Here is a 56,751-nt window from a genome sequence, read left to right as displayed (position 1 = left end):
AATCCGGTACATATGTGAAAAATATGGGACGATACATGTTAAAACCAACATATGTAGCAGAGAAAATTGTAAAAGCGATGCAAACGAAAAAGCGTGAAGTAAACTTACCGAAATGGATGGGCATTGGTCCAAAACTTTATGCTTTATTCCCAGGTTTATTTGAGCGCGTAGCAGGCAAATCATTAAGTAAAAAATAGGAGATTTCCATATGGGAATCTCCTATTTTTTTTATCCCGCTTTAATGGGCAGTAAGACCCCCACCTCAAAATGCAGCGAAAGCAAAGAAGTTAGGTGGGGGGCGGGCTGCCCATAAAAGTCCGATTGGTGAGGGCTGATTAAAGTTTCACTTTATTTTCCAGTCACATAATCGTAAACGATATCCTCAACCGCCTCGTATACATCAATTTCAGTATTTGAATGAATGATCGTTTGAATATGTTTAATAAGCATTTCCTGATCCTCATTTGACATAGGATTACATTGATATTGCTGAAAACTTTTTATAATCATTTTCTCAATTAATTTTTCATTCATGTTTTCCCCGCCTGTATGTACGTATGTATTGTTTTATTGTACTTGAAGTGAAATAAAAAAACTACTATGCAATATTTTTGTATAAAAATTATGTTGTGTATATTGTTTTTCTAGTAAAATTAAGTTTTTTAAGCTTATTAAATTTATAAATATTTAATTGACTCTATAAATATACAATATTATAATCATACTTAATTTAAAGAATCGATATGAGGAGGAGCATATGAAAGTCGCGATTATTGGAGCAACTGGGTATGGAGGTATTGAGTTAATTCGGTTATTAGAACAACATCCATATTTTTCGATAGCATCTCTCCATTCTTTTTCACAAGTTGGCGAGTGTATAACAAATGTATATCCGCATTTTCAAAATGTTCTTGTTCATACGTTACAAGAAATTGATGCGGAGGAAATAGTGAAAGAAGCAGAAATTGTATTTTTGGCAACCCCGGCAGGAGTATCAGCAGAGTTAACTCCAAAATTATTAGCAGTAGGTTTAAAAGTAATTGACCTATCTGGAGACTTTCGTATGAAAGATCCTTTCATATATGAACAGTGGTATAAAAGGACAGCTGCAAAAGAAGAAATTCTTAGTAAAGCTGTATATGGCCTAAGTGAATGGAAAAGGTCCGAGGTTCAAAATGCAAATTTAATTGCAAATCCGGGATGTTTTGCTACAGCTGCATTATTAGCGACATTGCCATTAGTTCGTAGCGGCATAATTGAAGAAGATTCCATTATTATTGATGCGAAATCAGGAGTATCTGGAGCAGGAAAAACGCCAACAACGATGACTCACTTTCCTGAGTTATACGATAACTTGCGTATTTATAAAGTAAATGAGCATCAACACGTTCCTGAGATTGAGCAAATGCTTGCGGAGTGGAATAGGGAAACGAAGCCAATCACGTTTAGTACACATTTAATACCGATATCACGTGGAATTATGGTTACACTTTATGCGAAAGTAAAGCGAGAAATGGAAATAGAACAACTTCAAAAATTATATGAAGAAACGTATGAACAATCGGCTTTTGTTCGAATTCGTACGCAAGGAGAGTTTCCAAGTCCGAAAGAAGTGAGGGGCTCAAATTATTGTGATATGGGGATAGCTTACGATGAAAGAACAGGAAGAGTGACAGTCGTTTCTGTTATAGACAATATGATGAAAGGTGCGGCTGGGCAAGCAATTCAAAATGCAAACATAATAGCGGGACTAGAAGAAACAACAGGTTTACAACATATGCCGCTTTATCTATAAGGGGGGACATGATGATTAAAGTAGCGTCTATTACAAAAGTAGAAAATGGTTCGATTGTAACTCCAAAAGGTTTCTCGGCCATTGGCACTGCAATTGGTTTGAAAAAAGAGAAAAAGGATTTAGGGGCAATCGTTTGTGATACACCAGCATCATGTGCTGCTGTTTATACAACAAATCAAATACAAGCAGCTCCCTTGCAAGTAACGAAGGATAGTATAGCGACTGAGGGGAAATTACAAGCTATTATCGTTAATAGTGGAAATGCAAATGCTTGTACAGGAATGAAAGGATTACAAGATGCTTACGAGATGCGTACATTAGGAGCAGAACATTTTGGATTGAAAGAAAATTATGTTGCAGTAGCTTCAACAGGTGTAATTGGTGTTCCGCTGCCGATGGATATAATCCGAAATGGGATTGCTACTCTTATCCCAGCGAAGGAAGAAAGGGAAGCTCATTCTTTTTCTGAAGCGATCTTAACGACGGATCTTATAACGAAAGAAACTTGCTATGAAATGGTGATTGATGGGAAGAAGGTGGTGATTGCTGGTGTTGCGAAAGGTTCAGGGATGATTCATCCAAATATGGCAACGATGCTAAGTTTTATTACGACAGACGCTCATATAGAGCATGACGTATTACAAACAGCATTATCACAAATCACGAATCATACATTCAATCAAATTACGGTAGATGGAGATACTTCTACGAATGATATGGTCATCGTTATGGCAAGTGGATTATCAGAAACGAAACCAATCAATATGGAACATGCAGATTGGGAAACTTTCATATTTGCTTTACAGAAGGTATGTGAAGATTTAGCGAAAAAAATCGCACAAGATGGTGAAGGCGCTACGAAGTTAATAGAAGTAAATGTGTTAGGAGCTCGAACGAATGAAGAGGCAAAGAAAATTGCAAAGCAAATAGTCGGTTCGAGTCTTGTGAAAACAGCAATACATGGTGAAGATCCAAACTGGGGGCGAATTATTAGTACCATTGGACAAAGTGAAGTCGCGATTAACCCAAATACAATTGATATTACTCTTCAATCTATTGCGGTGCTGAAAAATAGTGAACCTCAAATGTTTTCTGAAGAGGAAATGAAAATGAGGTTACAAGAACATGAAATTATGATTGATGTGTATTTACATTTAGGAGAAGGGACCGGATCAGCTTGGGGCTGTGACTTAAGCTATGAATATGTGAAAATAAACGCTTGTTATCGTACATAAGGAGAGGGAAGATGAGCGATTATATTGTAGTGAAATGCGGCGGTAGTATGTTGGATCAATTACATGATGTGTTTTTTGATTGTATAAAGAAATTACAACAGAAGTATAAAGTAGTGATTGTCCATGGCGGTGGCCCAGAAATTGATGCCAAATTAAAAGATTGTAACATCAACGTAGAAAAAAAAGATGGATTACGGGTAACACCAAAAGAAGTTATGGATATTGTTCAAATGGTGCTATGCGGAAGTACGAATAAAAAACTTGTAATGAATTTACAAAAGCATAATTTACGTGCGGTAGGTTGCTCAGGGTGTGATGGCAAGTTACTTCAAGTTCAACCTTTCAGTGAGGAGATAGGATATGTGGGAGAAGTAAGGTATGTCGAAACGGCCTTACTAAAAGGATTAATAAATATGAATTATATTCCTGTTATTGCTCCGGTCGGCATAAATGATAATGAGATTTATAACATAAATGCAGATACCGCCGCAGCTGGAATTGCGGCTGCATTATCTGCAAAAGAGCTCATTTTTATTACAGATGTAGATGGGGTATTACATGAAGGAAAGTTACTAAAGAAAACGGATGAATTTGAAATTGTGAATTTAATAGAAAATGGTGTTATTACCGGTGGGATGATTCCGAAAGTACAGGCAGCACTAGCATCATTAAAAATGGGAGTGCAAAAGGTTAGTATCGTAAATGGGACGAAGGATTTTACCGAGGTTACAGGTGAGTGTATCGGAACGACGGTAACGAGGGGTGTGAGTATTGTATGACAAGTCATCTTTTTCAAACGTATGGAAGAAGAAGGATTGAGTTTGTAAAGGGAAAGGGAACGAAAGTTATTGATCATAACGGTAAGCAATATTTAGATTTCACATCAGGAATCGGTGTATGTAATTTAGGACATTGTCATCCTACTGTTATGAAAGCTGTACAAGAGCAACTGCATGAAATATGGCATATATCTAACCTGTTTACAAACAGCTTACAAGAAGAAGTCGCGTCATTATTAACAGAAAACATAGCATTAGATTATGTGTTCTTCTGTAATAGCGGGGCAGAGGCGAATGAAGCAGCTTTGAAGTTAGCCCGTAAGCATACTGGAAAATCTCTCGTCGTAACGTGTGAGCAGTCTTTTCACGGTAGAACATTTGGAACGATGAGTGCGACGGGGCAAAATAAAGTGAAAGAAGGATTTGGTCCGCTCCTTCCCTCTTTTTTACATACGCCTTTTAACGATATAAAGGCATTAGAGGAAGTAATGAATGAAGAAGTTGCGGCAGTAATGATAGAAGTTGTTCAAGGAGAGGGAGGAGTCATACTTGCTGATCTATCTTTTTTGAAAGCGATTGAAGCATTATGTAAGAAGTTCGGGTCCTTATTTATTATAGACGAAGTCCAAACAGGGATCGGAAGAACAGGGACATTATTTGCTTACGAACAAATGGGAATAAAACCTGATATCGTTACCGTCGCAAAGGCACTTGGAAACGGGATTCCTGTCGGAGCAATGATTGGTAGGAAAGAACTTGGAACATCGTTTCCTGCAGGATCACATGGTTCAACGTTTGGCGGGAATTATGTTGCAATGGCTGCAGCGAAAGAAGTATTGCAAGTAAGTAAAAGACCATCGTTTTTAAAAGAAGTAAAGGAAAAGGGCGAGTACGTATTACAGAAGTTGCAAGAGGAATTACGACATGTCGAATGTATTCAAAATATACGTGGTAAGGGGCTTATGGTTGGAATTGAATGTACGCATGAAGTTGCAAGTTTTATAGAACAACTAGAAAAAGAAGGGCTTCTCGTATTACAAGCAGGGCCTACTGTTATAAGACTATTACCACCACTTATTGTGACGAATGAAGAATTAGAACAGGCAGTATATATGATAAAAAAAGTAGTTTGTACAAAAAACGTATCAATTATATAAGGGGGAAGTTTCATGTCAACTGTACAAGTACCGAAATTAAATACGAAAGACCTTTTAACACTAGAAGAATTAACGAAAGAAGAAATTATTTCTTTAATTGAGTTCGCAATATATTTAAAAAAGAATAAGCAAGAGCCTTTACTGCAAGGCAAAATATTAGGGCTTATCTTTGATAAACATTCAACTCGTACTCGCGTATCTTTTGAAGCAGGAATGGTACAGCTCGGGGGACACGGTATGTTTTTAAGTGGAAAAGAGATGCAAATTGGAAGAGGGGAGAGCGTTTCAGATACTGCGAAAGTATTATCGCAGTATATTGACGGGATCATGATACGTACATTCTCACATGCTGATGTAGAAGAGCTTGCGAAAGAATCGAGCATACCAGTAATTAACGGTTTAACGGACGATCATCATCCTTGTCAAGCATTGGCAGACTTAATGACAATATACGAAGAAAAAAATACATTTAAAGGAATAAAATTGGCTTACGTCGGTGACGGAAATAATGTATGTCATTCATTGTTGTTAGCGAGTGCAAAAGTCGGAATGCATATGACTGTTGCAACACCTGTAGGGTATGAACCGAATGAGGAAATCGTAAAAAAAGCATTAGCGATTGCTGAAGAAACAGGAGCGGAAATTGAAATTTTGCATAATCCTGAATTAGCGGTGAGTGAAGCAGATTTCATTTATACTGACGTTTGGATGAGCATGGGGCAAGAGGGAGAAGAAGAGAAATATACTTTATTTCAACCATACCAAATTAATAAAGAACTTGTTAAGCATGCGAAGCAAACGTATCGTTTCTTACACTGTTTACCTGCCCATCGTGAAGAAGAAGTAACAGGCGAAATTATAGATGGACCAAAATCTATCGTATTTGAGCAAGCCGGTAATCGATTGCATGCGCAAAAAGCATTATTAGTAAGTTTATTTAAAAATGTAGAAGAGCTTTCCTAAAGGATGTACACCTTCAGTTGTTAGATATAAATAACTGGAGGTGTGCTTTTTTATATTGAAATGTCGTATGTATATTTGGTTAACCATCTTTATATCATTTATAATAAAAAGAGTAAACTAAATTTGTTTTTCATATCATGTAAGGACATACTAGATAAAAAAATATAGTTAAAGAGATGATGAATTTGAAAACAACTAAGAAAACATATTCGTTTTTTCAGCGGATGTGGAGAATATTAAAGTTTCAATATTATAAGTTGCTTCGATCACCAGAAGGAGCGAAGAAAGTATCGTTAGGTTTTGCGATTGGTTTTGGTTTAGAGATGTTGGTTATATATACAGCATCGCTCGTCTATTTAATATTTTATCCAATCGTCAGGTTAGCAAAGGGATCTTTTCCTGCTGCGGTGATTGGCAATATTATCGGGAAAATATCATTTTTACCGGTATTTTTATTTCCATTTGCTTATGCGTTAGGAAAAATGATTTATCCATTTCATGTGAAAAAAATACATCATGAACCCTTTACAATATCTGACTTGTTTTCGAGTCATATTTTTACGATATTAAAGGGGTTATTACAAAGTGAAGTGTATGTATTAATTGGAATGACGATTTTAGGAGTTGTGTTTGGGGTAATTTCATATTTTGTTGTGCATTATTTGTATGAAAAGAACCGTAAGTTACGTTTGAAGAATAGAAAGAAAAAAGTGAGAGAACCACTTGTACAAATATAAAGAATGGCACATTCATTTTCTCCTTTGAATATGTTTAAGAAAAAGGGGGAGAGAATGAATGTATTATTACTATGTACCTCAAGTATACCCATATACAAATTATTATCCAGTAAATGATATGAGGCAGCAAGTTGGAGTGTATCAACAGCAACAATTTCAGCAAATAGCACAACAACAGCCTACGCAAGAACATAAACCGTATTTAACGACATGGCCATATTCAAATGTATATTATGGTAATTATTACGAATCATAAAGCTGCTTCTATTTAGAAGCAGCTTTATGCGTTTGTTTTCAAAATTAAATTTTGAATGGTTTGAAGAGAGTGAATGAGTTTTTCACGTTCTTCCTCAGATAACGTTTGGAAATTTTCTTTTAATTTGTCTAAAATGAATTGTTGATACTGATTTACTAACAATTTCCCTTCAGCTGTCAGGGAAATTAAAATGACCCGTCGATCTTTTTCGCTATAATGACGCTCTATTAGTTCTTCTTGGATCAGTTTGTTTAATAGAGGTGTCATGTTAGGCCGTGAAATCGCTAGCCGCTTGCCGATTTCGGAAACTGCTAATGTGCCATTTTCATGCAGAAGCAGTAATACTTGTGTATGTGATGGCGGCATATGTCTTTGAGAAGAAAATTCTCCAGGAAGCATAAATTTGCGATAAAAAAGAGGCACTAGCGAAAGAAGATGATCAACAATACGTTCCCACTCGCGTGATTCCATATAAAGGCCCCCTTCCACTCTCATTGTAACAAAAAAGACATGTTATAAAAATAGAATTGTTTCATATGAATTTTAATATTTGTAGGCCAACACTTTTTTTGTAAAGGAATCGGCAATAATCGAATAGCCTTTATCGTTAGGGTGTACTTGGTCAAAGAGTAATTCTTTCTTATCATTTGATATTAATTTGCGAATTGGTAAAACGATAGATGGTTGATTTGCTTTTGCAATGGAATAAACAGATTCATTCCAGCCATCTAAAAACATATCTGCATAACTTGCGATGGAGTCATCGAGTTGTAACGGGTTATAGAGTTCAGAAAGAATGAGTAAAGCATCCGGATTTTGATCTCGGACTGTCTTTACAATATTTTTTACATCCGCTTCAAAATGAGCTTTTTCTTTATTTAACATTTTAATACCGTCTATAACACCGACATCACGATTTAAGCGAAACAAATTATTTCCCCCAATATTAATTGTAATAATATTGGCTGCTCTAATTTTTTGCTTTACATCTTCTGATTCAACCTTTTTAGCGAGACGATCTGTTGTAAGACCGTTTATCCCAAGGTTTTCTACAGTAATTGGTTTATGAATTTGTGCTTCTATTTGTTTAGAGGCTAATTCAGCAAATCCACCTTGTGTCGATCCATATCCTTTGGCGAGCGAATCACCTAGTACGAGATGATAGAAGGAATCGTTTGTTTGCTTATCAATCCAACTTGGAGTAGATGTTTTTTCTGTTTTTTCTTCGGGTTCATTTTGTTTTGTCTCATCGTTCTTTTCAAAATAAGAATAAGAAATGATTAGAAGGAGGAGACAAACAATTGTTAAGATGACTTTTTTCATAAATTCATCCTCCTTGTAATTGGTAATTGTATCATATTCAGCAGTATTAACAATGTAAGGGCATATTATATGTTTATGAAAAGTTTACAATAACTTTACAGAAAATTTGTAGAAGTATGTCAAAAAATATTGACGATATGAAAGTACATTATATATGATAATGTCAGATAAGGTGAAATTTTAATTAGTAGGGCTTTATTTCCCGATGAGTAAAATCTCACCAATCGAGCGTTTAAGAGGACTACTCATTAACGCAGGATGAAATGAAAATCTTATCTCCAATAGAAGAAAAAAGGTATGTAATTAGAGATGGATTCATTTCATTATTTTTGGTAATTGTATAAGGGGGATTTTTTGTGAAAAAGTCAAAAAAAATGCTAGCTGGAGCAACTCTTGCTATTGGTGTTATAGCGCCGCAAGTATTGCCAGCAGCAGCTCATGCGGATGAGCAAACTGGGGAGAGTACGGTTAACTTACGAATTCTAGAAACATCAGATATTCACGTTAACTTAATGAATTACGATTATTATCAAACGAAAACCGATAATAAAGTAGGTCTCGTGCAAACTGCAACACTTGTGAATAAAGCACGTGAAGAAGCGAAAAACTCTGTCCTGTTTGATGATGGGGATGCATTACAAGGGACACCGCTTGGAGATTATGTAGCGAATAAAATAAATGATCCGAAGAAGCCTGTGGATCCTAGTTATACGCACCCATTATATCGTTTAATGAATTTAATGAAGTATGACGTCATCTCTCTTGGGAATCATGAATTTAACTACGGTTTAGATTATTTAAACAAAGTAATTAGTAAAACAGAATTCCCGGTTATTAACTCGAACGTCTATAAAGATGATAAAGATAATAATGAAGAGAATGATCAAAATTACTTTAAACCATATCATGTTTTTGAAAAAGAAGTAGAAGATGAATCAGGTCAAAAACAAAAAGTGAAAATTGGCGTAATGGGATTTGTTCCACCTCAAGTTATGAACTGGGATAAAGCAAATCTAGAAGGAAAAGTGAAAGCAAAAGATATAGTTGAAACAGCGAAAAAAATGGTGCCAAAAATGAAAGCAGAAGGTGCCGATGTTATCGTTGCACTAGCGCATTCAGGTGTTGATAAGAGTGGATACAACGTTGGCATGGAAAACGCATCGTATTATTTAACAGAAGTTCCTGGTGTAGATGCAGTATTAATGGGACATTCACATACGGAAGTGAAGGACGTATTTAATGGTGTTCCAGTTGTAATGCCTGGTGTCTTTGGAAGTAACTTAGGTATTATTGATATGCAATTGAAAAAAGTAAATGGAAAATGGGAAGTACAAAAAGAGCAATCGAAGCCGCAACTTCGTCCGATTGCTGATAGTAAAGGAAACCCACTCGTACAATCTGATCAAAATTTAGTTAATGAAATTAAAGATGATCATCAAGCGACAATTGATTATGTGAATACTGCTGTAGGAAAAACGACAGCGCCAATTAATAGTTATTTCTCATTAGTACAGGATGATCCTTCTGTACAACTTGTGACAAATGCACAAAAATGGTATGTAGAAGAGGAATTTAAAAAACCAGAGTACGAAAAATATAAAGGAATTCCAGTTTTATCTGCGGGTGCACCATTTAAAGCAGGTGGCCGAAACGGTGCTACATATTATACGGACATTCCAGCTGGAACGTTAGCGATTAAAAACGTGGCAGATTTATATGTATATCCAAATACGTTATATGCTGTAAAAGTAAATGGGGCACAAGTGAAAGAATGGCTTGAAATGTCTGCAGGTCAGTTTAATCAAATTGATCCAAAGAAAACAGAAGAACAGCCGTTAGTAAATATAGGTTATCCTACATATAACTTCGATATTTTAGATGGCTTAAAATACGAAATTGATGTAACACAACCGGCGAAATACGATAAAGATGGAAAAGTTGTAAATGCAAATACGAACCGTATTGTAAATATGACATATGAAGGGAAGCCAGTAGCTGACAATCAAGAATTCATCGTCGCTACAAATAACTATCGCGGAAGCAGCCAAACGTTCCCGGGTGTAAGCAAAGGGGAGGTTGTATACCAATCACAAGATGAAACGCGTCAAATCATTGTGAAGTATATGCAAGAAACGCCAGTTATTGATCCAGCAGCAGATAAAAATTGGACGTTTAAACCGATTGTTGCCGATAAATTACATACAACATTCGATTCTTCACCAAATGCACAAAAGTATATAAAGAAAGATGGAAAAATATCATATGTTGGACCATCTGAAAATGAATTTGCTAAATATGCAATTGATATAACGAAGAAGAACGATGATGATAAAGAAACTGGTGGAGAGAATCCAACAACACCGCCAACAGGTGAAGGAAATAATGGAGAAAATCCAACGACACCACCAACAAGTGAAGGAAATAATGGAGAAAATCCAACAACACCACCAACAGGTAAAGGAAATAATGGAGAAAATCCAACGACACCACCAACAGATGAAGGTAATAATACAGGATCTGGACAAACTACAACGGATAATCAAAACGCAAAAGAAACAACAACTGTAAGTGAAAAGAAAGAAGAACGTGATTTACCGAAAACAGGTACAAGTGTTGTTTCTACAATTGGAGCAGGTTTGGCGTTTGTTGGAGCAGGATTCCTTCTGTTATTTAGAAGAAAGAAAGCAAATAGATAGTGGAGAAATATAAAAAGGATTACCGATTCAGGTAATCCTTTTTAATATATTATGAAAGTGTTACAGCTTTTTCCTTCTTCCATGAAAGGCCAAATCCAGTAAAGCCGACGATGATTGTTACAACTGGACAAGCTAAGCAGAAGATTGCGAATGGAACGTAATCAAAAGTTGGAACGCCAAGGACGTTCGATAAGAACACGCCACTTACTCCCCATGGTACGAGCGGGTTAATAACTGTACCTGCATCTTCTAATACACGTGATAAATTACGACGTTCTAAACCGACTTCATCATATTTATTAGCGAATGCTTGTCCTGTTAAAACGATAGATAAGTACTGCTCCCCAAGTAAGAAGTTCACACCGATTGCAGTTGAAGCAGTAGAAATAATTAAGCGTGTGCTAGTTTTTACGAAGCTAGAGATGATATTCATTAGCTGCGTAATAATACCCATTCCTTGTAATAATCCTCCCATACAAAGAGCTAGGAAAATAAGAGCGATTGACATCATCATACTTTGCAGGCCACCGCGAGATAATAAGCTATCAATATCTTTCATACCAGTTTTAGAAACGTAACCGTCTTGCATAATTTTCATTAAATCAGTTAAAGAAGTACTAGGTTTAAATATAAAGAGGATAATGATCCCTACTATAATTCCAGCAAGTAATGTTGGAACTGCTGGAACTTTTTTAAATGCGAATAGGAACAGTAATAAAATTGGAATAAGTGTAAAGATAGAAATCGTTGCATTTTTCTCTAATGCGCTAATGAAGTTTGTGAAGTCAACGTCTCCACTAGTACCGCTTCCTAAAATGAAAAATGCGATAAAAGCAATAATGAAAGCTGGAACTGTTGTCCAAAGCATGTTACGAATATGCTCAAATAAATCTACACCCGTTACAGCTGGCGCTAGGTTTGTTGTATCAGATAAAGGAGACATTTTATCCCCAAAGAATGCACCAGAAATAATTGCACCAGCGATTAGAGCAGGATCGTATCCGAGAGCACTACCCATGCCCATAAAGGCAAGTCCTACAGTTGCGGCAGTTGTAAAGGCACTACCGATACTTGTTCCAACAATTGCACAAACAACAAAAACAGTTGGAATGAAAATTTTTGGAGATACAAGCTGGAAGCCGTATACCATTAAAGTTGGAATTGTTCCAGCAGCGATCCAAACACTAATTAATACGCCTACAAGTAAGAATATAAAAATAGATGGAATACCAGCTGAAATACTACTTATCATTCCTTTTTCCATCGTAGACCAATCAATTTTTTTCATAAATCCAAATGCTAATAAAAGAACGATACCAAATAAAATTGGGATGTGTGGTGAAACTTCTAATTTGATAACACTAAAGCCAATGCAGAAAAAGATAAATACTGTTAAAAGAACAGATTCAATTTTTGAAACCATTGTTTTCCCCTCCTAAGTAATCTAAAATAGCTCTTTTTTATATAAAATTCGCCAATATTGTTTATTTCCTTCTAAATTTTAGAATTTTGTGACAAATTACCGGTAATTGTTGTTTCTTTAATATGATACGGAAATGATTGGATAAAAAAACGTCCCTGCATATAATTATGCAGGGACGAAGAAATCGCGGTACCACCCTAGCTTGTGAAATGAATGTATCACAAAATAAAGGGTCGTATGATATGCGCTAATAAAATAAAAACGCCCCTGCAACATATGCAGGGACGAAAAATTCGCGGTACCACCCTAAATTGTGAAACAGTGTCGTTTCACCACTCTTTAGATATAACGGTCTATAACCGTCTTTCACTACTCCTTACGTTTCGCAAAAGAAGCTCCAGGGGGTAATTCATAATTCGCTCTGTACTGGTTCGCACCGACCACCAGCTCTCTGAAAGCAGAAATCGAAATACTACTAAATCCTATCAATGCCGATTCATATGATGTTAGTTAAATTTTTATCATATATTCGTCTCACATGTCAATAAAAATATTCAATGATTTTTTAGGGGAATAAAGGAGAACGATTTTAATCCTGGGAAAATGTGCGTTATAATGAATTTGAAAGGGGAGGAAAGAGTGAAGAAAAAAATAATTCTTTTTACCACTTTACTAGTCATTGGCGGAAGTGCTGGCATTTACACAGCTTTTGCAGCTGAATCAGAGCAGGCGAAGCAAAAGCAAATACAGCAGTTAGAAGTGAAGAAAGCGAAAGAAGCTGAAGAGAAGAAGTCGATGGAGAAAGCAGCTACGAAACTAGGGGTTTCTACTGATGGAAAAACAAAAGAAGAAATTACGAAAGAAGTAAATAAGGCTAGATTTGAGAAGCGCCATGATCTATTGATTGAACATGCAAAACAACTTGGAATTGAAACAGAAGGAAAAAAAGATGAAGAGATTATTTTAGAAATCGGAAAGATACAACATGGAAAGTAGAACAACTTATCGTATGATAAGTTGTTCTTTTTTAAGAACTACTTGATTTAAAAATAATTGACAGTCATTTAGTTTTAATGTTAACTATATTTATAAACTAGTTAACATTAGGGGTGACAATTGTGACTTTTAGTAAGAGTACGACTGACAAACCATCATATACATATGAAGAGTTATCGGAGAAAAATAAGGCCTATGTATGGCATCCGTTTACACAAATGAAGGATTATTTAGAAGAAGATCCTGTCATTATTGAACGGGGAGAGGGAAGAAAGCTATACGATGTAAATGGAAATGAATATTGGGACGGTGTTTCGTCTATTTGGTTAAATGTTCATGGACATCAAGTGCCAGAACTAGATGAGGCAATTCGTGAGCAATTAAATAAAATTTCCCATTCTACTATGTTAGGGCTTGCTAACGTTCCATCTATTTTATTAGCCGAAAAAATAATTGAAGTTGTACCAGAAGGTTTGAAGAAAGTGTTTTATTCAGACTCCGGTTCTAGCGCTGTTGAAATTGCAATTAAGATGGCCTTTCAATATTGGCAGCATAAAGGAAAACCGAAGAAACAAAGATTTGTTACATTAAAAGAAGCGTATCATGGTGACACAATTGGAGCTGTTTCAGTGGGAGCAATAGACTTGTTTCACCAAGTGTATAGTTCGCTTTTATTCGAAGCGATTAAAATGCCTTATCCATATACATATCGTTCTCCTTATGGAAATAATAAGGAGGAAATTGTAAAAAAGCATTTAGAAGAAATGGAAGAGCTGCTGAAAGATAAACATGAAGAGATTGCGGCGATTATTGTAGAACCTTTAATGCAAGGTGCTGGCGGTATGATTACAATGCCAAAAGGATACTTAAAAGGGCTACGTAATTTATGTACAAAATATAATGTTCTATTTATTACAGACGAGGTAGCGACTGGATTTGGGCGTACTGGAAAAATGTTTGCATGTGAACATGAAAATGTAACGCCGGATATTTTGACAGCCGGAAAAGGTTTAACGGGCGGATATTTACCAGTTGCAATTACTGTAACGACAGATGAAATTTATAATGCCTTTTTAGGAGGCTATGAAGAACAAAAAACATTTTTCCACGGACATAGTTATACAGGGAATCCATTAGGGTGTGCGGTAGCAATTGCGAATCTAGAACTATATGAAAAAACAAATTTAATAGAAGAGGTGGCACGTAAAACAGAATATGTGGCGACGCAATTAGAAGACCTCTTTGCATATAAACATGTAGGGGATATTCGTCAATGCGGGTTAATGGTTGGAATTGAACTTGTGAAGAATAAGGAAACGAAAGAAGCGTTTGAATGGACAGAGAGAGTCGGTGTTCAAGTATGTAAACGCTCAAGGGAGCTGGGTATGATTTTGCGCCCGCTCGGTAATACGATTGTATTTATGCCCCCTCTTGCTTCTACAATTGATGAGATTGATGATATGTTACGTATTTTGTATAAAGCAATCTCGGATGTTACGGAGGGAGAATAATGAGCGGTTTTTTTATAACAGCAACGGATACTGAAGTGGGGAAAACTGTTGTCGCCGGTGCATTAGCAGGTGTATTTAGAGAACTGGGATATAACATCGGGGTATATAAACCGTTGCAAAGTGGACATGTTGCATCAAATCCAGAGGGAGATGCAGCAAGGCTAAAAGCATTATCAGGTGTACCGACAAAAGAAGAGGAAATTTGCCCTTACTCTATTGAAGAGCCGCTTGCCCCGAGACTTGCCATGAAAAGAGCTGGAAGGACAGTAACGTTAAAAGACATTATTCATCACTATAATGAACGATTGAAAGATTTTAATAGTCTACTTGTAGAAGGAGCAGGTGGATTAGCTGTTCCATATACAGAGGACGCTTTAGTAATTGATTTCGCAAAAGAATTACAACTTCCACTTATTGTAGTAGCACGCCCTACATTAGGAACAGTAAATCATACAGTTTTAACGATCGCTTATGCAAAGGCATATGGTTTAACAGTAGCAGGTGTCATTTTATCTGGCTGCAAAGAATGCGAAATGGAAAGAGTGCAAGAAAATAAAGAAATGATTGAAGAGCTAAGTGGGGTACCAGTTTTAGGTTTATTACCATTCTTTGCAGGTGAGTTTACAAAAGAAGAAGTCTTGGAATCTGTTAAAGAATATATAATGATTTCAAAATTAGAGGAGCTTATCCGAAATGAATCAAACGTGGCGCACACATCTTCAATCTAAATTGCAACAATTACATGAGCGAGGGCAGTATCGTAATTTGCATGTAACAGAACAAGCAGAAGAGACATGGCTTATTCGAGATGAGAAAAGGATGCTAAATTTAGCGTCAAATAATTATTTAGGGTTAGCTGGAGATGAAAGGTTAAAAGAAGCTGCTATCGCATGTACAAGAAAATATGGAACTGGGGCGACAGCATCAAGGCTCGTGGTAGGGAACTATTCACTGTATGAAGAGGTTGAGAGAAGTATATGCGATTGGAAAGGCACTGAAAAAGCCTTAGTTGTGAATAGTGGATATACCGCAAATATTGGTGTGATCTCTTCATTAGTGAGTCGTCACGATATTGTGTTTAGTGACAAATTAAATCACGCAAGCATTGTTGATGGAATTATATTAAGTGGGGCAGAGCATAAAAGGTATCGTCATAATGATTTGGATCATTTAGAGAAGTTATTGAAAACAGCGTCACCTGAACAGCGGAAATTAATCGTAACAGATACTGTTTTTAGTATGGATGGTGATACTGCGTATGTAAGGGAGTTAGTAGAGCTGAAAGAGAAATACGGGGCAATTCTTATAGTTGATGAAGCACATGCGAGTGGAATATATGGAAGTGGCGGAGCTGGATTATCCCATATAGAAGAAGATCTTGCTCAAAGAATAGATATACATATGGGGACGTTTAGTAAGGCTTTAGGGTGTTATGGTGCGTATTTGACAGGCGATGCAATTTATATAGAGTATTTACACAATATGATGAGAAGTTTTATTTTTACTACTGCATTACCGCCAGGAACGTTAGGAGCGGTACAAAAAGCAATTGAAATTGTAAAAGAAGATAATGAAAGAAGAGAGAGACTTATAGAGAATGGAGCATATTTCAGAAACCATTTACGAGAAGCTGGTTTTGATATTGGAAATAGCTCAACTCACATTGTACCGATCGTAGTCGGTTCAAATGAAACAGCTTTACGGTTTAGTAAAAGGTTGCAACAGGTAGGGATTGCTGCAATTGCAATTCGTCCACCAACGGTTCCAGTTAATAGTTCACGGGTCCGTTTTGCAGTTACGTCCCAACATACAATAGCTGATTTGCAATGGGCTATTCACCATATTATACGCATTGGTAAAGAAGAGGGGTTTTTCGTATGAAAGAGCTAAAGATTATTTTTATTCCTGGGTGGGGAATGGAAGAAGGTGTTTGGACTTTAGTTCTGCCGTATTTTAAAGAGTATTCTGTTCAATGTATCAATTGGCGTAATGTGAAAGAACAAAGTGAATTTGCAGGTCGAGTAATAGATGTAGCAAAGGATGAAAATGTCATTTTAGTTGGATGGTCATTAGGGGCGTTAGCGGCAGTTCAAGCACATAAAAAGATTCAGACAAAAGGTATTGTACTAATTGGTGGTACTGCCAAATTTACAAATTCGAGCGACTATATGAGTGGATGGAATAATGCTTTGCATGTAGAGCGGCTGAAAAAGAATGTGGCGAGAAAGAAAGAAGATACGCTCAAGCGGTTTTATGAAAATATGTTTACAAAAGATGAACTGAAAGAGAATACGAGTTTTGAAGAGATTGCGCTGAATTTTAAAGGAGACTCGATTCAGTCATTACAATTAGGCTTAGATTATTTAATAGAAACAGATATGAGAAACGAATTAATAGATGTCAAAGTCCCGCTGTTACTTCTTCATGGAGAACAGGATGTGATATGTCCATTATCTGCAGCTCATAGTATGGCAGAGAATGCGAATGCTAAGTTAAAAGTAGTAAGTGAGGCTGGACATGCATTATGCGTAACGAATTTTGAATATTGCGCAAATGAAATCATTCAATTTGTAGAGGGGATACGACATGATCAACAAAACGTTACTACAAAAACGATTTAACGTGGCAGCTGTATCCTACGATCAATATGCAAATGTACAAAAAAAGATGGCGCATTCATTACTTTCTACATTGAATCGGCGATATAGTGCAAATTCATCGATACGTATTTTAGAACTTGGATGCGGGACAGGATATGTTACAGAGCAATTATCAAACTTATTTCCGAAAGCACAAATTACAGCTATTGATTTTGCCGAAAGTATGATTGCAGTTGCGAAAACTAGACAAAATGTAAACAATGTAACATTTTATTGTGAGGATATCGAAAGATTACGACTAGAAGAAACGTATGATGTCATTATTTCAAATGCCACATTTCAATGGCTAAATGATTTAAAACAAGTGATAACAAATTTATTTCGTCATTTATCTATAGAGGGGATATTACTCTTTTCAACATTTGGGCAGGAAACATTTCAAGAATTGCATGCTTCGTTCCAGCGGGCGAAAGAAGAAAAAAATATACAAAATGAAACATCGATTGGGCAACGTTTTTATTCGAAAAATCAGTTGCGCCATATATGTGAGATAGAAACAGGGGATGTACATGTTTCTGAAACGTGTTACATAGAGAGATTTACAGAAGTTAGGGAGTTTCTACATTCTATTCGTAAAGTAGGAGCGACCAATAGTAATGAAGAATCATATTGTCAAAGTCCCTCACTCTTTCGTGCGATGCTTCGCATATACGAAAGAGACTTCACGGGAAATGAAGGGATAATGGCAACGTATCATGCTTTATTTGTGCATATAAAAAAAGAGGGGAAGAGATGAAATGAAACAAGTACAAACAAAAAGGGATTGGAAAAAACTTGCATACGACGTAGTAGAAGAGAAAGTGATTACGAAAGAAGATGCAATAGCGATATTAGAGGCTGACGATACAGAGATTTTAGAAATTATGAATGCTGCGTATATCATTCGCCATCATCACTTTGGTAAGAAAGTAAAATTAAATATGATTATTAATACGAAGTCTGGATTATGCCCTGAAGATTGCGGATATTGTTCACAGTCTATTATTTCAGAAGCACCGATTGATAAATATGCATGGCTAACGCAGGAAAAGATTGTAGAAGGGGCACATGAAGCAATTCGTCGTAAAGCGGGTACATATTGTATTGTAGCATCTGGTCGTCGCCCGACAGATAAAGAGGTGAATCACGTAATTGGAGCAGTTAAGGAGATTCGTGAAACGACAGACTTGAAGATTTGTTGTTGTTTAGGGTTCTTAAACGAAGATCAAGCAGGACGTTTAGCCGAAGCGGGTGTACATCGTTATAACCACAACTTAAATACACATGCGAATAATTACGAAAGCATTTGCTCTACTCATACGTATGACGATCGTGTTGATACAGTTCAAAAAGCGAAACAAGCCGGTATTTCACCATGTTCTGGGGCGATCTTTGGAATGGGAGAGACAATAGAAGAGCGAGCTGAAATTGCATTCGAATTACAACGTATAGATGCAGATTCAATTCCATGTAATTTCCTTGTTGCTGTAAAGGGTACGCCGCTTGAAGGACAAAAGGAGTTAACACCAGTAGAATGTTTAAAAGTGCTGGCGATGATGCGCTTTGTAAACCCAACGAAAGAAATTCGTATTTCAGGAGGGCGTGAAATTAATTTACGTTCTGTACAGCCAATCGGTTTATTTGCAGCAAACTCTATTTTTGTTGGGGACTACTTAACGACAGCTGGACAAGAACCGACTGCAGACTGGGGTATGATTGAAGATTTAGGATTTGAGATTGAGGAATGTGCATTATAAGATAGAAAAAAGCAAACTTGTAAAAGAGTTTGCTTTTTTTGTAAATAAAATGTAATAAATAATTGTGAACGCTTGATACTATTGGCTTTTGAGCGAAAAAAAGAATTTTGGTGGACGAATTTTCCAAGCCCCAATTGTACATAGTAAATATGTAATTTACATTGGGTTGGAGGATTTTACATGCACAAATATATATTAGCGATTATGACTTGTCTCATTTTACTAAAAGCGATAAGTGCTGATCCAGTTAAGGCCGCCGAAAATCCTGAACAAAAAGAGATGCAACAACGAATTGAACAACATTTTCGAACGAAAGCTGAACATTTTGGATTGAAAACAGAAGGGAAAGATTTAAAGGAAGTACGAAAAGAAATTACTATTATAGAAGAAGCGAAGAAAAGAGAGAATGTATGGAGAACAGCACAAACGCTTCGTATACAAACAGAAGGAAAAACAATGGATGAATTAATAAAAGATGTACGGAAAAAAGTGAAGAAATAAAAAAGAGGCCGCAGCCTCTTTTTTATTTTTTTATGCCCATTGTTTTGATAAGTGAGCCATTTCAATTGCAGCAATGGCGGATTCATAGCCTTTATTACCAGCTTTCGTGCCTGCGCGTTCAATCGCTTGCTCAATTGTTTCAGTCGTTAATACACCGAAAATAACTGGGATGTCTGTTTGTAGTGATAAAGATGCAACACCTTTTGCTACTTCATTACAAACGTAATCGTAATGTGTTGTAGCACCACGAATGACAGTGCCTAACGTAATAACAGCATCATATTTCCCGCTATTCGCCATCTTTTTAGCGATTAAAGGAATTTCAAATGCACCAGGAACCCAAGCAACATCGATATCAGCTTCTTCTACACCGTGACGCTTTAATCCGTCTAAAGCACCACCAAGTAATTTACTTGTAATAAGTTCATTAAAACGTCCAACAACAACTCCAACTTTTAATCCTGTACCAACTAAATGACCTTCGAATACCATAATAAATCTCTCCCTTAATTATAAGTTTAGTAAATGTCCTAATTTGTTTACTTTCGTTTGTAAATACGTTTTATTCTCTTCTTTTGCTGGCATTTGTAACGGTACACGCTCGATTACTTCTAAATCGTAACCTTGTAAGCCAGCAATTTTTCGAGGATTATTCGTTAATAACCGTAAATGTTGTAAACCTAAATCTTTTAATATTTGAGCGCCAATACCGTAATCACGCAGATCAGCAGGGAAGCCAAGCTTTTCGTTTGCTTCTACAGTATCGAAGCCTTCTTCTTGTAACTTATAAGCGCGAAGCTTATTAAGAAGCCCAATGCCTCGTCCTTCTTGTCTCATATAAAGAAGAACGCCCTTTCCTTCACGCTCAATTTGAGCAAGTGCAGCATGGAGTTGTGGTCCGCAATCGCAGCGGCACGAGCCAAATACATCTCCTGTTAAGCACTCTGAATGAACGCGTACAAGTACAGGCTCTCCTGTTGAAATATCACCTTTTACGAGTGCAATATGTTCTTTCGTATCTAATGAATTAGAATAGCCAATTGCATGGAAAGTACCGAAATCTGTAGGTAATGTAATTTCCACTTCTCGCGTCACTAATGTTTCATGGTGGCGACGATAAGCAATTAAATCTTCTATTGTAATCATTTTTATATCAAATTGTTTTGCGCACTGTAGTAAATCAGGTACGCGTGCCATCGTACCGTCCTCATTAATAATTTCGCAAATGACGCCAGCTGGTTTTGCTCCGCAAAGCTGTGCTAAATCGACAGCAGCTTCTGTGTGACCAGCACGGCGCAGGACACCACCTTCTTTCGCAATTAATGGAAAGATATGTCCAGGACGATTGAAATCAGCACCTTTTGATGCAGGATTTAACATTTCTCGTATCGTAGTTGCACGTTCGTGGGCACTAATCCCAGTTGTTGTAGAAACATGATCAATGCTCACTGTAAATGCAGTATGATGCGAATCTGTATTATGAGCTACCATTGGTTCCAATTGTAGACGTTCTGCGTATCCTTCTGTAATTGGTACACAAACGAGGCCGCGTCCATGTGTAATCATAAAGTTAATTGTTTCTGGCGTAATATACTCTGCTAAAGCGATAAAGTCGCCTTCATTTTCGCGGTTTTCATCATCACATACGATCACGACTTTTCCTTGTTTTAAATCTTCTAGAGCTTCTTCAATACGATGAAACATCATGCTTCCCCCTTATAGAAATCCGTTTTCTTGTAAAAAGCTTTCGGTCATTGAATCTGTTCGTTTTACTGGTTTAGAAATAAAGCGTTCGATATATTTACCAATCATGTCACACTCAATATTTACGATGTCACCGGCATTCTTTTCTCCGATAACAGATTCACTTACTGTGTGCGGGATGAGTGAAATGGTAATGGAAGATTCGTCTATATCAAATATTGTTAAACTCGTTCCATCAACAGCAACGGACCCTTTATGCAAACAATAGCGTAGCAATTCATCAGAAATAGCTATTTTGTAATAGACGGCATTATAGTGTTGTTTTTTGTTTAATATCGTTCCGATGCCATCGATATGTCCTGAAACGAAATGTCCACCGAATCGTCCGTTTGCAGCCATTGCACGCTCTAAATTTACTTTGCATTGCGGTTTAAGCATGCGAAGTGATGTTGATTGCATCGTTTCAGGCATTGCGTCTACTGTGAATGAAGTTGTTGTGAAACTCGTTACAGTCAAGCAAATACCGTTCACCGCGATGCTATCACCTAAGTGAACATCTGATAAAATTTTATTGGCATGAATCGTTAACTTCATCGCTTCGCCGCTTTGTTGCATGTTTGCAATCGTTCCTAATTCTTCTACAATTCCTGTAAACATTCCGTCACCTCACTTCGGGCATGCGCAACAATTTTTATATCATCGCCAATTTGTTTCATCTCTTGAATTTCCAAGGAAAGTGCATCTTGTAATGTTGAAAAACCATTGCCGCCAAATAAAGTAGGGGCATTTTTTCCACCAATTAATTTTGGACTTATATAAGTTACAATTTCATTGAAATACTTTGTTTGTAAGAAACTTGCATGAACTGTTTGACCACCTTCGACGAAAAGAGAAAGAATTTGTTTTTCGCCGAGTAGGTGTAAAACATCCTGTATTTCAATCTGTTTCGTTTTCATTTGGAATATAGCTATATTTTCAGATTCATAAGAAGCTATTTTCTTTTTATCTACACCATTACCGACAAAAATCCATGTCGGTGTTAAACCATCTGTTATGACATGAGAAGATGGTGGCGTTCGTAAATGGGTATCTAAAATAACGCGTATAGGATTTTGTCCCCCGTTAGGAATTCTTGTTGTTAAATGCGGATTATCAGCTATAACTGTATTCACTCCAACGAGAATCGCATCATGTGTATGGCGGTATTGGTGAACATCAGCTCGTGATTCTTCACCTGTAATCCACTTACTTTCACCGGTTACGGTTGCTGTTTTTCCATCCAAGCTCATTGCTGTTTTTATTGTTACAAATGGACGTTTCGTTTTCATGTAGTGAAAAAAGTAGCGATTTAATAAAATTGCTTCTGCTTCAAGAACACCAGTCGTTACTTCGATGCCAGCTTCTTCTAATTTCCTTTTTCCATTGCCAGAAACGAGCGGATTACAATCAAGAGTAGCAATTACAACCCGTTTGACTCCTTTTTTGATGAGCAATTCACAGCAAGGTGGTGTTTTTCCAAAATGGCTACAAGGTTCAAGTGTTACATAAACGGTAGCTCCTTTTGCTTTTTCGCCAGCCATATGAAGAGCATAGACTTCTGCGTGTTCTTCACCAGCACGCAAATGAGCTCCCATACCGACGATGTTTCCATCTTTTACAACAACAGCACCAACCATAGGATTTGGACTTGTTTGTCCGGATGTTCCTTCTGCTAACTGCAGGGCAATCCTCATATATTCTTGATCTGTCATTCTTTTCACCTCTCCTGAAAAAATCAAAAAACCCCAAGGATTTTATATCCTTGGGGTTTGGGAGACGTGATTTCTAGAAATATAGTTCGAATACGAAAGTATAGGAAAGAAACCTAACGATGATTGATATTTTGGCATAAGGAAAAAACCTAGCAAAATATCGAATTTTTCAAACGCTAGTCGTATCTTTTTATTCCAGTATAGAAACATAAGTATACAAAATAAAACATATATAAAGATTCAAAATGAAACTTAAAAATATGCATACTGAAATAAAAGTGTATTCGCTATATAAAATTACTAGAAAACATATCCTTCTCCCATCCAGACTATACTGTCGGCCCTAGAGTTTCACTAGATCCACCGTTTTCGAGTTGAAAACGGGTCACGGACTTAGAAGTTTGCACTTCATCACCGCCGGTTGGGAATTTCACCCGACCCCGAAGGATGCTGTTTGCTCAAATTATAGCACAAAAAAGAAAAAAGGCTAGTAAAAAATGTTCGAATGTGAAGAATTGTGTGAAAATATATGTATGCTGGCATGAGGACAGAAGTATTAGAAATGTTGTAAGGAGAAGGGATGTAATGGAGTTGATCAAAAGAAAAAACATGCACAAAAAAATGTGCATGTCACATGTGAAATTATTCTGCCTCTGGTGCTCTAACAACAGATTCAAATTTTCCTTTATGCGAAGCATCGCAATAAGGCATATTTTTTGATAAACCACAACGGCATAAAGAAAATGCCGGTTTTGCTGGGAATACATTCCCTTGTGAATCAACTAATTCCACGTCCCCTGTAACGCGAAAAGAGCCATTATCATTTACTTTAATTTGTACTTTAGCCAACGCTATCCCTCCTTCCCAAACGCTTAATTTCATCATATAATCAAGAGAAGTACTTGACAATATGAAAAGAGCACTTTCTTTGGAAGAGAAGAGAGTGTTATAATGTTTTTTATAACTGACTAGAGTAAGGTGACGAAAGATGGATAAACAATTACGTACATTACGAAATATTGCAAATGAGCGCACGTGGGCATCATTTTTGAATGATAATCATCCATATAGTTTGTTGCACTGGTCCATTGCTGGTGTAGGACAAGAGTCAAAGGATGTTTGGTTACTGCAAGATGAGGTAACATTTCAAACGACAGAATTTCCAACGTTAGATGATGCAATAAAGTGGATTTCTGAAAATATGGAACAAGTTACAGACGTTTTAGCGCAATAAAAAAACAGGCTTATGCAAGCCTGTTTTTTGTTTCTTTTACATATGCGTTTAAAAATTGATCAATGGCTGCTTCATACTCTTCTTTATTTTCGTTATAAGAGCAAGCGTGTGCGCCGTGTTCTGCAATATAAAGTTGTTTATTGTTTTCTTTTGCTTCATAGAGTGCTTTCGTCATATCAGCTAAAATATAATCATCATCTTTACTATGAATAAAGAGGACGGGATTGTTAATGTTTTTTATACAATCGATTGGTGAAACTTCACGAATCGTATAACCGTCACGCACTTTTAAGAAAGCATTTGCTAAAGGTAATAAAGGCCATTTCGGTAAATGGAATTCAACCTTTAAACGGTGCTGTAATTGTCCGTAGAAATCAGAGAAAGGACAATCTGCAATATAGAAGTCAGCACCATCTTCTACAAGTCCTGCGTACTGAAGAAGTGTTGCAGCGCCCATCGATTCACCATGAATACCGAGTGTTATATTTGTTCCAAAACGACCTTTTAGCCAGTCAACTACAGATTTTAAATCATGTTTTTCATAGTATCCATAGCTTGTTGTTTTTCCGCCAGTTTTACCATGACGACGATGATCATAAATAACGACATTATATCCTCTGTTTAAAAATAACCTTGCATATTTTACAGAGTTCATTTTATTTACAGTTACGCCGTGACAGAAAATCATAAACTTATTGGAATGACCAGCAGGAATGTAATATCCGTGAAGATCATATCCGAATTGCGAAGGAATATGAATTTCTTCTTTATGAAGAGCATCAAAATCCTCTATACGAAAATGTTTTTTCGTTTCTCTTTCGAGTATTTCTTCCTCTGTTTTTTTCTTTAAGTACATCACCTTATTTGTAAAGAAAATCCCAAGGGCAGTTATCGCACCTAGTATAGTAAACAATGCTGCAAAAAAACGTTTCATACTTTACCTCATCCTCCAAATACCGTTACATGTGATACACTTATATTGTATCACAAGGATAGAAAAGGGGAGAAATAGGAAATGGTGCATATACAAAAAATTACGCCAGCGATGAAAGAAACAATCCGAATGTTCATGTGTGAGAACTGGGGGAGTTCATTGATGGTTTCACGTGGTAAGGAGCATCAATTAGAAGAGTTGCCAGGATTTGTTGCGCTCTCAGAAGACAGAATAATCGGAATTATAACGTATGAATTGATTGGAAATATGTGCGAAATTGTATCGTTAGATAGCTTTGAAGAAAGAAAAGGAATAGGGACAAAACTTGTGGATTGTGTATTACGAGTTGCAGAAGAAGAACAGTGCAGGCAGGTTTGGCTTATAACAACAAATGATAATATGAATGCGTTACGTTTTTACCAAAAACGTAATTTTTTAATGACGAATTTATATGTAAATGCAGTTGAAGAGGCACGAAAAATAAAGAAAGAAATTCCTCGCATTGGGTATGATAATATCCCGATTTTACATGAAATTCAATTAGAATATAGTTTAGTGTAATGATGTAACAATTTTCAGAAATATAAGTTATTAACCTTGACGAATATTGTAATTTAGGTTACCGTAAAATTGTAATCTATTACCATATTAAGGGGTGACGATGTGGCAACTATACGTGATGTTGCAAAATTGGCAGGTGTTTCAGTCGCAACCGTTTCACGAGTTATAAATGAAAAAGGATACGTTCATGAGGACACAGTAAAACAAGTAAAGGAAGCAATTGAGGAATTACGTTATAGGCCAAATAGTGCAGCAAAGCCACTATTTAAAGAAAATTCAACGATAATTGCATTACTTGTAGATAATCTATATGACCCATCAAACATCACTTTGCTACATTGTATTGAGGAAATAGCGTATAAAGAAGGATATCAAATTATTGTTTGTAATATAGAGAATAAAGATAAATACATACATATGTTGAAGGGAAATAACGTTGCAGGTGTTATTTTGACAAGATCCGTTTTTAAAAGTATAGGAGAAATCCCACTTCCGTTTGTTGTGATTGATGAAAAAAAATCCCATGCAAATTATTATGAAAGTGGCCAAAGAGCGGTCTCTTTATTAAAAGAAAAAGGTTGTCACTTTCTTGCTTATTTCGGTGAGGGCGAAGATAGTGAAGAAATGGAAGAGTACATATCAGGATTTTTAGATGCTGTTTGGGAGGAAGGAATCTCTTATCGAGAAGAATGTGTACAAGGGTATACGAATAAACAGTTTGTTACGTTATTGCAAAACAATCCGTATGTAGATGGAATTGTAACTTCAAGTGATAAGATTACTTTTGAGTTAATTCGAGCAGCAAAAAAATTAAATATCCGTATACCGGATAAAGTGAAAATTATTGGAATAAACGGGAGTATAGACAGTGAATGGGCAGGTCCGTCATTTATGCAAATGGAAAGTTGTAGCGAAGAAAATGGGAAAATAGCGTTGCAACAATTAAAGAGAAAAATAAAAAAGTAAAAGGTGCGTATAAAACGCACCTTTTATAATGTAATTGCGGCAATAAATCCGAATATAAGTAACGGTATATTATAATGCAGAAAAGTTGGTACACATGTATCCCATATATGATGGTGTTGACCATCAGCGTTTAAACCAGATGTTGGTCCAAGTGTACTATCTGATGCTGGAGATCCTGCATCTCCTAGCGCTCCGGCTGTACCGATAATGGCAATGGTGGCCATTGGACTAAATCCAAGCTGCATGCAAAGGGGTACAAAAATTGTTGTTAAAATAGGGATGGTTGAAAAGGATGAACCAATTCCCATCGTAACGAGAAGTCCAATTACAAGCATAAGAAATGCAGCGAGTGGTTTGTTGTTTCCAATTATATGTGCACTCGTTTGCACAAGAGATTCAACATGTCCTGTTTTTCGAAGCACAGCTCCGAATCCAGCGGCCGCAATCATAACAAAACCAATAAAGGACATCATGCGCATTCCGCTTGTTAATATCGCATCTGCTTCTTTAAGAGGTAGACTACCACTTACTGATAAGACGATAATCCCAGCTAAAGCACCGAAAATCATTGATTCTGTTGCTAATTGAACAGTTAATGTGGCTATGATAGATAATAATCCGAAAGTAATGCTACGTTTTGTATAGGGAACGATTTCATTTGCGGTAGTATGAATTTGTTCTGTTTCATACGTACGAGGTTTTCGGTACGTAATGAACACCGCTACACATAATCCGATAATCATACCGATTGCTGGAATCGTCATTGCTTTTGGAATAAGCGCGACATCAAATGTAAGACCGCTTTGCGCAGCATTTGTTTGCAATACGTCATGATAAATTTTTCCGAACCCTGCTGGAATCCACATATAAGGAGTAATCAATCCGAATGTAATAATACATGTAACAAGTCTGCGATCCACTTTCAGCTCATTTAATACTTTTAAAAGTGCTGGAATTAAGATGGGGATGAAAGCGATATGAACAGGAATCACATTTTGTGAGAAACAAGCCATCGTTAAAATGATGAATAGAATAAGTATTTTAGAATAAACTTGTTTTTTCGTGTCTTGTTCATTGCCAATCCATTTTAATGCCGTTTGAATCATGGCATCTGGAAGTCCTGTTTTGGAAAGAGAAATAGCGAAACCGCCAAGCATTGCATAACTTAAAGCGATTGGAGCACTGTTTCCAAGACCAGTTGTAAAAGTGTTAATCGTTTCTGAAATACCGAGTCCGCCGATAATTCCGCCTGTTAAAGCTCCAACAATGATGGCGACAATGACCTGGACACGTAATAAACTAAGCAATAGCATAACTGCTACTGCAACGAGTACAGCATTCATAATAAATGTAATCTCCCCAAAATTTTATTGTGTTAAGGTAAGTAAATATGAAGCACCTTGCTATATTTATACATAGTTGCGACATATTATTATAAATTGTTTTTTATGAAATGTAAAAGAGCCTTTTGTTACTAATGGTGAAAAGCTAGCTCTTGTTTAATGGATTGTAAAGAACGAGCGAATAATTCTGGCTCTTCTAAATCGGGAGAATGTGCTGAATTTGGGAACCAAATCATCTTTTTTATCGGTGCTTCTATTACATCACAATATTCCTGAACGAGTGCATAAGGAGTTTGATAATCATAGCGACCAGAACAAAAATAAACTGGAATAGATAAACTCGTAATAGAAGAAAAGAAATCGATTGTCAACATTTCTTCCCATAAAACGCCAGATTTTAAATTCCCTGCGAGAAACTTGAACCAATCTAATAGCGTATATTCAGGGGAAAAGAAGCCTTTTCGTATGAACGAAAAGGAAGATCCGTTTTGGATTGCTCCTCCGAATGTGCCAAGCCATTTTCTTTGAATAATAAGGCGTCTCGTATCTAAAAATGGCGGTTTTCCTAATTTTAAAAGGGACGCTAATGCTTTTTTATGATTATGTTTTTTTGCAGAACGAATTAAATGCTGATATAGTAATTCTTCGTTTTGTTTCATATGTACAATTTGCCCAATACCGATATAAGCCTCGATATATTGTGGATAATGGTGTGCTATGTTAAGCCCGATAATACTTCCCCAAGAATGACCAGCGAGAAATAGTTTCTGTTTATTGAACTTTTTAAGTACATATTGAATCACTTCTTTTGCATCGGAAATGAATTGTTCGATTGTAAAATTTGCTCCGAAATCTTTCATTGAAAAGGATTTACCTGCCCCGCGCTGATCCCAATTAATTACGATGAAGTGTTTCTCCAATTCTTTTTGAAAATGACGAATAAATCCGATTTGTGCCATGCCTGGTCCACCGTGACAGCATAATAAAATAGGCTGCTCTACGTTTTGCCCGCGCATAAGGAGAGTTTGTTTTCGGTTGTTAATCATAACGCTTTCCATCGTAGCGATACTATTAGGCATGAGTTTTTTATTTTTATTATAGAACTGCGGGGTATTGCTACGAAAAAGCATATTGAAAACCTCCTTTTCTAAAATCGTATGAATCGCACAGGCTATTCGTTTTGCATATACTGTTAGAAAATCATTGTAACATACCATACTAGTGTCATTTCAACACGGGAGGAGGGAAATTGTGACGATTGGAGAAATTATCGATTGTTTAAATAGGCGTGAATCCATCGCTATTATAGCAAAACGTCTTGAAATAAGCCCGTATACATTATCGAAGAAATTAAGATTGATTGGATACGAATATGATGGAGAACAGAAAAAGCGTATTTTTGTAGGAGATGGAGAAGAACCGCGTCACTTACAACTCCAAGAAGCGACAGCCCTTCAATATGCGAAAACGGATTATCAACTATTAATTTATGAACAATTACAAAGTATTTATGAGTTATTAAGAAAGAAAGAAGAAGTAATTGCGCCCATGATGAATATAAGTACAGAAAAAAAGAAACGTACCTTTTCTATTAATAAAGAAATATTAGCAAAACTAGACGTTATATCAGAATCGAAAGGAATTCAAAAATCTAAACTTGTAGAAGAGGCGTTACAACAATTTTTACAACAATATGATTTTAATAACACATCACATATTGATAACTAAAGAAAAGGATACTATGTTCATTGTCAGAACGAGTATCCTTTTTAGGTTTCACATATATGACGGATAAAATAAAAGGTCCATGTGTATCTTTTACGATGAAAAATTAAGGTTGTTTATTATGAGTGTACTTAATTTATTTTTTGAATTCTACCATCGATAATTGGCTGAATAGGTTCTTTTAATTGTTTTACGTAATCGACTAGCGCTTCAAAGTCGTTTGGACCAGTTTCTGCATTTTTACCATTTTTAAATGATACAAATCCATCACCGCCAGAAGCTAAAAAGGCATTTGCCACTACGCTATACGTTTTAGATGGAGATAATTCTTCACCGTTTGTTAAACGTATATTTGTAACTTTTTCACCGTTTGGTTTATTTGCATCCCACGTATATTGAATACCTGAAATTTGAAGCATTCTCGTCGTACCTTTTTGCCATTGTTGATTTAAAATGTCACGAATATCTTGGCCTGTTAAATCTACTTTAATTAATTGGTTTCCAAAAGGCTGAATGCCATATAATTCGCCCCATGTAATATCGCCAGCATCTAAGTCATTACGAATGCCACCTGGATTCATAAGTGCGATTTGAGTTTGCATCGTTTGCCGCTGGGCATCGGCAACTAAATTTCCAAGAGTGGACTCACCAGCATCATTTTGTTTACGGTCGATAGGTGCTGTAGATTTTCCGACAACTTCATTTACAAGTGGTGCAATTTTTTCTTTATATTGATCTAATTTTTTCTTTACTTGTTTATCAGGTTCTACACCTTCATGGTATGTTGTAACAACTTCAGCTTTTTTCTTTACAATATCTTTTGTTTTACGATCAATTGTTACATCTACATCTGAGAAAGCCATTCCGTAAGAGTTTGCTTGGACGATTAGTTTATTATTTACAGTACCATTTACATACGTGTGACTATGCCCACCAAAAATAACATCAACTTCCGGATCTGTTTCATTTGCAATTCGAGTAAGGTCTCCATTTGTCACACCAGACTCATCTGTTGTTCCGCCGACATGAGCAAGGACGACAATGGATTTAACGCCAAGACGCTTTAATTGCTGCGTTGATTTATTAATTGCTTCTACTTCGTCAGTGATTTCTACATTTTTAAGCATAGTAGGCATCACCACATTTGGTGTATCAGTTGTAACTACGCCAATGAATCCTACAGGCACACCATTTACCATTTTTACAGTAAATGGCGGTAAAAATAAGCGGCCAGTGGATTTATTATAGAAGTTTGCAGCGACATAAGGGAAATTAGCACCTTTGAAATTTCCTGTTTTTTCGTGATAGCCACCGTAAATGAGACGTTTCATTTCATCGATACCTTCATCAAATTCGTGGTTTCCGATTGTACCAACATCAAATTTTAAATCATTTAAAAATTCAATCGTTGGTTCATCTTGTAATAATGCTGAAACTGGTGGACTAGCTCCGACAATATCACCAGCGTGTACGAGAAGTGTATTCGGGTTTTGTTTTTTACGTTCTTTTAAATAAGTAGCTAAGTAATCAGCGCCACCAGCTTCTTTGTTATTAATTTTTTTAACAGTATCTAGTTGTCCATGGAAATCATTAATACCAAGTATTTGTACGTCTATGTAGCGGTTTTGTTCAGCTGGAGCCTGGGATGGGGGAGCGGCAAATACGGTTGAAAAAGTAATGGTGCTTAAAACGGCAACAGCAGGAATAATTTTTTTCCACATAATATAATTCTCCTTTTTTATAATCTGACATCATACGACATAATTTTAATAGATTCATAGGATTATATCTATAAAAAAATTTGGTTTTTTCGAAAAATTAACATATTTACAAAAGATGAATAATAGAGTAAAGACCCTTTTTTATTGTCGAGTTCATTGTGTATCTACTATAATGGAGAAAAAAGTAAAAGGTGAGTAGTATGAAGAAAAAGAAACAAAGACAAATGCAAAGACAATCGCAAGTGAATCAACAAAAGAAAGAGTCGCTTACATTAGGTGATCAATTAAATGATTCACTCATGCAGCAATTAAAGAATAAGAAGAAAGAGTTGCAAGTAAGAGAAGAGAAAAAAGAGGCAGCTGAACAGGAAAGAAAGCGCCAAGAACAAAAAGAACGTGAAAAGAATAAATCATTTGAAGAACTGTTAAGTGAAAGTAACCTTACTTGGAAAGACTTTAAATAATAACGAAAATGATCAGTGAATAACGCTGATCATTTTTTTGACGAGCTTGTAAGAAAAGGGGAGTTAGAATGAGAAAAATTGTAGTTGTTCCGCATGAAAATCATTGGGGTGAAAAATTTCAAATGGAGGCTGAAAGATTAAAAGCGGCGATGCCAGAAAAGGTGAAGGTCCATCATATTGGAAGTACGTCGGTGCCAGGACTGGCAGCGAAACCAATTATAGATATGATTATGGAAGTAGAGAGTATCGACAGAGTAGATAGGTGGAATGAACGTTTTGAAGAGCTTGGCTATATCGTAAAAGGGGAGAATGGTATTTCAAGACGCCGTTATTTTATTCATGGAACGGAGGAAAAACGCTCGTATCACTTACACGTGTTTGAAAAAGGAAACCCTGAGATAGTAAGGCATTTAGCATTTCGTGATTATATGATGGCTCATTGTGAAGAAGCTGAGGCATATGCAACTTTAAAGAAAGAATTAGCTGAAAAGTATACATATGATGGTGCGTTATATTCGGAAGGGAAAACTGAGTTTGTACGTAATGTTGATGAAAAAGCGAAGAAATGGATAGAAAATAATGTGAATGAATGAGTTCGCATTATTTTAGAAAGTATATAAGTTTATTATGTAAACTGTACATATGTTTTGACTTTTTTGTTGAATCTTGTTCAAATAAAGTGGTGGCTTATAAAAAAATGTAATAATGAAAGGGAGACGACTGTGCACATTCCAACAACTACACTTCATAATGGCGTAAAAATGCCGATGATTGGTTTAGGCGTTTATAAAGCGAAAGAAGGTGACGAAGTAAAACAAGCAGTAAAAACAGCGTTAGAAGTTGGATACCGTTCGATTGATACAGCAGCTGTATATGAAAATGAAAGCGGTGTCGGAGAAGCGGTTCGTGAATCAGGGATTCCGAGAGAAGAGATCTTTATTACAACAAAAGTTTGAAACGATGATCAAGGATACGAGGAAACACTTGAGGCTTTTGAGAAAAGCTTAAAAAAATTACAAATGGACTATGTAGATTTATATTTAATACATTGGCCAATAAGAGGGAAGTATGTTGATACGTACCGAGCGTTAGAAAAGCTGTATGAAGAAGGTAAAGTGCGCGCGATTGGTGTTTCTAATTTCCATAAACATCATTTAGAACTGCTATTACCAAATTGCAAAGTAAAGCCGATGGTAAACCAAGTGGAACTTCATCCAATGTTAACACAATTTGAATTGCGTAATTTCTGTCAAGGTGAGCAAATTCAAATGGAAGCATGGAGTCCGTTAATGAGAGGCGGAGAAGTATTTCAGCACCCGATTATTCAGGATATTGCTACTAAATATGAAAAAACACCTGCGCAAGTTATATTAAGATGGGATATTCAAAGCGGGGTTGTGACGATTCCTAAATCTGTTACACCATCTCGCATTCAGGAGAATTTTTCTATCTTTGATTTTTCACTAACGGAAGAAGAGATGACTCAAATTAATACGTTAAATTGTAATTTACATGTAGGAACGAATCCTGATAAATATGATACGTTATAAAAAGACGCTACCAGTATGGTAGCGTCTTTTTAACGGTGTAATGCGTACGTATCACATTTCACAATTTGCTGAAGCTGTGTATATTCTGCTGTTGTTAACTGTGTTTGTTTACTAGACTGTACATTTTCTTGTAATTGTTGAATAGAGCTTGCACCAGGTATAACAGCTGCAACAGTTTCGTTATGTAAGCAATATTGAATAGCTGTTCCAGTTAAGGCGTTTTCTCCAATTATTTCTTTTACATTCGTAAGCGTCGCATATAATTCATCGTAAGAATAAGAAAGGTAATCTTTTTCTTTTACTTTTTCTATCTTTCTTGCATTATTGTCAGTTAAAATTCCTTTTGCAAGTGGTCCGCGAGCAATGACGCTAATTTGATGTTCATTAAGAAGCTGGAACCATTCTTCAGGGCGACGATTCAAAAGGCTATATTCCATTAGAACACTAACGATATTTGAACGCTTTGCATACTCACGGATGACATTTGGACGTATAGAAGAAATACCGTAATGGCGAATGATACCTTCTTGTTTCAATTCTTCAAAGGCTTCAATTACTTCATCTATAGGATCTTCAATCGTCCCGCCGTGAAGTTGATAAAGATCAATATAATCAGTTTGAAGTCTACGTAAACTTTCTTTCACTTCAGCCTTTATGTAATTTTTAGAAGGATCCCAAGACCAGCCGTTTTTTTCTTCTGTCCATCGATTTCCAACCTTCGTTGTAAGAACAATTTGGTCTCGTTTTCCTTTTAAGGCTTTTCCAACAAATTCTTCGTTTAATCCATAATCATATAAATCCGCTGTATCAAAAAAATTGATTCCTAAATCGATTGCTTCATCAATAATACGCAGGGCTTCTTTTTCAGATGTACCGAGAGACATACAGCCAAGTCCCATTTCTGTCACATATAAATCTGAGTTTCCTAATTGACGTTTTTTCATAAGTCAACCTCCTTCTCCTTATTCTTATTGTACGCAAGGGAAAAGAGGTTGACAAACGTTTACTTTTTAGTTGCTGTAATCCACTCTTGTACAGTTGTATACTCTTTACTATATTGTTTTAGCTTATGGCGAATTTGCCATGCTTTTCCGACTAAGGTGACGCGATTTGGTAAAATATAAACTTTCATTTCTATCACGCTCCTTTCAATGTGGTAAAATGTATGAGGAAAGAATAGGAAATAGAACAGGGAGATGAAGTAGTATGAGTAATCTTGCAGAGAGAACAGTAAAAACTGAGCCGATTTTTGATGGTAGAGTTATAAAAGTTCGTGTTGATGATGTAGTATTACCAAATGGAGCAATGAGTAAACGTGAAATTGTAAATCACCCTGGTGCAGTTGCCATTATTGCTATTACTGATGAGGGGAAAATTGTGCTTGTTGAGCAGTATCGTAAAGCGCTTGAAAAGGCGATTATAGAAATTCCGGCCGGCAAGTTAGAACCTGGTGAAAAACCTGAGGTGACAGCAGTTCGTGAATTAGAAGAGGAAACAGGTTATGTATGTGAAAATATGGAGCTTATTACTTCTTTCTATACATCTCCAGGATTTGCAGATGAAATTTTATATGTATATAAAGCGACAGGTTTGACGAAAAAAGAAAATAAAGCTGCGTTAGATGAAGATGAATTTGTGGAATTGATGGAAGTATCATTAGAAGAAGCAACTACTCTTATGAAAGATCTTCGTATTCATGATGCGAAGACAATGTTTGCAGTACAATATTTACAACTACAAAAATAAACACTCGCCAAAGGCGAGTGTTTTTTAATTAATTTTTGCATATACGCGTGCATCACGTAAGCTACCATCTGGTGCTATGAAATCATTTTCCATTGTACCTTCTAGAATAAATTCTAAACGTTCTGCTAAGTTACATGCATTTGTATTTGTTGCATCAATACGAATTTCAATTCTTCGAGCGCTTAGCTTATCAAAGGCAAATTGAATGGCACCTTTCACAGCTTCGGTCATATAGCCTTGTTTTGTATAAGCGCTATGTAGCCAGAAGTGAAGTGAAAACTTTGGAATATCCCAGTTTTCAGGCTTGAGCGTTATAGCTCCGATGAATGTACCAGATACTTTATCGTATAAGTGAAAATCAAGTGTTTCACGAAGTAAAAACTGCCCGTGAGCGTTACGAACGATTTCTTCAGCACTTTCTTCTGTTTCAGCGTTAATTGGCATCCACGGTACTAAGTCTTCTAGAGAAGCTTGTATTGCTTCATACACTTCTGCACCATCACCTGGAAATGGCTTACGAACTTGTAAGCGTTCAGTTTGAAATAATGTTGGAAAATCTAATAATAATGGTTTCAAGAGAAATCCCTCCTATTCTCTACTTTTTAGTTTAGCAAAGTAGAGCGGAATTTCAATGTTAATTCGTCATACTTTTTTCTTTCTTTCATACATTTTTAGTAAGAGTGTGAACGGAGGGAAGAAAAATGTGGAGAAAAACTTGGCAAGACCGTGTAATGTCTCACATACAGGAAAACTCTTCATTATATATATTTAACGCTGTTTTGTTATTGATGGGAGTAATATTTGGAGCGATTCTTGTAAATAGTTTACAATTAAATCAAAAACAAGATTTATCTTTTTATTTGCAACGTTTTTTTGGACAAGTTTCTAAAGGAGAATTTGCTATTGCAGGCGAAATGTTTCGAGAAAGTTACTTTTCACAATTAAAATACATTGGATTTATTTGGATTTTAGGGATTTCAATTATTGGATTGCCACTCATTTTTATTTTATTATTTGCAAAAGGAGTAGTTGTCGGATTTACAGTAGGTTTCTTAGTAAGTCAGCATGGATGGAATGGATTATTATTAGCATTCGTTTCTGTATTGCCACAAAATCTCATTATCATCCCAGTATTTCTCGTTATGACAACAATTGCCGCAAGTTTTTCCTTACGCATGATTAGGCATCAATTTATACGAAAAATAACTGAGCCGCTATTACCATTATTGATCCGTTATACATGCTTCTTTCTTGTAATTGGAGCGGTGCTAGCTCTTGCTTCTAGTGTGGAAGCTTATGCATCACCAGTTTTAATGAAAGAAGTCGTTGAGGCTATTAATAAACAATAAATACTTTATGAGAATAATTATCAATTTGTTTTTATTGTTTTTCTTTTGACAGAAGCCCTTCTTCTGATATAATGGTGTAAGAGTGGCGAGGAGGGAGTAGTACCGAATGGAAGAAAGAATTGAACGAATTAAGAAGCAATTACATGCAGCGAGCTACAAATTAACACCGCAACGTGAAGCAACAGTTCGTGTGCTGCTAGAAAATGAAGAAGATCATTTAAGCGCAGAAGATGTTTACCTCCTTGTAAAAGAAAAGTCGCCAGAGATCGGATTAGCAACCGTCTATCGAACTTTAGAACTATTATCTGAGTTAAAAGTTGTCGATAAGATTAACTTCGGAGACGGTGTTTCACGCTATGACTTACGCCAAGAAGGTGCGCAGCGTTTCCACCATCATTTGATTTGTACACAATGTGGTGCTGTACAAGAAATACAAGAAGATTTACTTGGTGAAGTGGAAAGGAAAGTAGAACATGACTGGAGCTTTAAGGTGAAGGATCATCGTTTAACATTCCATGGGATTTGTAAAAATTGTCAAGAAAATGAAACGGATGAAAAATAACCTTTTCCTATTTAACTAGGAAGAGGTTTTTTATTTGAATAAGGTATAAATTGGTGAAAGCTTGGCATATGTTGTAATAACTTATATTTTGGAGGAATTTACAATGCGTCGAGCTTTAAAATTAACTTTTGATGGGATAAAAGTATTTTTATTATTTACAAGTTGTACGATTTTGTTTTATTTCGCTATACTATGGATAAATGAAGAATATGAAAGCTATCATCGTTATGAAAAGCCAAAAGAAGAGACTGTAGAAAAAGTATCAGGGAATGAAGAGCCGGCAAAGGATGCTTTCGTAAATAGAATGATGTTTTTCTATGAAAATGGGGAGTAGTGTAGATTGGAAGATCAATTAAAAGATTTTATTCATTATATGGTTGTTGAAAAAGGGCTAGCGAAAAATACAGTAGTATCTTATGAACGTGATTTAAAAAGTTATGTAAAGTATTTGCAAAATGTAGAACAAGCGAAAAGCTTTCACGAAGTGACACGCTTGCACATTGTTAACTTTCTGCAGCACTTAAAAGAAAACGGAAAATCTTCGAAAACATTAGCACGTCATATTGCATCGATTCGTTCGTTTCACCAATTTTTACTTCGTGAACGAGCGGTAGAGCACGATCCATCCGTACATATTGAAACGCCGCAAGGAGAACGGAAATTACCGAAAGTATTGTCAGTTGATGAAGTAGAGGCGTTACTGCAGACACCAAAAATGACGAGCGCTTTTGGGGTTCGTGATAAAGCGATGCTAGAGTTATTATATGCAACAGGACTTCGTGTTTCAGAATTAATTGCATTAAATTTAGAAGATGTACATTTAACGATGGGGTTTGTTCGATGCATAGGGAAAGGGAATAAAGAAAGAATTATTCCACTAGGAAGTTTAGCGACGGAAGCGATTCAAAAGTATATTGAAAAGGGAAGAAGAGAATTGATGGGGAAAAAAGTAGTAGATGCACTCTTTTTAAACCATCATGGAAATCGATTATCAAGACAAGGATTTTGGAAAATTTTAAAACGATTAGCGAAAGAAGCAAATATTGAAAAAGAGCTTACACCTCATACGTTGCGTCATTCTTTTGCTACGCATTTATTAGAAAATGGAGCAGACTTACGTGCTGTGCAAGAAATGCTTGGACATGCAGATATTTCAACGACACAAATTTATACGCATGTTTCAAAAACTAGATTAAAAGATGTATATAAACAGTTTCATCCGAGAGCATAGATACTATGCTCTTTTTTCATAGATTCAAAAGGCTATAGCACTTCACAGAAACTTCACAAACATTTCGTACATTGTTTTCAGCAGAAGACTAGAATATTACAATGTTTTTCCTCTATACTAAATAAAGTATGAAGGAGGAAATGATGATGAAAAAACTTATTATGACTTTATTTATCGCGATGCTAGCATTGGCTGGCTGTAATACAAACAAAGAAGAACCGAAAAAAGAACAGAAACTAGAAGCTGTAAAAGTAGCAGTTCAAACAAATCCGAAAGAAATTAAACCTGGTGAAAAAACAGAAGTACAAGCACTTGTTACACAAGGAAAAGAAAAGGTAACAGATGCTGATGATGTAAAGTTTGAAATTTGGAAAGCTGGCGACGAAAAGCACGAGATGCTAGAAGGTAAGCATAAAGGAAAAGGTGTTTATGCTGTAGAAAAAACGTTCGAAACGGATGGAGTATACCACATTATTGCTCACACAAATGCACGTGAAATGCATGTTATGCCAGAAGTAAAAGTGGCTGTAGGAAATGCGAAGGTAGAAGATGCGAAAAAAGAAAATAGTGATCATGGTGCAGGACATGGCGATCATAAAAGCGATACAATGATCCACCTTATGGCTGGTGATATAAAAGCAAATGCTGAATCAACAATGAAAGTTCACTTAAAACAAAAAGAAGAAGCGTTAACTGGTGCTGAAGTCCAACTTGAAATTTGGAAAGATGGTGTTGAAAAACACGAATTTATTCCAGCGAAAGAAGGAAATAAAGGGGAGTATGAAACGAAACATACTTTCAAAGAAAACGGTTCTTACAAAGTGAAAGTTCATGTTAAAAAAGGCGAATTGCATGAACATAAAGAAGAAACAGTAGAAGTAAAATAAAAAAGTAGCTCTTTAGAGCTATTTTTTTATTTTTATCCCGAAAAATGATCAGTGGGAAAGAACAAAACCGCCACTGATTAAAATTTTACTTTATATGAAGAAATAAATCATAAAATAATTAGCACTTCTTTGCATAATGGATTACAATAGAAGTGTGAAGAAAATGAGAAATTCTACGAAAATGTATTAAAAAGAAAGCGTAAACATGTTATGATATCAGTATCAGATGTCTGACATCTGACTTAGAAAAAACTAGAAATGTTTTTGCGTCGTTTCAAGGTAAACGAAATAGGTTAGAGAATGATTTAAAGAAGTACTGTTCGATAATGAGAACGAAAGAAAATTCTTATGGAGAACAGTTTCACTTTATAGCGTTTTGAACATACTACAAGAAGTAGAACTGAACTTATAGGAGGTCGCAGTTATGAATAAATATAAACGTATATTCCTAGTCGTAATGGACTCTGTTGGAATCGGTGAAGCACCAGATGCTGAACAATTTGGTGATTTAGGATCTGACACAATTGGTCACATTGCTGAACATATGAATGGGTTACAAATGCCTAACATGGTGAAATTAGGTCTTGGTAACATTCGTGAAATGAAAGGCATCTCTAAAGTAGAAAAACCACTTGGATATTATACAAAAATGCAAGAAAAATCTACTGGTAAAGATACAATGACAGGTCATTGGGAAATTATGGGTCTTTACATTGATACACCATTCCAAGTGTTCCCAGAAGGATTCCCAAAAGAATTACTTGATGAATTAGAAGAAAAAACAGGCCGTAAAATCATCGGTAATAAACCAGCTTCTGGAACTGAAATACTTGATGAACTTGGTCAAGAACAAATGGAAACAGGCTCTTTAATTGTTTACACTTCTGCTGATAGCGTACTACAAATCGCAGCACACGAAGAAGTAGTGCCGCTTGATGAGTTATATAAAATTTGTAAAATTGCACGTGAATTAACGTTAGATGAGAAGTACATGGTAGGCCGTGTTATTGCTCGTCCATTCGTTGGTGAGCCTGGAAACTTTACACGTACACCGAACCGTCATGACTATGCATTAAAACCATTCGGCCGTACAGTAATGAATGAATTAAAAGATAGTGATTATGATGTGATTGCTATCGGTAAAATCTCTGACATCTATGATGGTGAAGGGGTAACTGAATCACTTCGTACGAAGTCTAACATGGATGGAATGGATAAGCTTGTAGATACATTAAATATGGACTTTACAGGTCTTAGCTTCTTAAACTTAGTTGACTTTGATGCATTATTCGGTCACCGTCGTGATCCACAAGGATACGGAGAAGCTCTGCAAGAATATGATGCACGTCTTCCAGAAGTATTCGAAAAACTAAAAGAAGATGATCTATTATTAATTACAGCAGACCACGGTAATGACCCAGTGCATCATGGTACTGATCATACACGTGAATATGTACCGTTATTAGCATATAGCCCAAGCATGAAAGAAGGCGGAAAAGAGTTACCACTTCGTCAAACATTTGCTGATATTGGTGCAACTGTAGCAGAAAACTTCGGTGTGAAAATGCCAGAATACGGAACAAGCTTCTTAAACGAGCTAAAGAAATAGGGGGATAAACAAATGAATCGTGAACTTATTACAAAATCAGCTTCATACTTAAAAGAGAAATTTCAAGAGACACCACAAGTAGGACTAATCCTTGGATCTGGACTAGGTGTATTAGCAGATGAAATCGAGAACGCAGTAACAGTACCTTACAGTGAAATCCCTGAATTCCCAGTTTCAACTGTAGAAGGCCATGCAGGTCAACTAGTATTCGGTACACTTCAAGGTGTAACGGTAGTAGCAATGCAAGGACGTTTCCACTTCTATGAAGGATACGATATGCAAAAAGTAACATTCCCAGTTCGTGTTATGAAAGAACTAGGGGTAGAAACAGTTGTTGTAACAAATGCAGCTGGTGGTGTAAATACATCATTCGAACCAGGCGATCTTATGTTAATTTCAGATCACATTAACTTCATGGGTACAAATCCATTAATCGGACCAAATGATTCTGAAATGGGTGTACGTTTCCCTGATATGTCTACATCATATACAGTAGAGCTTCGCGAAATGGCGAAACAAGTTGCAGCAGACTTAAATATTAAAGTACAAGAAGGTGTATACGTTGGAATGACAGGTCCTGTATATGAAACACCTGCTGAAATTCGTATGCTTCGTACACTTGGCGGAGATGCAGTTGGTATGTCAACAGTACCTGAAGTAATTGTAGCGCGTCATGCTGGTATGAAAGTACTTGGTATTTCTTGTATTTCAAATATGGCAGCTGGTATTTTAGATCAGCCACTTCACCACGATGAAGTAATCGAAACGACAGAACGTGTTAAAGCTAACTTCTTAGCATTAGTAAAAGCAATCGTAAAACAAATGAAGGGGTGACCTCGCAATGAGAATGGTGGACCTAATTGCAAAAAAACGTGACGGACATGCATTAACGACAGAAGAAATTAACTTTATTGTTGAAGGATATACAAATGGTGATATTCCTGATTATCAAGTAAGTTCACTTGCAATGGCAATTTTCTTCCAAGATATGAACGATCAAGAGCGTGCAGATTTAACGATGGCAATGGTAAATAGCGGTGATACAATCGACTTATCAGCTATTGAAGGAGTAAAAGTAGATAAGCACTCGACAGGTGGCGTTGGTGATACAACAACACTTGTATTAGGTCCATTAGTAGCCGCTTTAGGTGTACCGGTTGCAAAAATGTCTGGACGTGGTCTAGGTCATACTGGTGGTACAATTGATAAATTAGAAGCAGTTCCAGGATTCCATGTTGAAATCGAAAATGATGAATTCATGCGTCTTGTAAATGAAAATAAAATCGCAGTTATTGGTCAAAGTGGAAACTTAACACCTGCGGATAAAAAATTGTATGCACTTCGTGATGTAACGGCAACAGTAAACTCAATTCCGCTTATTGCAAGCTCAATTATGAGTAAAAAAATTGCTGCTGGTGCAGATGCAATTGTTCTTGATGTAAAAACTGGAGCAGGTGCATTTATGAAAACAGATGAAGATGCAAAACGTTTAGCAGAAGCAATGGTACGCATTGGTAATAACGTTGGTCGTAATACGATGGCTGTTATTTCTGATATGAGTCAACCACTTGGTGAGGCTATTGGTAACGCACTTGAAGTACAAGAAGCAATTGATACGTTACAAGGTAAAGGACCGAAAGATTTAGAAGAGTTATGTTTAACGCTTGGAAGTCAAATGGTATACCTTGCTGGACAAGCTTCATCTCTAGAAGATGCACGTGAGAAATTAATTGAAGTAATGAACAACGGTAAGGCGCTAGAATCATTTAAAACGTTCTTATCAGCGCAAGGCGGCGATGCATCTGTTGTTGATGATCCTTCTAAATTACCACAAGCACAATTTAAAATTGAAGTGGAAGCGAAGGAAGACGGTTATGTATCAGAAATCGTTGCAGATGAAATCGGAACAGCAGCAATGCTTTTAGGAGCAGGACGTGCGACGAAGGAATCTGAAATTGATTTAGCTGTTGGCTTAATGCTTCGTAAAAAAGTAGGGGACAGCGTGAAAAAAGGTGAATCCCTTGTTACCATTTACGCAAACCGTGAAAATGTAGAAGACGTAAAAGCAAAAATTTATGAGAACATGAAGATCTCTAAAGAGCATGTAGATGCACCAACATTAGTGCACGGCATCGTTACTGAATAATAAAGAAGGGCCAGGGAGTATTTCTCCTTGGCTTTTTTTACTATTTTTTGTTTATAATAATAATGGGTGAAAATATGATTAGAATTTGTGCAATAACAAAAACAGATGAAGTATTATATGATGTTTCGCTAGAGGAAACAAAGAAAGACCATATTGTATGGTATTGGCTAGATTTATATAAGCCAACGAAAGAAGAGTATACATACATTTTGCAAGATCATTTTAAGTGCCATCCCCTTGCAATTGAAGACTGCATAGAATATGTACAGAGGCCAAAAGTTGATTTTTATGATGGATATAACTTTTTAGTTCTTCATGCATTTGGTGAGGATGGATTAGAACCGCACGAGATTGATTTATTTATTAGTGATCGTTATATTGTTTCTTTCCACTTTTCTCATAACAATGCAATTGAAAGAGTATGGAAAACGCTTGGAGAAAAGAAGCGTATTAAAAATAGTCCTTTACACGTAGCGCATACAATTATCGATCAAATTGTAGATGACTATTTTGCGCCTGTATATTACATTGAGGATCATTTAAATGCAATTGATGATAATTTAACGGGTGAAACGGCAGGAAGTGTACTAGAAGAAGTATTTGATATACGTGCAGATTTATCGAAGTTAAGACGTACAATTATTCCGATGCGTGATTTATTGTATCGTATTTTAAATTCGACTCGTTTTTACGGTATAAGTGATCATGAAATTTATTTTAAAGATATACATGATCATTTGCTTAAACTGACCGAAATGATTGAAGCAAGCCGGGAGTTAACAGCAGATATTCGAGATAGCTATTTTTCATTAAACTCGCATCATATGAATAACATTATGAAAACATTAACTGTATTCTCGACTATTTTCATGCCATTAACATTTATTGCGGGAGTATATGGAATGAACTTTACGCATATGCCAGAGCTCGGTGGACAATATAGTTATTTTATTTGTTTACTTATTATGGCACTAATTGGCGGCGGCATGATGGCTTGGTTTTATAAAAAAGGATGGTTTAAGTAAAAAACACCGAGGGAAAATTCCTCGGTGTTTTTACTTAACCAATAGCATGTAATACGAACATGGCTAAGAATAAGCATGTAATGATATACATAGACGGTGCGACTTCTTTACGCTTTCCAAGAGCAACTTTTAAGATAGGATAAGCAATAAATCCGAACGCAATGCCATCAGCGATACTATATGTGAGCGGGATCATGACGATAATTAAGAACGCTGGAAATCCTTCTGAAAAATCGTTCAGAGGAATTTGTTGAATGCTTGTAATCATCAGGCCGCCAATAATAATTAAGATTGGTGCAATGGCACTATCAGGAATTAGTTTGACAAACGGAAGTGCAAACAGTGATGCAAAGAATAACAACCCTGTAACGATAGACGTCAGACCTGTCTTTCCGCCTGCAGTAATACCTGCGGCACTCTCTACTGTTGATACGGTAGGGCTTGTGCCAAATAGACCACATGTCATTGCTGAAATTGCATTGGCTTGGTAAGCACGTGGGAATTTACGGTCATCTTCTAATAAACCGTGCAGAAGTCCCATGTTCTCAAAAATAAGCACCATGCTTAAGGAGAATGTTGCAATCCAAAATGGTAAGGAAGAAAGTTTACCAAATGACATAGCCCCAAACACATCGCCGTAATTAGCGAATGAGAATGAACTATTTCTGATTTGACTTGTATCAACAAGGCCAAACAGCCATGCAATACCAGTTCCTATTGCAATCGTCCATAAAAAGTTTCCACGTACGTTACGAATAAATAATACGAGTGCAACGATAAGAGTAAGCACGGTCGCAAGAACGACAGGGCTACTTAATTTACCCATTGCAACAGCAGTATTTGGATTCGAAACGACTAAACCACCTTTTTGCAATCCGATAAATGCTAAAAATAATCCGATGCCGACAGTGATAGCTTCCTTTAGTGACTTTGGAATCGATACTGAAAGCACGCGAGCGATTGGTGTAAACGCAGCAATTGCAAAAATAATACCAGAGATGAAGACAGCTGCTAATGCTTCCTGCCAAGTTAATCCGAGCGTATGCACAGCAGTGTACGTGAAGAATGCATTTACACCCATACCAGGGACAAGAATAGCAGGTGCATTTGCCCAAAATGCCATGAGCAGACATCCGACAAATGAACTGAAAACAGTTGCTAAAATTCCAGCTTCAAGAGGAATGCCAGCATCGGATAAAATGGATGCATTTACAATCATAATATATACGATCGTAAAAAATGACGTAACTCCAGCTAAAACTTCTTGTTTTGGTGATGTTTCGTGTAAACCTAATTTAAATGTTCTTTCAAGTATTCCTTTCATGTTAAACCTTCTTTTTCATATCCCTCTCCCACCCGTGATATCTCTTTTGTAAGAGCTCACCGTCCTTTATTATATCAGAACATCATGTTTTTACAACAAGGAAAATGATAACGTTTACTTATAAATGAGATTATTTATAAATACGTAAAAATCGCTCGTATTGTAGAAATGATCTCTAATTCTCCCGATTGAATGGGAGGAGCTGCTTGTGCATGTAAAGCAGCATAGGATGCAACTTCCCGTGGTAATTGAGCAGATTCTTCAACGAATGAGAGTGGAACAGGATTAATGTTTAAATTGTATGTACTCGCAATAGCACGAGCTTTTTCTACCGCTTGTTGCAGAGCTTGAATGAGAGCTTGCTCATAATATTTATTTGGGTGAGATATTCTAAAACGTAATCCTTTTGCTACATTTGCTCCATTTGAAACGGCTATATCATATACTTCCCCTGCTTTTTGTACATTTAAAACGGTAATTTCATACAAATGTTCCACACGATATCCTTGTAGTAATGCTTTATCATTTATATATTCGTATTGAGGCGTAATCGTATATGAAATGGTTTCTATATTTTTTTCAGCGATACCTAGTTGTTTCAGTGCATCTAATAATTGTTTTGATTGCACTGCATTTTCTTCTTGTGCCTGTTTTACATTTTTATGATCTGTACGAATACCGATTGTTAATATAACGACATTTGGTTTTGCTTTCACAACGCCTTCACCTTGCACCGTAATGGTAGCTTCTTTACCAGTATTTGCTGTACGTACGTTGTGTAAATAAGGGTTCATTCCACCTTGCATCTTCCATCACCATCCTTTTTATATGTATATGTGTGAACAAAAAAGAAATTTGTATGAAAAAGTTACATAAATGGGAATGTTAAAGAAAGAAAGCATATACAACGAGGGTATTTATAGATTATAATATGTGTAAATATGATAAAAAAGGGACGAGGCTAGTGAACGAAAAAAGAGAAACATTGATTTTAGAGTTATCCGGATCATTTAGAAAGATGATACGTTTATTACAAAATGATATTAATACACGTTTTGCAGAACATATGCCATATAATGAATTTTCTGTATTACGCGCATTATTTTTAAAAAGTCCACAGATGGCTTCGCAAATTGCGAGTGAAGTAAACGTAACCTCCAGTCATATTACAGCTGTTACTGATCGTCTCGTACGAAAAGGGTTTGTAGAAAGAAAACGTTCAAATTCAGACCGTCGTATCGTGTACTTAGAAATTACAGAACACGGAAGAGAAGTAACTGAAAAACTTGAAGCTGTGCGTAAAGAGTATTATAAAGAGAGATTTAAAGGTTGGAGCGACCAAGAAATAGAAATGGTGTTAGAGCTATTTGGCCGCGTATTATAATAAATGAGGATAGGGAGCGACAGCTTTCCTATCCTTTTTCTTTTGAATAAAAACATTTTGAAACTCCAATACTTTAATTAAAAAGAATCGGAGTGAAAAATAATGAAACGTATTTGTACGCTTTTCATTATGATTGGAAGTTTTTTCTGCTTTCATCAATTCGTAGATGCCGCTACGCCTCTTCAAGTCGTTCAAAAAGAATTACAACATATTTCAAATAAGCAACCTGTTTTATATTCAAAACTATGGATTCGCTCTATGCAGAATGCTATTTTATTTCATCACAGTGATAACATTCGGCATGAAGATACGATAAGCAATGTAACGAAGTCTTCTCTTGTAAAAGTAAAACAACTTCCACTTCAGAAAGCATCACAGTACATCCCGAGATTATCACAATATATTTCTAAGTTTGAGGCTGAGAATGTGCAAGTGTATTATGTTGCAGCACGTTATGAAGTAAAAAAAGAAAATCCGTATCAATTAAATGGAATGAATTATTTTATGCAAGTGTTTATTCAACAAGGTGGAGAATGGAGAATTGCTGAAAGCATAGTTGCTCCAACAGATCAAATTGTGGCAAATGGTGACGGGTTTGGAACGAAGCAAGAAAAAGAGTATGGGAAAAGAAGAGAGAATGTGAAATAACCTCTTTTTTTGGATCAGGATATAAAAAAAGCATTGCTCTTGTGCAATGCTTTTTTTTTATTTGGTTCATATAACAGTTAAATAATTCATGGCATATTTATTTCCCTGCAAAAGCAAACTTCAATTTTAATAGACGTGTAAAAATGAAGTAACTTATGGTAGCGAATAGGAAAAATCCAACATAATAAGACAGAAGTGCATCTCGTCCGCCTAATATTCTACCACCAAGTAGTCCAAAGCATAGAACAGTGCAAATTATGAAACATTTTTGCAAGTTAGGAAACAATAGTATTTTTCCACTTTGTTCGTTCGGTGTACGTGTGTATAGAAAGGTTGCTATTGATAAAAAGGTAATGATGTAAGAAAATGGTGTTAATAGTGTCCAAGGAGAAGGTACAGAAATACGCTCCGTAGGATTGTCCTGTGATACACTGGGAAGTTTATTGCCATAGTCATCAAATGTTTCTATCGGGTGGTAATCATAAGTAATAGAAAAATATTCTAATGGTGAAATGATACCTATATGTTGTAAGTACTCATGAGTATGGTACTCTATTTCTCCCATTGCATCTACAGACCATTGTGTGTGTGAATAAATGAATCCGGAAATTAACAATCCAAAACCGTATGGTAAAAATAATAGAATGATAGTTAAAATACTTTGAGAAAATATATGTCCAGTAATAGTCCCGATAAATAAGGCGAATGTATAAATAGCGATAAGTACAACGGTAGCATATAGAAAGTAACTATAGAACGGAGCAAAGGTTTGATACTCATTGTGAAACGACATGTTCTTTATTCCGTACATGCTAATCAAGCAAATAATTTGTACTGTAATAATATTCAAAACACCAAGCCACCATTTTGTTAAAAAAATATCCTTTCGTTTAAAAGGCATCGAGAATAGAAAATCATTTGATTGATTATTACGTTCCCATCCAATTAAAAGACAAGCGAGTGCAATTAGAGTAGCTCCTTGAAAGAAGACGGCACCATCAGATGTCTGAAAATAGTAGGAGTAGTAATATGTATAGTCACCAAGCTTCATTTTTGATAGTTTTAGTTGCATTTGCGCTTCTTGATAATATTTATAAGGTAGTTGATATAAACTAGTTAACCAAAATAATAGAATTATATATTTTCCTTGCTTCCATTGCCTCATCCATAAAGCTTTATGAAACATGTGAATCCTCCTCAAATGTAGTGATAAAAATATCTTCAAGCGACATTGTTAATTCTTCAATGAGCAGTGGTTGTTCTTTGTGAAACTTTTCCAGTGTTGTAGCCACATTTCCCTCAATTAAGATTGTATATACTTTTCCTGTTTGATTTAATATTTTAATATTGCTTAAGTTTTCTAGTTTTTGAGGTAGTGAACGTTCATAAGCTACTTGGATTTTAGCAAATTGTGATTTTGCATCGTCTAGTGATGTAATAGAAGCTATAGTATGGCCTTTTAATATAATAATTGTATCTGCAATTTGTTCCACTTCATCTAAATGGTGAGTTGAGATGAAAATGGTAATTTCTTTTTCTGCAACTTCTCCAACGAGAAATTGGAGGATCTGCCGTTTAACGATAGGATCAAGCCCATTTGTCGGTTCATCTAAAATGATATATTCTGCCTTTGTAGAAACAGCTAAAATGATAGCAAGCAGTGCTTTCATTCCTTTTGAATAACTACGAATTCGTTTGTTTGGTAAGTTAAAACGTTCTAACAGTTCATAGAAATATGTTTCATCAAATGCGGCATAAACTGATTTATAAAACTTTATAATTTCTTTTACCGTATAGCCGTTCAGTATGTTAGTAGAATCCGGAACATATACGATTTTTTGTTTCGTTTCAGGATTCTTATGAATGTCGGTATCCTCATATGTAACACATCCTTCATCAGGGTCTAAAATGCCGACCATCGTTCGTAATAAAGTTGTTTTCCCCGCACCGTTTCTTCCGAGTAATCCGATGATATTTCCTCTATGTAATGTGAAAGAAACATCGTCTAAAATTGTTTGATTATCAATTGTCTTCTTCAAGTTTGTCACTTTCAGCATTCGCATTTCCTCCAATCTCTTTATAGTATGAATCTATCCAATCATGAATTTTATCTTTCGTAACACCAAGATAAGAGGCTTCTAATAGTAATTGATGAAATTGCTTTTCAACCATAGCGATTTTCCTTTCGTCTAATGTTGGGGTAATCGATTGGGATACAAATGTTCCTTTTCCTCGTAATGTTTCAATAATCCCTTGTCGCTCTAACTCTTGATACGCTTTACTCACTGTATTTGGATTTATAACGAGTAAAGAAGCGAGTTCCCGTACAGAAGGTAGTTTGTCACTTGGAGCTAACATGTTCTTTAATACGAGTTCTTTTATATTTTGAACAATTTGTTCCCATATCGGAGTGTTGCTTCTTGGATCAAGTTGAATATGCAAGAGCAATGTCTCCTTTCTGACTTGTATTAAGTGTACTACTATGTGTAATACACTTAATACAATAAAAGTGATGAATGTGTTTGTCAACTGAAAATGTTAGAAAAATATGGTATTAAAAAACAGTGAATTGGAAAAAATAGGTTTGATATAGAATGGAGGGTTAGTCATGAAGCGAGTTTTTGGAATACTTGTTTGTTTCATGTTATTGCTTTCTGGTACTTCAGTTAGTTTCGCACAATCTGAGAAGACGAAGCAGGAGAAAACAGAAGAAACAACACCGAAGTTAGCGGAACAAGCGTCATCAGCAATTGTAATTGAACAAGATACAGGTAAAGTTTTGTTTGATAAAAATCCAAATGAGAAGTTACCACCTGCTAGTATGACGAAGATTATGACAATGCTATTAATTATGGAACAAGTTGAAAAAGGAAAACTAAAACTGACCGATAAAGTGAGAGCAAGTGAGCATGCAGCTTCAATGGGTGGATCACAAATCTTTTTAGAGCCTGGAGAAGAGATGACCGTAAATGAAATGCTAAAGGGTATTGCAATTGCATCTGGAAATGATGCGTCTGTTGCAGTAGCGGAGCATATCGCTGGTTCAGAAGAAGGTTTTGTAAATATGATGAACAAAAAAGCGAAAGATTTAGGACTGAAAAATACTCATTTTCAAAATCCGACAGGTCTTCCGGCTAAAGATCATTATTCCACAGCAAATGATATGGCTATAATGGCGAAAGAATTGATGAAGTACCCACTTATTCGCAAATACACAGGAAAATACGAAGACTATTTACGTGAAGATACGGATAAGAAGTTTTGGCTCGTTAATACGAATAAGTTAGTGCGTTTTTATCCTGGAGTAGATGGTGTAAAAACGGGCTTTACGACAGAAGCAAAATATTGTTTAACAGCGTCGGCTGAAAAGAATGGGATGCGTGTTATTTCAGTTGTTATGGGAGCACCTACATCAAAAGAACGGAACAATCAAGTAACGAAGCTTCTTGACTACGCATTTGGTCAATATATGACAAAGAAATTGTATACACGAGGCGAAAAAATTAAGACTGTCCAAGTAGGAAAAGGGAAGAAAGAAAAAGTAGATTTAGTTGCGTCAGACAATGTATCTCTTCTTATGAAGAAGGGCGAAAATATGGACAAGGTAAAGCAAGAAGTAATTGCTGAAAAGAAAGTGAAAGCGCCGATTAAAAAGGGCGATGCACTTGGTACACTTGTTATTAAAAAAGATAAAGATGTTTTATTAAAACAAACAATTGTAGCAAAAGAAGATGTTGCTGCAGCGAGCTGGTGGGAGTTATTTAAAAGAAGTTTTGGGATGTTTTCAACATCAAAATAGCGGCAAACATTTTGCCGCTTTTCTATTCGTATGTAAGTAAATAATTGCTGAATGGTTTCACTTTATGGCGAAATAGTTCTTCTTTTGTCAGTAGGAAGGATTCTTATAGTGTATCACGAAAATCTTTATGTATGTAAATGAGTAAAGTTTGAGCATAAGGAGGAAATCGTGTGAGTCTTTCCATGCAATTAGAAGTAAAACGTGACGTCCTATGTGTGAGGCTAGCGGGTGAATTAGATCATCATACTGCTGAAGAGTTGCGAACGAAAGTAACAGATATGATTGAGACACATGGTGTTCATCATATTGTTTTGAGCCTAGAGAACTTATCGTTTATGGATAGTTCTGGTTTAGGTGTTATATTAGGCCGATATAAGCATGTAAAGGGATTAGGTGGAGAAATGGTTGTTTGTGCAATTTCACCGCCTGTTAAACGTTTATTTGAAATGTCGGGCTTATTTAAAATTGTTCGCTTAGAAGAAAGTGAAGCGCATGCGCTCGCGACGTTGGGGGTGGCATAAATGAGAAATGAAATGAACCTTCAATTTTCAGCATTAAGTCAAAATGAATCGTTCGCTCGCGTTACAGTAGCTGCTTTCATTGCACAACTAGATCCTACGATGGAAGAACTTACAGAGATTAAAACAGTTGTGTCAGAAGCGGTTACGAATGCAATTATTCATGGGTACGAAGGAAATGCAGAAGGTGTTGTTTATATTTCTGTAATTTTGGAAGAAGCAATGGTGAAACTCACGATTCGAGATGAAGGGATTGGCATCTTTAATTTAGATGAAGCGAGACAACCCCTTTTTACAACTAAACCTGAATTAGAGCGTTCCGGAATGGGATTTACTATCATGGAAAATTTTATGGATGAAGTAGAAGTTATTTCAAACGAATCTTTCGGGACAACAATCCATTTGACAAAATACTTATCAAATAGTAACGCTCTATGCAATTAAGGAGAATAGCCTATGGACATAGAGGTCAAAAATGAGAAGAAGAAACCTCAGTTAAAGGACCACGAGCTAAAAGCGTTAATTCAAAAAAGTCAAGATGGAGATCAACAAGCAAGAGATACAATTGTTCAAAGTAATATGCGTCTCGTATGGTCGGTTGTGCAGCGTTTTCTTAATCGCGGATATGAACCAGACGATTTGTTTCAAATTGGATGTATTGGGCTCTTAAAATCGGTAGATAAATTTGATTTATCTTTCGACGTGAAATTTTCAACATATGCAGTTCCCATGATTATTGGCGAAATACAACGATTTTTACGTGATGATGGATCAGTGAAAGTAAGTAGGTCTTTAAAAGAAACAGGAAACAAAATTCGAAAGATGAGAGACGAGCTTTCGAAAGAATTCGGAAGGGCTCCAACGATTAATGAAGTAGCTGAAGCGTTAGAACTAACGCCAGAGGAAGTGGTTCTGGCGCAAGAAGCGAGTCGTGCCCCTTCATCCATACATGAAACGGTTTATGAAAACGACGGAGATCCAATTACTATTTTAGATCAAATTGCAGATCAATCTGAAACGAAATGGTTTGATAAAATTGCTTTAAAAGAAGCAATTAGAGAATTAGATGAGAGAGAGCGTTTAATTGTATATTTACGCTATTATAAAGACCAAACTCAATCAGAAGTAGCAGAGCGAATAGGTATTTCGCAAGTGCAAGTTTCAAGACTTGAAAAGAAAATATTAAAACAGATGAAAGATCGAATAGATGAATAGCTATCTATTCGATCTTTTTTTATGACTTTAATAGGAGGAGATTGTAAACTTTCTTAAAATTAACAGAATTTATTGATAATTTAGTAAATTTAAAATATAATCCAATTATGAACTTGTCACAAAGGGGGAAGGAAATATGGAAACGAGGCAACAATGGGGAACGAGGGCTGGATTCATTTTTGCAGCGGTCGGCTCTGCCGTTGGATTAGGAAACATATGGCGTTTTCCTTATACGGCGTATGAAAATGGAGGAGGCGCATTCTTTTTACCGTACTTATTCGCATTATTAACGACTGGGATTTCATTATTGGCGTTTGAATTTGCTCTTGGGCATCGTCACCGTGGTTCAGCGCCACTTACGTTCTTTCGTATTCATCCGCGTGCTGAATTCATCGGATGGTGGCAAATGTGTGTAACGTTTATCGTTTCAACATATTATGCAGTAATTATTGCTTGGTCTATTTCTTATACGTATTTTGCAATTACTGGCGCATGGGGGAAAGACACGGAATCATTTTTATTTAAAGAGTATTTACATGTTGCAGATAAACCTGGACAGTTTGGAGGGCTCGTACCGGAAGTATTAATTCCACTAGCTCTCGTTTGGATTATTGTGCTTGGTGTTGCTTTTAAAGGAGTTAAAAAAGGAATCGAAGTTGTGAACCGTATTTTCATCCCTTTACTAGTTGTTATGTTCCTTATTATCGTAGTTCGTGCAGTGACGATGGAAGGTGCGATGCAAGGATTAGATGCATTCTTTAAACCAGATTGGAGTCGTATTTTTGACGGAAAAGTATGGCTTGCTGCTTACGGTCAAATCTTCTTTAGCTTATCTTTAGCATTCGGAATTATGATTACGTATTCTAGTTATTTACCGAAAAACTCAGATACAACAAATAACGCTTTTATTACTGGATTTGCAAACTCAGGATTTGAATTATTAGCAGGGATTGGGGTCTTTGCGGCTCTTGGATTTATGGCAAACAATATGGGAGTACCAGTTGATAAAGTAGCAAGTGCTGGTGTAGGGCTTGCTTTCGTAGTATTCCCGCAAATTATTAATGAATTACCGATGTCACCTTTATTTGGCGTATTATTTTTCTTATCATTAACAGTTGCTGGAATTACATCCCTCATCTCGCTTGCGGAAGTATGTTTTGCTGCCGTATCTGAAAAGTTTAGCTTAAGCCGCCAGAAAACAATTGGAATTATGGGGACGCTTCTCGTACTCGTTTCTCTCGTTTTTGCGACACGTGGCGGGCTTATGTTCCTAGATGTTGTGGATTACTTCGCTAATAACTTCGGATTAATTACAATTGCTCTAGCGGAAGTAGTTACGATAGGACTCATTTTACGTCGTTTACCGGTTTATCAAAACCACGCAAACTTCGTATCTGATATTAAGTTAGGGACGTTTTGGAGGGTGAGTTTACTCGTTATTACTCCGCTTATGTTAGGGTACATGTTAATTGATGGTACAATCCAAAATATTAAAAAGAACTATGGAGGTTACTCAACGGAGTTTGTCGTAACATATGGTTGGTCAATTGCAGCAGCGTTCCTTATCATTGCGCTAATCATTAGTTTAAAGAAATGGAATGCACAAATACATTCAGATTCTGCTAAGCTTGAAAAAGAATGGAAAGATCGAGGTGTTTCATAATGAGTGGATCGGCGATTATGATGATGGTTATTGGAATAGTAGTCATTTGGGGAGGGCTCGCATTAAGCATTGCAAATTTATTTAAGAAAAAAGCATAAACTAAAAAACATCTGTACCGAAATGGTACAGATGTTTTTTTATGAAAAAATTGTATTAGAAAAAAATTGAATAACCATACTACAACTACGAGGAAGAGTGAAGAGGTGAATGGAAATTGGAACAAACAATTTATATTAAAATGCGTAATCGATTAAAAGTTTCTCCTACGTATGAAGTAAAGCTGGGAGATGTTGCTCAACTTGCCGGAGATGCTGCAGTAGTTCAGTCGTTACAGGATGAGGTAATTTATAAAATTACAGCGCGTGATAAAACGCATGTTGTAATTGATGTTATGAAAATAATCGAGATTATTAGGCGAAAAGCTGCTCATATACAAATTAATTTACTCGGTTCTGGACAAACTCTTGTTGAAATTATATATGAAAAAAAGAAAGTACATCCGATTTTTTTCGGACTTGTATGGTTGTTACTTTTCATTGGAGCAGCTCTTGCCATCATATATTTTCATGAAGATGTAAGCATGCAACAAGTGCACCAACGGTTATATTACATGATTACGGGAGAATTTAAGGCGCAACCACTTTTATTTCAAATTCCTTATTCATTAGGTCTTGGGTTAGGTATGGTTTTATTTTTTAATCATGTATTTCAAAAGCGTATTAATGAAGAGCCGAGTCCGTTAGAAGTGGAGATGTTCCAATACCAGCAGTCACTTGACCAATATGTAATTGTTCATGAAAACAAGGATAATATGAAACAACTTACCGATGATTGAGTCTGGATTCGTTATTTTAATTGCTTTAGCAGGAGGAATTGCTGTAGGTAGCGGATATGTTGCATTTTTAGCTGTGCTTGGTATAATCCCTCGTCTAGCTCAATTAACGAGAAGTGGAAAGCACATTCAATATTTTGAGTGGGCAGTTATTGCAGGTACATTAACAGGAGCTTGGTGTAGTTTGAAAAACATTACATTTCAAACGTCGCAATATTGGCTTGTTATATTAGGAATATTTTGTGGCACATTCATTGGAATGCTCGCTGCCGCATTAACAGAAGTGTTAAATGTTTTACCTATTTTAGCGAAACGAGTAGGGGTAGAGGGGAAGATTGTTGTTTTACTCGTTGCTCTTGTACTTGGAAAAGTAATAGGCTCGTTGTTTCACTGGATTTATTTCGTAAAGTAGGAGGCAATATATAAATGACAGGGCGAAAACTAAAGGACGATTACGTAAATAAAGTGAAGGAATACCATCCGAAGCCAAATTATTTTATAAATTGTGTTAAGGCATTTTTTGTAGGTGGACTCATTTGTACAATCGGAGAAGTATTGATGAAATTTTATATACATTATTTTCATTTTAGTGAACAAGAGGCAGGGAATCCAACCGTCGCAACTCTTGTACTATTATCGGCGATTTTAACAGGTTGTGGTGTATATGATAAAATCGGTCAATTTGCTGGAGCAGGGTCGGCCGTACCTGTTACGGGATTTGCGAATTCTATGGCAAGTGCTGCGCTAGAGCATAAGAGTGAAGGAATTGTGCTTGGGGTTGCTACAAACATGTTTAAGCTAGCGGGAAGTGTAATCGTTTTTGGTGTTGTCGGGGCATACATTATTGGGTTAATAAGATATACTTTTAAAATTTTTATGTCTTAAAGGAGGGGCTAGTATGAGGTTGACAGGAAAACAAACGTGGGTATTTCAAAATGATATTTATGTGAATGCAACCGGTACTGCCGTCGGTCCAAAAGAAGCTGAAGGCCCTCTTGGAAAGGAATTTGATATTTCATATGATGATTTACATTGCGGAGAGGAAAACTGGGAGCTTGCTGAACGAAGATTAATGTCAGATTCTATTCAACA

66 protein-coding genes, 1 pseudogene, 1 riboswitch and 1 other annotated feature (2 of these 69 cut by a window edge) are annotated in these 56,751 nt (G+C 36.2%); of the genes and pseudogenes, 46 read left to right on the top strand and 21 right to left on the bottom strand.

Features of this window, described 5'->3' with window-relative positions; all coding sequences use genetic code 11:
- Positions 1–197, top strand: the final stretch of a protein-coding gene (locus PDQ68_RS13105; protein ID WP_061183934.1) for an SDR family oxidoreductase. It extends 598 nt beyond the left edge of the window; the window shows 197 of its 795 coding nt (coding positions 599–795); its start codon lies off the left edge, out of view; it ends in the stop codon at positions 195–197.
- Between the two features lie 151 nt (positions 198–348).
- Here the strand turns inward: PDQ68_RS13105 and PDQ68_RS13100 are convergent, their stop codons facing one another.
- Positions 349–534, bottom strand: a complete 186-nt coding sequence (locus PDQ68_RS13100; protein WP_001003210.1) for a YqzH family protein — start codon at positions 532–534, stop codon at positions 349–351.
- Between the two features lie 223 nt (positions 535–757).
- On the opposite strand from PDQ68_RS13100, the gene argC reads away from it, so the two are divergent.
- The 7 genes from argC (at position 758) to PDQ68_RS13065 (ending at position 6,922) form a co-directional block, all read left to right on the top strand.
- The gene (gene argC / locus PDQ68_RS13095) at positions 758–1,795 is read left to right on the top strand and encodes an N-acetyl-gamma-glutamyl-phosphate reductase (protein ID WP_016718447.1); all 1,038 of its coding nucleotides are present in this window, start codon (positions 758–760) and stop codon (positions 1,793–1,795) included.
- Positions 1,796–1,806: 11 nt separating this feature from the next.
- Positions 1,807–3,030 carry a bifunctional glutamate N-acetyltransferase/amino-acid acetyltransferase ArgJ gene (gene argJ, locus PDQ68_RS13090; RefSeq protein ID WP_016718446.1) on the top strand — a complete coding sequence of 408 codons (1,224 nt, stop codon included), beginning with the start codon at positions 1,807–1,809 and terminating at the stop codon, positions 3,028–3,030.
- Positions 3,031–3,041: 11 nt separating this feature from the next.
- Positions 3,042–3,809, top strand: a complete 768-nt coding sequence (argB, locus tag PDQ68_RS13085; protein ID WP_016718445.1) for an acetylglutamate kinase — start codon at positions 3,042–3,044, stop codon at positions 3,807–3,809.
- Positions 3,806–4,966 carry an acetylornithine transaminase gene (gene argD / locus PDQ68_RS13080; RefSeq protein ID WP_016718444.1) on the top strand — a complete coding sequence of 387 codons (1,161 nt, stop codon included), beginning with the start codon at positions 3,806–3,808 and terminating at the stop codon, positions 4,964–4,966. The genes argB and argD overlap by 4 nt, the downstream gene beginning before the upstream one ends.
- A gap of 12 nt (positions 4,967–4,978) precedes the next feature.
- Positions 4,979–5,929, top strand: coding sequence for an ornithine carbamoyltransferase (gene argF / locus PDQ68_RS13075; protein WP_016718443.1), 951 nt, complete (start codon positions 4,979–4,981; stop codon positions 5,927–5,929).
- 176 nt (positions 5,930–6,105) lie between these two features.
- Positions 6,106–6,666 (top strand): DUF2062 domain-containing protein, encoded by a 561-nt coding sequence (locus PDQ68_RS13070; protein ID WP_011040649.1) that lies wholly within the window; start codon positions 6,106–6,108, stop codon positions 6,664–6,666.
- A 58-nt stretch (positions 6,667–6,724) separates the two neighbouring features.
- Positions 6,725–6,922 carry a hypothetical protein gene (locus PDQ68_RS13065; protein WP_016718441.1) on the top strand — a complete coding sequence of 66 codons (198 nt, stop codon included), beginning with the start codon at positions 6,725–6,727 and terminating at the stop codon, positions 6,920–6,922.
- A gap of 24 nt (positions 6,923–6,946) precedes the next feature.
- Here PDQ68_RS13065 and PDQ68_RS13060 read toward each other — a convergent pair whose 3' ends face one another.
- Together PDQ68_RS13060 and PDQ68_RS13055 are read right to left on the bottom strand one after the other, a co-directional pair.
- A complete protein-coding gene (locus tag PDQ68_RS13060; protein ID WP_000445817.1) occupies positions 6,947–7,393 on the bottom strand; it encodes a MarR family winged helix-turn-helix transcriptional regulator in 447 nt (148 codons plus the stop codon).
- A gap of 72 nt (positions 7,394–7,465) precedes the next feature.
- Positions 7,466–8,245, bottom strand: coding sequence for a GDSL-type esterase/lipase family protein (locus PDQ68_RS13055; protein WP_000755837.1), 780 nt, complete (start codon positions 8,243–8,245; stop codon positions 7,466–7,468).
- A gap of 356 nt (positions 8,246–8,601) precedes the next feature.
- On the opposite strand from PDQ68_RS13055, the gene cpdB reads away from it, so the two are divergent.
- Entirely contained in the window at positions 8,602–10,941 is a 2,340-nt protein-coding gene (gene cpdB / locus PDQ68_RS13050; protein WP_061183933.1) for a bifunctional 2',3'-cyclic-nucleotide 2'-phosphodiesterase/3'-nucleotidase, read from the top strand.
- A gap of 49 nt (positions 10,942–10,990) precedes the next feature.
- On the opposite strand, the gene nhaC is transcribed toward cpdB, so the two are convergent.
- Positions 10,991–12,364, bottom strand: coding sequence for a Na+/H+ antiporter NhaC (gene nhaC / locus PDQ68_RS13045; RefSeq protein WP_000253747.1), 1,374 nt, complete (start codon positions 12,362–12,364; stop codon positions 10,991–10,993).
- 277 nt (positions 12,365–12,641) lie between these two features.
- Positions 12,642–12,862 (bottom strand) — a binding site (T-box leader).
- A 141-nt stretch (positions 12,863–13,003) separates the two neighbouring features.
- Between nhaC and PDQ68_RS13040 the strand changes: the two genes are divergently transcribed.
- The 8 genes from PDQ68_RS13040 (at position 13,004) to PDQ68_RS13005 (ending at position 19,768) form a co-directional block, all read left to right on the top strand.
- Positions 13,004–13,360: a hypothetical protein gene (locus tag PDQ68_RS13040; protein ID WP_061183942.1), complete on the top strand. Its 357-nt coding sequence runs from the start codon at positions 13,004–13,006 to the stop codon at positions 13,358–13,360.
- A gap of 122 nt (positions 13,361–13,482) precedes the next feature.
- Positions 13,483–14,871: an adenosylmethionine--8-amino-7-oxononanoate transaminase gene (gene bioA / locus PDQ68_RS13035; protein WP_000144318.1), complete on the top strand. Its 1,389-nt coding sequence runs from the start codon at positions 13,483–13,485 to the stop codon at positions 14,869–14,871.
- Positions 14,871–15,599 (top strand): ATP-dependent dethiobiotin synthetase BioD, encoded by a 729-nt coding sequence (gene bioD / locus PDQ68_RS13030; RefSeq protein WP_016718437.1) that lies wholly within the window; start codon positions 14,871–14,873, stop codon positions 15,597–15,599. Before bioA ends, bioD begins: the two co-directional genes overlap by 1 nt.
- On the top strand, positions 15,565–16,752 hold the full coding sequence (gene bioF / locus PDQ68_RS13025) for an 8-amino-7-oxononanoate synthase (protein ID WP_061183932.1): 1,188 nt from the start codon (positions 15,565–15,567) through the stop codon (positions 16,750–16,752). Before bioD ends, bioF begins: the two co-directional genes overlap by 35 nt.
- Positions 16,749–17,492 (top strand): alpha/beta fold hydrolase, encoded by a 744-nt coding sequence (locus PDQ68_RS13020; protein ID WP_061183931.1) that lies wholly within the window; start codon positions 16,749–16,751, stop codon positions 17,490–17,492. Before bioF ends, PDQ68_RS13020 begins: the two co-directional genes overlap by 4 nt.
- Entirely contained in the window at positions 17,458–18,267 is an 810-nt protein-coding gene (gene bioC / locus PDQ68_RS13015; protein WP_016718435.1) for a malonyl-ACP O-methyltransferase BioC, read from the top strand. The genes PDQ68_RS13020 and bioC overlap by 35 nt, the downstream gene beginning before the upstream one ends.
- Position 18,268: 1 nt before the next feature.
- On the top strand, positions 18,269–19,267 hold the full coding sequence (bioB, locus tag PDQ68_RS13010) for a biotin synthase (RefSeq protein WP_000815866.1): 999 nt from the start codon (positions 18,269–18,271) through the stop codon (positions 19,265–19,267).
- Between the two features lie 180 nt (positions 19,268–19,447).
- Positions 19,448–19,768 carry a hypothetical protein gene (locus tag PDQ68_RS13005; RefSeq protein WP_000549778.1) on the top strand — a complete coding sequence of 107 codons (321 nt, stop codon included), beginning with the start codon at positions 19,448–19,450 and terminating at the stop codon, positions 19,766–19,768.
- A 30-nt stretch (positions 19,769–19,798) separates the two neighbouring features.
- On the opposite strand, the gene ribH is transcribed toward PDQ68_RS13005, so the two are convergent.
- The 5 genes from ribH to PDQ68_RS12980 form a co-directional block, all read right to left on the bottom strand.
- Positions 19,799–20,260 (bottom strand): 6,7-dimethyl-8-ribityllumazine synthase, encoded by a 462-nt coding sequence (gene ribH / locus PDQ68_RS13000; protein WP_061183930.1) that lies wholly within the window; start codon positions 20,258–20,260, stop codon positions 19,799–19,801.
- A gap of 18 nt (positions 20,261–20,278) precedes the next feature.
- The gene (gene ribBA / locus PDQ68_RS12995) at positions 20,279–21,472 is read right to left on the bottom strand and encodes a bifunctional 3,4-dihydroxy-2-butanone 4-phosphate synthase/GTP cyclohydrolase II (RefSeq protein WP_061183929.1); all 1,194 of its coding nucleotides are present in this window, start codon (positions 21,470–21,472) and stop codon (positions 20,279–20,281) included.
- A gap of 12 nt (positions 21,473–21,484) precedes the next feature.
- A complete protein-coding gene (gene ribE / locus PDQ68_RS12990) occupies positions 21,485–22,129 on the bottom strand; it encodes a riboflavin synthase subunit alpha (RefSeq protein ID WP_270786810.1) in 645 nt (214 codons plus the stop codon).
- A complete protein-coding gene (ribD, locus tag PDQ68_RS12985; protein WP_061183928.1) occupies positions 22,111–23,223 on the bottom strand; it encodes a bifunctional diaminohydroxyphosphoribosylaminopyrimidine deaminase/5-amino-6-(5-phosphoribosylamino)uracil reductase RibD in 1,113 nt (370 codons plus the stop codon). The genes ribE and ribD overlap by 19 nt, the downstream gene beginning before the upstream one ends.
- Before the next feature lie 308 nt (positions 23,224–23,531).
- Positions 23,532–23,675: riboswitch (FMN riboswitch) on the bottom strand.
- Positions 23,676–23,865: 190 nt separating this feature from the next.
- A complete protein-coding gene (locus PDQ68_RS12980) occupies positions 23,866–24,072 on the bottom strand; it encodes a CDGSH iron-sulfur domain-containing protein (RefSeq protein WP_001151582.1) in 207 nt (68 codons plus the stop codon).
- A 139-nt stretch (positions 24,073–24,211) separates the two neighbouring features.
- Between PDQ68_RS12980 and PDQ68_RS12975 the strand changes: the two genes are divergently transcribed.
- Entirely contained in the window at positions 24,212–24,457 is a 246-nt protein-coding gene (locus PDQ68_RS12975; protein WP_000360809.1) for a YqkC family protein, read from the top strand.
- A 10-nt stretch (positions 24,458–24,467) separates the two neighbouring features.
- On the opposite strand, the gene PDQ68_RS12970 is transcribed toward PDQ68_RS12975, so the two are convergent.
- Entirely contained in the window at positions 24,468–25,391 is a 924-nt protein-coding gene (locus tag PDQ68_RS12970; RefSeq protein ID WP_061183927.1) for an alpha/beta hydrolase, read from the bottom strand.
- Positions 25,392–25,472: 81 nt separating this feature from the next.
- On the opposite strand from PDQ68_RS12970, the gene PDQ68_RS12965 reads away from it, so the two are divergent.
- Both PDQ68_RS12965 and PDQ68_RS12960 read left to right on the top strand, forming a co-directional pair.
- On the top strand, positions 25,473–25,952 hold the full coding sequence (locus PDQ68_RS12965; protein WP_016718431.1) for a GNAT family N-acetyltransferase: 480 nt from the start codon (positions 25,473–25,475) through the stop codon (positions 25,950–25,952).
- Between the two features lie 102 nt (positions 25,953–26,054).
- Positions 26,055–26,918: a LacI family DNA-binding transcriptional regulator gene (locus PDQ68_RS12960; protein ID WP_061183926.1), complete on the top strand. Its 864-nt coding sequence runs from the start codon at positions 26,055–26,057 to the stop codon at positions 26,916–26,918.
- A gap of 23 nt (positions 26,919–26,941) precedes the next feature.
- Here the strand turns inward: PDQ68_RS12960 and PDQ68_RS12955 are convergent, their stop codons facing one another.
- A complete protein-coding gene (locus PDQ68_RS12955) occupies positions 26,942–28,261 on the bottom strand; it encodes a Na+/H+ antiporter family protein (RefSeq protein ID WP_000994827.1) in 1,320 nt (439 codons plus the stop codon).
- 131 nt (positions 28,262–28,392) lie between these two features.
- Positions 28,393–29,391, bottom strand: coding sequence for an alpha/beta fold hydrolase (locus PDQ68_RS12950; protein ID WP_000898955.1), 999 nt, complete (start codon positions 29,389–29,391; stop codon positions 28,393–28,395).
- A gap of 121 nt (positions 29,392–29,512) precedes the next feature.
- Here PDQ68_RS12950 and PDQ68_RS12945 point away from each other — a divergent pair, with 121 nt between their 5' ends.
- On the top strand, positions 29,513–29,989 hold the full coding sequence (locus tag PDQ68_RS12945; protein WP_000151911.1) for a ribbon-helix-helix domain-containing protein: 477 nt from the start codon (positions 29,513–29,515) through the stop codon (positions 29,987–29,989).
- Positions 29,990–30,117: 128 nt separating this feature from the next.
- On the opposite strand, the gene PDQ68_RS12940 is transcribed toward PDQ68_RS12945, so the two are convergent.
- Positions 30,118–31,707, bottom strand: a complete 1,590-nt coding sequence (locus tag PDQ68_RS12940) for a bifunctional metallophosphatase/5'-nucleotidase (protein WP_000265579.1) — start codon at positions 31,705–31,707, stop codon at positions 30,118–30,120.
- A 200-nt stretch (positions 31,708–31,907) separates the two neighbouring features.
- Between PDQ68_RS12940 and PDQ68_RS12935 the strand changes: the two genes are divergently transcribed.
- The 3 genes and pseudogenes from PDQ68_RS12935 (at position 31,908) to PDQ68_RS12925 (ending at position 33,721) form a co-directional block, all read left to right on the top strand.
- Complete coding sequence (locus tag PDQ68_RS12935) at positions 31,908–32,171, top strand: YqkE family protein (RefSeq protein ID WP_000727563.1); 264 nt, start codon at positions 31,908–31,910, stop codon at positions 32,169–32,171.
- Positions 32,172–32,239: 68 nt separating this feature from the next.
- On the top strand, positions 32,240–32,764 hold the full coding sequence (locus tag PDQ68_RS12930) for a GrpB family protein (RefSeq protein WP_001227169.1): 525 nt from the start codon (positions 32,240–32,242) through the stop codon (positions 32,762–32,764).
- Between the two features lie 129 nt (positions 32,765–32,893).
- Positions 32,894–33,721 (top strand): annotated as a pseudogene (locus tag PDQ68_RS12925) (aldo/keto reductase).
- A 29-nt stretch (positions 33,722–33,750) separates the two neighbouring features.
- On the opposite strand, the gene PDQ68_RS12920 reads toward PDQ68_RS12925, so the two are convergent.
- Together PDQ68_RS12920 and mciZ are read right to left on the bottom strand one after the other, a co-directional pair.
- Entirely contained in the window at positions 33,751–34,665 is a 915-nt protein-coding gene (locus tag PDQ68_RS12920; RefSeq protein WP_061183925.1) for an aldo/keto reductase, read from the bottom strand.
- A gap of 59 nt (positions 34,666–34,724) precedes the next feature.
- Positions 34,725–34,853 carry a Z-ring formation inhibitor MciZ gene (mciZ, locus tag PDQ68_RS12915; RefSeq protein ID WP_061183924.1) on the bottom strand — a complete coding sequence of 43 codons (129 nt, stop codon included), beginning with the start codon at positions 34,851–34,853 and terminating at the stop codon, positions 34,725–34,727.
- A gap of 74 nt (positions 34,854–34,927) precedes the next feature.
- On the opposite strand from mciZ, the gene PDQ68_RS12910 reads away from it, so the two are divergent.
- Positions 34,928–35,467 carry an NUDIX hydrolase gene (locus PDQ68_RS12910; protein ID WP_000067038.1) on the top strand — a complete coding sequence of 180 codons (540 nt, stop codon included), beginning with the start codon at positions 34,928–34,930 and terminating at the stop codon, positions 35,465–35,467.
- A 24-nt stretch (positions 35,468–35,491) separates the two neighbouring features.
- Here PDQ68_RS12910 and PDQ68_RS12905 read toward each other — a convergent pair whose 3' ends face one another.
- Complete coding sequence (locus PDQ68_RS12905) at positions 35,492–36,043, bottom strand: GNAT family N-acetyltransferase (RefSeq protein WP_000803491.1); 552 nt, start codon at positions 36,041–36,043, stop codon at positions 35,492–35,494.
- 155 nt (positions 36,044–36,198) lie between these two features.
- Between PDQ68_RS12905 and spoIIM the strand changes: the two genes are divergently transcribed.
- From spoIIM to corA, 9 genes are all read left to right on the top strand, one after another.
- Positions 36,199–36,816: a stage II sporulation protein M gene (gene spoIIM, locus PDQ68_RS12900; RefSeq protein ID WP_223290733.1), complete on the top strand. Its 618-nt coding sequence runs from the start codon at positions 36,199–36,201 to the stop codon at positions 36,814–36,816.
- 106 nt (positions 36,817–36,922) lie between these two features.
- Complete coding sequence (gene fur / locus PDQ68_RS12895; RefSeq protein ID WP_000392655.1) at positions 36,923–37,378, top strand: ferric iron uptake transcriptional regulator; 456 nt, start codon at positions 36,923–36,925, stop codon at positions 37,376–37,378.
- Positions 37,379–37,481: 103 nt separating this feature from the next.
- Positions 37,482–37,712 carry a YqzK family protein gene (locus tag PDQ68_RS12890; protein WP_001250432.1) on the top strand — a complete coding sequence of 77 codons (231 nt, stop codon included), beginning with the start codon at positions 37,482–37,484 and terminating at the stop codon, positions 37,710–37,712.
- A 6-nt stretch (positions 37,713–37,718) separates the two neighbouring features.
- Entirely contained in the window at positions 37,719–38,609 is an 891-nt protein-coding gene (gene xerD / locus PDQ68_RS12885) for a site-specific tyrosine recombinase XerD (RefSeq protein WP_000390084.1), read from the top strand.
- Between the two features lie 143 nt (positions 38,610–38,752).
- Positions 38,753–39,496 carry a FixH family protein gene (locus tag PDQ68_RS12880; RefSeq protein ID WP_061183923.1) on the top strand — a complete coding sequence of 248 codons (744 nt, stop codon included), beginning with the start codon at positions 38,753–38,755 and terminating at the stop codon, positions 39,494–39,496.
- 424 nt (positions 39,497–39,920) lie between these two features.
- Entirely contained in the window at positions 39,921–41,105 is a 1,185-nt protein-coding gene (deoB, locus tag PDQ68_RS12875) for a phosphopentomutase (RefSeq protein ID WP_001046082.1), read from the top strand.
- Between the two features lie 12 nt (positions 41,106–41,117).
- Positions 41,118–41,939, top strand: a complete 822-nt coding sequence (locus tag PDQ68_RS12870) for a purine-nucleoside phosphorylase (RefSeq protein ID WP_001078446.1) — start codon at positions 41,118–41,120, stop codon at positions 41,937–41,939.
- A 7-nt stretch (positions 41,940–41,946) separates the two neighbouring features.
- On the top strand, positions 41,947–43,251 hold the full coding sequence (locus PDQ68_RS12865; protein ID WP_001243079.1) for a pyrimidine-nucleoside phosphorylase: 1,305 nt from the start codon (positions 41,947–41,949) through the stop codon (positions 43,249–43,251).
- A gap of 62 nt (positions 43,252–43,313) precedes the next feature.
- Positions 43,314–44,276 carry a magnesium/cobalt transporter CorA gene (corA, locus tag PDQ68_RS12860; RefSeq protein ID WP_270786806.1) on the top strand — a complete coding sequence of 321 codons (963 nt, stop codon included), beginning with the start codon at positions 43,314–43,316 and terminating at the stop codon, positions 44,274–44,276.
- A gap of 34 nt (positions 44,277–44,310) precedes the next feature.
- Here the strand turns inward: corA and PDQ68_RS12855 are convergent, their stop codons facing one another.
- Positions 44,311–45,600: an NCS2 family permease gene (locus PDQ68_RS12855; RefSeq protein WP_061183922.1), complete on the bottom strand. Its 1,290-nt coding sequence runs from the start codon at positions 45,598–45,600 to the stop codon at positions 44,311–44,313.
- A gap of 134 nt (positions 45,601–45,734) precedes the next feature.
- A complete protein-coding gene (locus PDQ68_RS12850) occupies positions 45,735–46,406 on the bottom strand; it encodes an SIMPL domain-containing protein (protein ID WP_001161446.1) in 672 nt (223 codons plus the stop codon).
- Positions 46,407–46,564: 158 nt separating this feature from the next.
- Between PDQ68_RS12850 and PDQ68_RS12845 the strand changes: the two genes are divergently transcribed.
- Together PDQ68_RS12845 and PDQ68_RS12840 are read left to right on the top strand one after the other, a co-directional pair.
- Positions 46,565–46,984 (top strand): MarR family winged helix-turn-helix transcriptional regulator, encoded by a 420-nt coding sequence (locus PDQ68_RS12845; protein ID WP_001003309.1) that lies wholly within the window; start codon positions 46,565–46,567, stop codon positions 46,982–46,984.
- A gap of 102 nt (positions 46,985–47,086) precedes the next feature.
- Positions 47,087–47,632, top strand: a complete 546-nt coding sequence (locus PDQ68_RS12840; protein WP_000820921.1) for a hypothetical protein — start codon at positions 47,087–47,089, stop codon at positions 47,630–47,632.
- Positions 47,633–47,729: 97 nt separating this feature from the next.
- On the opposite strand, the gene PDQ68_RS12835 is transcribed toward PDQ68_RS12840, so the two are convergent.
- The 3 genes from PDQ68_RS12835 to PDQ68_RS12825 are packed head-to-tail and all read right to left on the bottom strand — an operon-like array spanning position 47,730 to position 50,074.
- On the bottom strand, positions 47,730–48,818 hold the full coding sequence (locus tag PDQ68_RS12835; protein ID WP_061183921.1) for an ABC-2 transporter permease: 1,089 nt from the start codon (positions 48,816–48,818) through the stop codon (positions 47,730–47,732).
- Entirely contained in the window at positions 48,808–49,689 is an 882-nt protein-coding gene (locus PDQ68_RS12830) for an ABC transporter ATP-binding protein (RefSeq protein ID WP_061183920.1), read from the bottom strand. Before PDQ68_RS12830 ends, PDQ68_RS12835 begins: the two co-directional genes overlap by 11 nt.
- Positions 49,655–50,074, bottom strand: coding sequence for a GntR family transcriptional regulator (locus PDQ68_RS12825; RefSeq protein WP_000548039.1), 420 nt, complete (start codon positions 50,072–50,074; stop codon positions 49,655–49,657). The genes PDQ68_RS12830 and PDQ68_RS12825 overlap by 35 nt, the downstream gene beginning before the upstream one ends.
- 166 nt (positions 50,075–50,240) lie before the next feature.
- Here PDQ68_RS12825 and dacF point away from each other — a divergent pair, with 166 nt between their 5' ends.
- From dacF to spoVAD, 10 genes are all read left to right on the top strand, one after another.
- Positions 50,241–51,431: a serine-type D-Ala-D-Ala carboxypeptidase DacF gene (gene dacF / locus PDQ68_RS12820; RefSeq protein ID WP_000831992.1), complete on the top strand. Its 1,191-nt coding sequence runs from the start codon at positions 50,241–50,243 to the stop codon at positions 51,429–51,431.
- A gap of 170 nt (positions 51,432–51,601) precedes the next feature.
- Positions 51,602–51,952, top strand: coding sequence for an anti-sigma F factor antagonist (spoIIAA, locus tag PDQ68_RS12815; protein ID WP_000059133.1), 351 nt, complete (start codon positions 51,602–51,604; stop codon positions 51,950–51,952).
- Positions 51,953–52,393: an anti-sigma F factor gene (spoIIAB, locus tag PDQ68_RS12810; protein WP_001243400.1), complete on the top strand. Its 441-nt coding sequence runs from the start codon at positions 51,953–51,955 to the stop codon at positions 52,391–52,393.
- A gap of 12 nt (positions 52,394–52,405) precedes the next feature.
- Positions 52,406–53,164: an RNA polymerase sporulation sigma factor SigF gene (gene sigF, locus PDQ68_RS12805; protein ID WP_000350729.1), complete on the top strand. Its 759-nt coding sequence runs from the start codon at positions 52,406–52,408 to the stop codon at positions 53,162–53,164.
- Positions 53,165–53,300: 136 nt separating this feature from the next.
- Positions 53,301–54,827: a sodium-dependent transporter gene (locus tag PDQ68_RS12800; protein WP_000450065.1), complete on the top strand. Its 1,527-nt coding sequence runs from the start codon at positions 53,301–53,303 to the stop codon at positions 54,825–54,827.
- Positions 54,827–54,925, top strand: a complete 99-nt coding sequence (locus PDQ68_RS12795) for a methionine/alanine import family NSS transporter small subunit (RefSeq protein WP_000016826.1) — start codon at positions 54,827–54,829, stop codon at positions 54,923–54,925. Before PDQ68_RS12800 ends, PDQ68_RS12795 begins: the two co-directional genes overlap by 1 nt.
- A 116-nt stretch (positions 54,926–55,041) precedes the next feature.
- The gene (gene spoVAA / locus PDQ68_RS12790; RefSeq protein WP_000438354.1) at positions 55,042–55,662 is read left to right on the top strand and encodes a stage V sporulation protein SpoVAA; all 621 of its coding nucleotides are present in this window, start codon (positions 55,042–55,044) and stop codon (positions 55,660–55,662) included.
- Complete coding sequence (gene spoVAB, locus PDQ68_RS12785; RefSeq protein ID WP_000572932.1) at positions 55,655–56,071, top strand: stage V sporulation protein SpoVAB; 417 nt, start codon at positions 55,655–55,657, stop codon at positions 56,069–56,071. Before spoVAA ends, spoVAB begins: the two co-directional genes overlap by 8 nt.
- 14 nt (positions 56,072–56,085) lie before the next feature.
- On the top strand, positions 56,086–56,544 hold the full coding sequence (gene spoVAC, locus PDQ68_RS12780) for a stage V sporulation protein AC (RefSeq protein WP_000147736.1): 459 nt from the start codon (positions 56,086–56,088) through the stop codon (positions 56,542–56,544).
- Between the two features lie 13 nt (positions 56,545–56,557).
- Positions 56,558–56,751, top strand: partial view of a stage V sporulation protein AD gene (gene spoVAD, locus PDQ68_RS12775; RefSeq protein ID WP_001241152.1) — the 5' portion only. It continues 823 nt past the right edge of the window; only the first 194 of its 1,017 coding nucleotides appear in the window; it begins with the start codon at positions 56,558–56,560; the stop codon falls past the right edge of the window.

The sequence above is a fragment of the Bacillus cereus group sp. Bc010 genome, assembly GCF_027716745.1.
In the GTDB taxonomy this organism is placed as follows: Bacteria; Bacillota; Bacilli; order Bacillales; family Bacillaceae_G; genus Bacillus_A; species Bacillus_A pacificus.
This window is presented reverse-complemented; position numbering and strand designations above follow the sequence as displayed.

Bases quoted from the DNA above. Each gene is read 5' to 3' on its own strand.
- PDQ68_RS13100 (WP_001003210.1), bottom strand. From the start codon at position 534: ATGAATGAAAAATTAATTGAGAAAATGATTATAAAAAGTTTTCAGCAA.
- argC (WP_016718447.1), top strand. From the start codon at position 758: ATGAAAGTCGCGATTATTGGAGCAACTGGGTATGGAGGTATTGAGTTA.
- argJ (WP_016718446.1), top strand. From the start codon at position 1,807: ATGATTAAAGTAGCGTCTATTACAAAAGTAGAAAATGGTTCGATTGTA.
- argB (WP_016718445.1), top strand. From the start codon at position 3,042: ATGAGCGATTATATTGTAGTGAAATGCGGCGGTAGTATGTTGGATCAA.
- argD (WP_016718444.1), top strand. From the start codon at position 3,806: ATGACAAGTCATCTTTTTCAAACGTATGGAAGAAGAAGGATTGAGTTT.
- argF (WP_016718443.1), top strand. From the start codon at position 4,979: ATGTCAACTGTACAAGTACCGAAATTAAATACGAAAGACCTTTTAACA.
- PDQ68_RS13070 (WP_011040649.1), top strand. From the start codon at position 6,106: ATGATGAATTTGAAAACAACTAAGAAAACATATTCGTTTTTTCAGCGG.
- PDQ68_RS13065 (WP_016718441.1), top strand. From the start codon at position 6,725: ATGTATTATTACTATGTACCTCAAGTATACCCATATACAAATTATTAT.
- PDQ68_RS13060 (WP_000445817.1), bottom strand. From the start codon at position 7,393: ATGGAATCACGCGAGTGGGAACGTATTGTTGATCATCTTCTTTCGCTA.
- PDQ68_RS13055 (WP_000755837.1), bottom strand. From the start codon at position 8,245: ATGAAAAAAGTCATCTTAACAATTGTTTGTCTCCTCCTTCTAATCATT.
- nhaC (WP_000253747.1), bottom strand. From the start codon at position 12,364: ATGGTTTCAAAAATTGAATCTGTTCTTTTAACAGTATTTATCTTTTTC.
- bioD (WP_016718437.1), top strand. From the start codon at position 14,871: ATGAGCGGTTTTTTTATAACAGCAACGGATACTGAAGTGGGGAAAACT.
- bioF (WP_061183932.1), top strand. From the start codon at position 15,565: ATGAATCAAACGTGGCGCACACATCTTCAATCTAAATTGCAACAATTA.
- PDQ68_RS13020 (WP_061183931.1), top strand. From the start codon at position 16,749: ATGAAAGAGCTAAAGATTATTTTTATTCCTGGGTGGGGAATGGAAGAA.
- bioC (WP_016718435.1), top strand. From the start codon at position 17,458: ATGATCAACAAAACGTTACTACAAAAACGATTTAACGTGGCAGCTGTA.
- bioB (WP_000815866.1), top strand. From the start codon at position 18,269: ATGAAACAAGTACAAACAAAAAGGGATTGGAAAAAACTTGCATACGAC.
- PDQ68_RS13005 (WP_000549778.1), top strand. From the start codon at position 19,448: ATGCACAAATATATATTAGCGATTATGACTTGTCTCATTTTACTAAAA.
- ribH (WP_061183930.1), bottom strand. From the start codon at position 20,260: ATGGTATTCGAAGGTCATTTAGTTGGTACAGGATTAAAAGTTGGAGTT.
- ribBA (WP_061183929.1), bottom strand. From the start codon at position 21,472: ATGTTTCATCGTATTGAAGAAGCTCTAGAAGATTTAAAACAAGGAAAA.
- ribE (WP_270786810.1), bottom strand. From the start codon at position 22,129: ATGTTTACAGGAATTGTAGAAGAATTAGGAACGATTGCAAACATGCAA.
- ribD (WP_061183928.1), bottom strand. From the start codon at position 23,223: ATGACAGATCAAGAATATATGAGGATTGCCCTGCAGTTAGCAGAAGGA.
- PDQ68_RS12975 (WP_000360809.1), top strand. From the start codon at position 24,212: ATGGATAAACAATTACGTACATTACGAAATATTGCAAATGAGCGCACG.
- PDQ68_RS12970 (WP_061183927.1), bottom strand. From the start codon at position 25,391: ATGAAACGTTTTTTTGCAGCATTGTTTACTATACTAGGTGCGATAACT.
- PDQ68_RS12965 (WP_016718431.1), top strand. From the start codon at position 25,473: ATGGTGCATATACAAAAAATTACGCCAGCGATGAAAGAAACAATCCGA.
- PDQ68_RS12955 (WP_000994827.1), bottom strand. From the start codon at position 28,261: ATGAATGCTGTACTCGTTGCAGTAGCAGTTATGCTATTGCTTAGTTTA.
- PDQ68_RS12950 (WP_000898955.1), bottom strand. From the start codon at position 29,391: ATGCTTTTTCGTAGCAATACCCCGCAGTTCTATAATAAAAATAAAAAA.
- PDQ68_RS12940 (WP_000265579.1), bottom strand. From the start codon at position 31,707: ATGTGGAAAAAAATTATTCCTGCTGTTGCCGTTTTAAGCACCATTACT.
- PDQ68_RS12935 (WP_000727563.1), top strand. From the start codon at position 31,908: ATGAAGAAAAAGAAACAAAGACAAATGCAAAGACAATCGCAAGTGAAT.
- PDQ68_RS12930 (WP_001227169.1), top strand. From the start codon at position 32,240: ATGAGAAAAATTGTAGTTGTTCCGCATGAAAATCATTGGGGTGAAAAA.
- PDQ68_RS12920 (WP_061183925.1), bottom strand. From the start codon at position 34,665: ATGAAAAAACGTCAATTAGGAAACTCAGATTTATATGTGACAGAAATG.
- mciZ (WP_061183924.1), bottom strand. From the start codon at position 34,853: ATGAAAGTTTATATTTTACCAAATCGCGTCACCTTAGTCGGAAAAGCA.
- PDQ68_RS12910 (WP_000067038.1), top strand. From the start codon at position 34,928: ATGAGTAATCTTGCAGAGAGAACAGTAAAAACTGAGCCGATTTTTGAT.
- spoIIM (WP_223290733.1), top strand. From the start codon at position 36,199: ATGTCTCACATACAGGAAAACTCTTCATTATATATATTTAACGCTGTT.
- fur (WP_000392655.1), top strand. From the start codon at position 36,923: ATGGAAGAAAGAATTGAACGAATTAAGAAGCAATTACATGCAGCGAGC.
- PDQ68_RS12890 (WP_001250432.1), top strand. From the start codon at position 37,482: ATGCGTCGAGCTTTAAAATTAACTTTTGATGGGATAAAAGTATTTTTA.
- PDQ68_RS12880 (WP_061183923.1), top strand. From the start codon at position 38,753: ATGATGAAAAAACTTATTATGACTTTATTTATCGCGATGCTAGCATTG.
- deoB (WP_001046082.1), top strand. From the start codon at position 39,921: ATGAATAAATATAAACGTATATTCCTAGTCGTAATGGACTCTGTTGGA.
- PDQ68_RS12870 (WP_001078446.1), top strand. From the start codon at position 41,118: ATGAATCGTGAACTTATTACAAAATCAGCTTCATACTTAAAAGAGAAA.
- PDQ68_RS12865 (WP_001243079.1), top strand. From the start codon at position 41,947: ATGAGAATGGTGGACCTAATTGCAAAAAAACGTGACGGACATGCATTA.
- corA (WP_270786806.1), top strand. From the start codon at position 43,314: ATGGGTGAAAATATGATTAGAATTTGTGCAATAACAAAAACAGATGAA.
- PDQ68_RS12855 (WP_061183922.1), bottom strand. From the start codon at position 45,600: ATGAAAGGAATACTTGAAAGAACATTTAAATTAGGTTTACACGAAACA.
- PDQ68_RS12850 (WP_001161446.1), bottom strand. From the start codon at position 46,406: ATGCAAGGTGGAATGAACCCTTATTTACACAACGTACGTACAGCAAAT.
- PDQ68_RS12840 (WP_000820921.1), top strand. From the start codon at position 47,087: ATGAAACGTATTTGTACGCTTTTCATTATGATTGGAAGTTTTTTCTGC.
- PDQ68_RS12835 (WP_061183921.1), bottom strand. From the start codon at position 48,818: ATGTTTCATAAAGCTTTATGGATGAGGCAATGGAAGCAAGGAAAATAT.
- PDQ68_RS12830 (WP_061183920.1), bottom strand. From the start codon at position 49,689: ATGCTGAAAGTGACAAACTTGAAGAAGACAATTGATAATCAAACAATT.
- dacF (WP_000831992.1), top strand. From the start codon at position 50,241: ATGAAGCGAGTTTTTGGAATACTTGTTTGTTTCATGTTATTGCTTTCT.
- spoIIAB (WP_001243400.1), top strand. From the start codon at position 51,953: ATGAGAAATGAAATGAACCTTCAATTTTCAGCATTAAGTCAAAATGAA.
- sigF (WP_000350729.1), top strand. From the start codon at position 52,406: ATGGACATAGAGGTCAAAAATGAGAAGAAGAAACCTCAGTTAAAGGAC.
- PDQ68_RS12800 (WP_000450065.1), top strand. From the start codon at position 53,301: ATGGAAACGAGGCAACAATGGGGAACGAGGGCTGGATTCATTTTTGCA.
- PDQ68_RS12795 (WP_000016826.1), top strand. From the start codon at position 54,827: ATGAGTGGATCGGCGATTATGATGATGGTTATTGGAATAGTAGTCATT.
- spoVAB (WP_000572932.1), top strand. From the start codon at position 55,655: ATGATTGAGTCTGGATTCGTTATTTTAATTGCTTTAGCAGGAGGAATT.
- spoVAC (WP_000147736.1), top strand. From the start codon at position 56,086: ATGACAGGGCGAAAACTAAAGGACGATTACGTAAATAAAGTGAAGGAA.